The organism is Flavobacteriales bacterium, from assembly GCA_016700415.1.
GTDB lineage: Bacteria > Bacteroidota > Bacteroidia > Flavobacteriales_F > PHOS-HE28 > PHOS-HE28.
Genome location: CP065018.1, coordinates 1382988 through 1440658 on the forward strand (window position 1 = coordinate 1382988; position 57671 = coordinate 1440658).

General features: G+C 58.3%; 45 protein-coding genes and 1 tRNA gene (1 of these 46 only partly in view). 34 read left to right on the forward strand and 12 right to left on the reverse strand.

Annotated elements, in window-relative coordinates; genetic code table 11:
* The 5 genes from IPP95_05865 to IPP95_05885 all read left to right on the forward strand — a co-directional run.
* On the forward strand, positions 1 to 114 hold the 3' end of the coding sequence (locus IPP95_05865) for a glycosyltransferase family 39 protein (GenBank protein QQS73744.1). Its footprint begins 1272 nt before the window's first position; the window shows 114 of its 1386 coding nt (coding positions 1273-1386); its start codon lies beyond the left edge, outside the window; its stop codon occupies positions 112 to 114.
* Between the two features lie 90 nt (positions 115 to 204).
* Positions 205 to 2160, forward strand: a complete 1956-nt coding sequence (locus tag IPP95_05870; protein ID QQS73745.1) for a S9 family peptidase — start codon at positions 205 to 207, stop codon at positions 2158 to 2160.
* A 199-nt stretch (positions 2161 to 2359) separates the two neighbouring features.
* Positions 2360 to 5101: a CotH kinase family protein gene (locus tag IPP95_05875; protein QQS73746.1), complete on the forward strand. Its 2742-nt coding sequence runs from the start codon at positions 2360 to 2362 to the stop codon at positions 5099 to 5101.
* A gap of 73 nt (positions 5102 to 5174) precedes the next feature.
* On the forward strand, positions 5175 to 6107 hold the full coding sequence (locus tag IPP95_05880; protein ID QQS73747.1) for a CPBP family intramembrane metalloprotease: 933 nt from the start codon (positions 5175 to 5177) through the stop codon (positions 6105 to 6107).
* The gene (locus IPP95_05885; GenBank protein ID QQS73748.1) at positions 6104 to 6736 is read left to right on the forward strand and encodes a hypothetical protein; all 633 of its coding nucleotides are present in this window, start codon (positions 6104 to 6106) and stop codon (positions 6734 to 6736) included. The genes IPP95_05880 and IPP95_05885 overlap by 4 nt, the downstream gene beginning before the upstream one ends.
* A gap of 49 nt (positions 6737 to 6785) precedes the next feature.
* On the opposite strand, the gene IPP95_05890 is transcribed toward IPP95_05885, so the two are convergent.
* Positions 6786 to 8201, reverse strand: coding sequence for an FAD-binding protein (locus IPP95_05890; GenBank protein QQS73749.1), 1416 nt, complete (start codon positions 8199 to 8201; stop codon positions 6786 to 6788).
* 221 nt (positions 8202 to 8422) lie between these two features.
* On the opposite strand from IPP95_05890, the gene IPP95_05895 reads away from it, so the two are divergent.
* Positions 8423 to 10327 carry a hypothetical protein gene (locus IPP95_05895; protein ID QQS73750.1) on the forward strand — a complete coding sequence of 635 codons (1905 nt, stop codon included), beginning with the start codon at positions 8423 to 8425 and terminating at the stop codon, positions 10325 to 10327.
* Positions 10328 to 10402: 75 nt separating this feature from the next.
* Here IPP95_05895 and IPP95_05900 read toward each other — a convergent pair whose 3' ends face one another.
* Positions 10403 to 11878: a DUF2079 domain-containing protein gene (locus IPP95_05900; GenBank protein QQS73751.1), complete on the reverse strand. Its 1476-nt coding sequence runs from the start codon at positions 11876 to 11878 to the stop codon at positions 10403 to 10405.
* 124 nt (positions 11879 to 12002) lie between these two features.
* Here IPP95_05900 and IPP95_05905 point away from each other — a divergent pair, with 124 nt between their 5' ends.
* The 5 genes from IPP95_05905 to IPP95_05925 all read left to right on the forward strand — a co-directional run bounded on the left by IPP95_05905 (position 12003) and on the right by IPP95_05925 (position 19938).
* Positions 12003 to 14204 (forward strand): S9 family peptidase, encoded by a 2202-nt coding sequence (locus IPP95_05905; protein ID QQS73752.1) that lies wholly within the window; start codon positions 12003 to 12005, stop codon positions 14202 to 14204.
* Between the two features lie 145 nt (positions 14205 to 14349).
* Positions 14350 to 15912 carry a peptide MFS transporter gene (locus IPP95_05910; protein ID QQS73753.1) on the forward strand — a complete coding sequence of 521 codons (1563 nt, stop codon included), beginning with the start codon at positions 14350 to 14352 and terminating at the stop codon, positions 15910 to 15912.
* Positions 15913 to 16020: 108 nt separating this feature from the next.
* The gene (locus tag IPP95_05915; GenBank protein ID QQS73754.1) at positions 16021 to 17610 is read left to right on the forward strand and encodes a peptide MFS transporter; all 1590 of its coding nucleotides are present in this window, start codon (positions 16021 to 16023) and stop codon (positions 17608 to 17610) included.
* A 234-nt stretch (positions 17611 to 17844) separates the two neighbouring features.
* Positions 17845 to 19323, forward strand: a complete 1479-nt coding sequence (locus IPP95_05920) for a peptide MFS transporter (GenBank protein ID QQS73755.1) — start codon at positions 17845 to 17847, stop codon at positions 19321 to 19323.
* Positions 19324 to 19386: 63 nt separating this feature from the next.
* Complete coding sequence (locus IPP95_05925) at positions 19387 to 19938, forward strand: thioredoxin family protein (GenBank protein QQS73756.1); 552 nt, start codon at positions 19387 to 19389, stop codon at positions 19936 to 19938.
* 26 nt (positions 19939 to 19964) lie between these two features.
* On the opposite strand, the gene IPP95_05930 is transcribed toward IPP95_05925, so the two are convergent.
* The gene (locus IPP95_05930) at positions 19965 to 21254 is read right to left on the reverse strand and encodes a cyanophycinase (GenBank protein ID QQS73757.1); all 1290 of its coding nucleotides are present in this window, start codon (positions 21252 to 21254) and stop codon (positions 19965 to 19967) included.
* 32 nt (positions 21255 to 21286) lie between these two features.
* Here IPP95_05930 and IPP95_05935 point away from each other — a divergent pair, with 32 nt between their 5' ends.
* Positions 21287 to 22045: a hypothetical protein gene (locus IPP95_05935; protein ID QQS73758.1), complete on the forward strand. Its 759-nt coding sequence runs from the start codon at positions 21287 to 21289 to the stop codon at positions 22043 to 22045.
* A 292-nt stretch (positions 22046 to 22337) separates the two neighbouring features.
* On the opposite strand, the gene IPP95_05940 is transcribed toward IPP95_05935, so the two are convergent.
* Positions 22338 to 23738, reverse strand: coding sequence for an MATE family efflux transporter (locus IPP95_05940; GenBank protein ID QQS73759.1), 1401 nt, complete (start codon positions 23736 to 23738; stop codon positions 22338 to 22340).
* A gap of 134 nt (positions 23739 to 23872) precedes the next feature.
* Here IPP95_05940 and IPP95_05945 point away from each other — a divergent pair, with 134 nt between their 5' ends.
* From IPP95_05945 to IPP95_05965, 5 genes are all read left to right on the forward strand, one after another.
* A complete protein-coding gene (locus IPP95_05945) occupies positions 23873 to 24334 on the forward strand; it encodes a DUF1573 domain-containing protein (protein ID QQS73760.1) in 462 nt (153 codons plus the stop codon).
* 186 nt (positions 24335 to 24520) lie between these two features.
* Positions 24521 to 25810 (forward strand): citrate synthase, encoded by a 1290-nt coding sequence (locus IPP95_05950; GenBank protein QQS73761.1) that lies wholly within the window; start codon positions 24521 to 24523, stop codon positions 25808 to 25810.
* Positions 25811 to 25902: 92 nt separating this feature from the next.
* A complete protein-coding gene (locus IPP95_05955; protein QQS73762.1) occupies positions 25903 to 26109 on the forward strand; it encodes a hypothetical protein in 207 nt (68 codons plus the stop codon).
* A 146-nt stretch (positions 26110 to 26255) separates the two neighbouring features.
* Positions 26256 to 26345: transfer RNA gene (locus IPP95_05960), tRNA-Ser, on the forward strand.
* A 361-nt stretch (positions 26346 to 26706) separates the two neighbouring features.
* A complete protein-coding gene (locus tag IPP95_05965; protein ID QQS73763.1) occupies positions 26707 to 28032 on the forward strand; it encodes a DUF5103 domain-containing protein in 1326 nt (441 codons plus the stop codon).
* A gap of 7 nt (positions 28033 to 28039) precedes the next feature.
* On the opposite strand, the gene IPP95_05970 is transcribed toward IPP95_05965, so the two are convergent.
* Complete coding sequence (locus tag IPP95_05970) at positions 28040 to 29077, reverse strand: SMP-30/gluconolactonase/LRE family protein (protein QQS73764.1); 1038 nt, start codon at positions 29075 to 29077, stop codon at positions 28040 to 28042.
* A 153-nt stretch (positions 29078 to 29230) separates the two neighbouring features.
* On the opposite strand from IPP95_05970, the gene apaG reads away from it, so the two are divergent.
* The 3 genes from apaG to IPP95_05985 all read left to right on the forward strand — a co-directional run bounded on the left by apaG (position 29231) and on the right by IPP95_05985 (position 31830).
* Positions 29231 to 29617 (forward strand): Co2+/Mg2+ efflux protein ApaG, encoded by a 387-nt coding sequence (gene apaG, locus IPP95_05975; GenBank protein QQS73765.1) that lies wholly within the window; start codon positions 29231 to 29233, stop codon positions 29615 to 29617.
* 56 nt (positions 29618 to 29673) lie between these two features.
* Complete coding sequence (gene pruA / locus IPP95_05980; protein ID QQS73766.1) at positions 29674 to 31302, forward strand: L-glutamate gamma-semialdehyde dehydrogenase; 1629 nt, start codon at positions 29674 to 29676, stop codon at positions 31300 to 31302.
* A gap of 219 nt (positions 31303 to 31521) precedes the next feature.
* On the forward strand, positions 31522 to 31830 hold the full coding sequence (locus IPP95_05985; protein ID QQS73767.1) for a septum formation initiator family protein: 309 nt from the start codon (positions 31522 to 31524) through the stop codon (positions 31828 to 31830).
* Here the strand turns inward: IPP95_05985 and IPP95_05990 are convergent, their stop codons facing one another.
* From IPP95_05990 to IPP95_06005, 4 genes are all read right to left on the reverse strand, one after another.
* Complete coding sequence (locus IPP95_05990) at positions 31831 to 34638, reverse strand: TonB-dependent receptor (GenBank protein ID QQS73768.1); 2808 nt, start codon at positions 34636 to 34638, stop codon at positions 31831 to 31833.
* A gap of 142 nt (positions 34639 to 34780) precedes the next feature.
* The gene (locus tag IPP95_05995; GenBank protein QQS73769.1) at positions 34781 to 35662 is read right to left on the reverse strand and encodes a hypothetical protein; all 882 of its coding nucleotides are present in this window, start codon (positions 35660 to 35662) and stop codon (positions 34781 to 34783) included.
* Positions 35663 to 35743: 81 nt separating this feature from the next.
* Positions 35744 to 36214, reverse strand: a complete 471-nt coding sequence (locus IPP95_06000) for a peptidylprolyl isomerase (GenBank protein ID QQS73770.1) — start codon at positions 36212 to 36214, stop codon at positions 35744 to 35746.
* 89 nt (positions 36215 to 36303) lie between these two features.
* Entirely contained in the window at positions 36304 to 37836 is a 1533-nt protein-coding gene (locus IPP95_06005; protein QQS73771.1) for a CotH kinase family protein, read from the reverse strand.
* Positions 37837 to 37957: 121 nt separating this feature from the next.
* Here IPP95_06005 and scpA point away from each other — a divergent pair, with 121 nt between their 5' ends.
* The 8 genes from scpA to IPP95_06045 all read left to right on the forward strand — a co-directional run bounded on the left by scpA (position 37958) and on the right by IPP95_06045 (position 46624).
* Positions 37958 to 41158, forward strand: coding sequence for a methylmalonyl-CoA mutase (gene scpA, locus IPP95_06010; GenBank protein ID QQS73772.1), 3201 nt, complete (start codon positions 37958 to 37960; stop codon positions 41156 to 41158).
* A 52-nt stretch (positions 41159 to 41210) separates the two neighbouring features.
* Entirely contained in the window at positions 41211 to 41750 is a 540-nt protein-coding gene (locus IPP95_06015) for a transposase (protein QQS73773.1), read from the forward strand.
* A 25-nt stretch (positions 41751 to 41775) separates the two neighbouring features.
* Positions 41776 to 42324 carry a hypothetical protein gene (locus IPP95_06020; GenBank protein QQS73774.1) on the forward strand — a complete coding sequence of 183 codons (549 nt, stop codon included), beginning with the start codon at positions 41776 to 41778 and terminating at the stop codon, positions 42322 to 42324.
* Positions 42325 to 42730: 406 nt separating this feature from the next.
* The gene (locus IPP95_06025; GenBank protein ID QQS73775.1) at positions 42731 to 43090 is read left to right on the forward strand and encodes a helix-turn-helix domain-containing protein; all 360 of its coding nucleotides are present in this window, start codon (positions 42731 to 42733) and stop codon (positions 43088 to 43090) included.
* Complete coding sequence (locus IPP95_06030) at positions 43084 to 44394, forward strand: type II toxin-antitoxin system HipA family toxin (GenBank protein ID QQS73776.1); 1311 nt, start codon at positions 43084 to 43086, stop codon at positions 44392 to 44394. The genes IPP95_06025 and IPP95_06030 overlap by 7 nt, the downstream gene beginning before the upstream one ends.
* 20 nt (positions 44395 to 44414) lie before the next feature.
* Positions 44415 to 45050 (forward strand): DUF523 domain-containing protein, encoded by a 636-nt coding sequence (locus tag IPP95_06035; protein QQS73777.1) that lies wholly within the window; start codon positions 44415 to 44417, stop codon positions 45048 to 45050.
* Positions 45051 to 45153: 103 nt separating this feature from the next.
* On the forward strand, positions 45154 to 45972 hold the full coding sequence (gene panB / locus IPP95_06040; protein QQS73778.1) for a 3-methyl-2-oxobutanoate hydroxymethyltransferase: 819 nt from the start codon (positions 45154 to 45156) through the stop codon (positions 45970 to 45972).
* On the forward strand, positions 45959 to 46624 hold the full coding sequence (locus tag IPP95_06045) for an RluA family pseudouridine synthase (protein QQS73779.1): 666 nt from the start codon (positions 45959 to 45961) through the stop codon (positions 46622 to 46624). The genes panB and IPP95_06045 overlap by 14 nt, the downstream gene beginning before the upstream one ends.
* Positions 46625 to 46638: 14 nt before the next feature.
* On the opposite strand, the gene priA is transcribed toward IPP95_06045, so the two are convergent.
* Positions 46639 to 49095 carry a primosomal protein N' gene (priA, locus tag IPP95_06050; protein QQS73780.1) on the reverse strand — a complete coding sequence of 819 codons (2457 nt, stop codon included), beginning with the start codon at positions 49093 to 49095 and terminating at the stop codon, positions 46639 to 46641.
* A 203-nt stretch (positions 49096 to 49298) separates the two neighbouring features.
* On the opposite strand from priA, the gene IPP95_06055 reads away from it, so the two are divergent.
* The 3 genes from IPP95_06055 to IPP95_06065 all read left to right on the forward strand — a co-directional run bounded on the left by IPP95_06055 (position 49299) and on the right by IPP95_06065 (position 53779).
* Complete coding sequence (locus IPP95_06055) at positions 49299 to 50189, forward strand: hypothetical protein (protein QQS73781.1); 891 nt, start codon at positions 49299 to 49301, stop codon at positions 50187 to 50189.
* 2 nt (positions 50190 to 50191) lie between these two features.
* The gene (locus tag IPP95_06060) at positions 50192 to 50611 is read left to right on the forward strand and encodes a hypothetical protein (GenBank protein QQS73782.1); all 420 of its coding nucleotides are present in this window, start codon (positions 50192 to 50194) and stop codon (positions 50609 to 50611) included.
* 90 nt (positions 50612 to 50701) lie between these two features.
* Positions 50702 to 53779 (forward strand): ATP-binding cassette domain-containing protein, encoded by a 3078-nt coding sequence (locus IPP95_06065; protein ID QQS73783.1) that lies wholly within the window; start codon positions 50702 to 50704, stop codon positions 53777 to 53779.
* 8 nt (positions 53780 to 53787) lie between these two features.
* Here the strand turns inward: IPP95_06065 and IPP95_06070 are convergent, their stop codons facing one another.
* Both IPP95_06070 and IPP95_06075 read right to left on the reverse strand, forming a co-directional pair.
* Positions 53788 to 54180 (reverse strand): DUF1987 domain-containing protein, encoded by a 393-nt coding sequence (locus tag IPP95_06070; protein QQS73784.1) that lies wholly within the window; start codon positions 54178 to 54180, stop codon positions 53788 to 53790.
* Between the two features lie 12 nt (positions 54181 to 54192).
* Complete coding sequence (locus IPP95_06075; protein QQS73785.1) at positions 54193 to 54750, reverse strand: hypothetical protein; 558 nt, start codon at positions 54748 to 54750, stop codon at positions 54193 to 54195.
* 231 nt (positions 54751 to 54981) lie between these two features.
* Here IPP95_06075 and IPP95_06080 point away from each other — a divergent pair, with 231 nt between their 5' ends.
* The 3 genes from IPP95_06080 to IPP95_06090 all read left to right on the forward strand — a co-directional run bounded on the left by IPP95_06080 (position 54982) and on the right by IPP95_06090 (position 57370).
* Positions 54982 to 55689 carry a ZIP family metal transporter gene (locus IPP95_06080; GenBank protein ID QQS73786.1) on the forward strand — a complete coding sequence of 236 codons (708 nt, stop codon included), beginning with the start codon at positions 54982 to 54984 and terminating at the stop codon, positions 55687 to 55689.
* Positions 55690 to 55767: 78 nt separating this feature from the next.
* The gene (locus IPP95_06085) at positions 55768 to 56631 is read left to right on the forward strand and encodes an endonuclease/exonuclease/phosphatase family protein (GenBank protein QQS73787.1); all 864 of its coding nucleotides are present in this window, start codon (positions 55768 to 55770) and stop codon (positions 56629 to 56631) included.
* A 433-nt stretch (positions 56632 to 57064) separates the two neighbouring features.
* Positions 57065 to 57370 carry a hypothetical protein gene (locus IPP95_06090; protein QQS73788.1) on the forward strand — a complete coding sequence of 102 codons (306 nt, stop codon included), beginning with the start codon at positions 57065 to 57067 and terminating at the stop codon, positions 57368 to 57370.
* Positions 57371 to 57671: the final 301 nt, after the last annotated feature.

The window sequence follows — 57671 nt, forward strand, 5'->3', positions numbered from 1 at the left end:
GCGCTCACCGACCCCGGACACAACATACTGAACAGGCTACGGTCGCGGTTCCTTCAGGTGGATTCCGCGGAAGCCGACAGAAAGGTGATCGTGCGGCGCTTCCGCCATCGCTGAACCGGACCTGCAATGCCGCCGTTCAACTCACAGTATCGACCATTGGTGGAAAACCTGAGCAACGGAGCTGTTCGGTTCTACTTTCGTACTATGAAAACCACCATCCTTGCCCTTCCCGCTGTCGCAGCGATCGCATTGGCCTGTGCCTGCTCCACTCCCGAAAAGCAGTCCGAAAAATCGGTCCTTCAGCCACCGCCCACCATCACGGTGAAGGACTTCTTCAGGAACCCGGAAAAGGCCGGTTTCCGCATCAGCCCTGACGGCAACTACTTCAGCTATCGCGCACCGTGGCACGGACGCATGAACATCTTTGTCCAACCCGTAGCGGGAGGCGACGCCGTGCAAGTGACGCACGACACCATCCGTGACGTGGGCGGCTACTTCTGGAAAGGTGACCGGCTGCTCTATGCCCGCGACATCAATGGCGACGAGAACATGATCGTCTTCAGCGCCAGCATGGACGGCAAGGACGTGAAGGCCATTTCGCCTGAAAAAGGCGTGCGGGCCGGCGTGATGGACGACCTGCACAACATACCGGGGATGGAAAAGAGCGTGATCCTGCAGATGAACAAGCGCAATCCGCAGGTGTTCGACCCCTATCTGGTGAACATCGAGACCGGCGCGACCAAGGCGCTTTACGACAACAAGGAGAATTTTGAGAACTGGGTAACGGACCACACCGGCACCATCCGCATTGCAACGAAAACGGATGGCACGGACCAAGTGATGTTTTACCGCGCCACGGAGAAAGATCCGTTCAAGGAGATCATGCGCACTGGCTTCAAGGACAGCTTCAACCCCCTGTTCTTCACCTTCGACAATAAGAACATCTACGCCAGCAGCAACCTGAACGGGCGCGACAAAAGTGCCATCGTGGAATGGGACATCGACGGTAAAAAAGAAGTGCAGGAGATCTATGCCAACCCGGATTTTGACGTTGACGGTCTGGACTATAGCCGCAAGCGGAACGTGCTCACCATGGTCACCTGGACCGGGGAAAAGAGCGAGCGCAAGATCCTGGACCCGGAGACCCAAGCGATGTATGACAAGCTGGGCACTCAGATGAAGGGCTACGAATACTGGATCTATGGCGAGAACGACAACGAGGACAAGTTCATGGTATGGCAAGGAAACGACCGCATGCCCGGTAAATACTTCTACTATGACGCGGCAACGGGCCAAGCCAAGGAGATGGCCACCATATATCCGTGGTTGAAGGAAGATGACCTGGCGGAAATGAAGCCGATCAGTTACCAAAGCCGCGATGGGCTGACCATACACGGCTACCTCACCCTGCCCAAAGGCCGTGAGGCAAAGGACCTGCCCGTGGTGATCAACCCGCACGGCGGCCCATGGGCACGTGACGATTGGGGGTACAACTCCGAGGCACAGATGTTGGCCAACCGCGGCTATGCGGTATTGCAGATGAATTTCCGCGGCAGCACGGGCTATGGGCGCAAATTCTGGGAAGCCAGCTTCAAGGAATGGGGCAAGACCATGCAGAACGACATTTCGGACGGCGTGGAATGGTTAGTGAAGCAGGGCATCGCCGACCCCGAGCGCGTGGCGATCTATGGCGGCAGTTACGGCGGCTACGCCACGTTGGCGGGCATCACCTTCACCCCGGAGCTGTATGCCTGCGCAGTAGACTATGTGGGCGTGAGCAACCTGTTCACCTTCATGCAGACCGTGCCGCCGTATTGGGAGCCGTTCAAGAAGATGATGTACGAAATGGTGGGCGACCCCAAGGCGGACAGCCTGATGATGCGGGATGCCTCGCCGGTATTCCATGCGGACCGGATCGTTTGCCCGCTCTTTATCGCCCAAGGCGCGCACGACCCGCGTGTGAACAAGGACGAAAGCGACCAGATGGTGGCCGCATTGAAAGCACGCGGCGTGGAAGTGGAATACATGGTGAAGGACAATGAAGGCCACGGCTTCCACAACGAGGAGAACCGCTTGGACTTCTACAACGCCATGGACAAATTTCTGGACGCGCATATCGGCAACGGCTACAAGCCGAAGGAAGCGGAACTGAAAAAGTAGCCCCCGTTCCCCTGAAGCAGAAGCAGGTGCCCGGAATGTCCGGGTGCCTGCTTCACTTCGGGTCAGTCGGTCCGCCTGTCCCGCCCTCTGAGCCTCCACCCAATTCCTCAGGCACCAAAAACGACTTCAGGTGCGTCATCCAAGCACACCCGTCCAAGTAAGGGCGGATCGCGTACATTTCCGCACCCCATTGCCGCCCATGCTCAAATTCCCAGTCTTTCTCGCCACATTGGCCGTGTTGCCCGTATCCGCCCAAGTGGTGATCAACGAGGTGAGCGCCTCTAACTTGAACGGCACGACCGACAGCTTCGGGGGCCGCGAGGACTGGGTGGAACTGTACAACACCACCGCGGCGGCAGTGGACCTGAGCGGCTGGTACGTCAGCAACAAAGTGAACGACCCCACCAAATGGGCCTTCCCCGCCGGGTCATCCATCCCTGCGAACGGCAGGCTGATGATATTCTGCACCAAGCGGAACACGGTGGTCGGCGCGGAATACCATACGAGCTTCAAACTGAACCAGACGGACGACGACCACGTGGTTCTTTCCGATCCTTCCGCCACCATCATCGACGATGTGGCCTTGGACCCGCCGACCAAAAGCGACAACAGCAGAGGACGCACAACGGATGGTGCCGCCACGTGGTCGCTCTTCCTCACCCCGACGCCGAATGCCCCCAATGCCGGGGATTCACCTGAATATGCGCCCCGACCGCAACTATCCCCAGCAGCGGGATTTTATGGAGGTGCCACGAACGTATCAATCTCCACTACGGACCCCAACAGCACGATCCGCTACACCTTGGACGGCAGTGAACCCACAGCCGCCTCCCCGGCCTATGCCGCCCCCGTTCCGATAGCGGCCACCACGGTCGTCCGTGCAGCCAGCTTCAGCTCCACGCCCGGGGTCCCCCCTAGCTTCATGGAAACCAACACCTATTTCATCAATAGCGCGCACACCACCGCCGTGCTCAGCGTGGCAGGAGACCAAGTGGACGAACTGTTGAACGGGAACGGAGGTCTTCAACCCTATGGATCCTTCGAATATTTCGGGCCGGACGGGCAGCTCCGCGATGAAGCCACGGGCGAGTTCAATGAGCACGGTAACGATTCCTGGGCATACGGTCAGCGAGGGTTCGACTACATCACCAGGGACCAGACCGGTTACAACGACGCGATCCACTATCCGATCTTCAATGCTTCCAACAGGGGCAAGTACCAGCGGCTCATCATCAAAGCCTCCGCGAACGACAACTACCCCTTTGAGACCGGCGGTGCCTATATCCGTGATGCCTATGTGCATAGCCTGGCCCAAGCAGGCGGCCTGAAATTGGACGTACGCACCTACGAACCCTGTGTGCTTTATGTGAACGGCCAATACTGGGGCTTATATGAGATCCGGGAGAAGTGTGACGACCATGACTATACCAAGAAATACTACGATCAGGACGAATACGACCTGCAATACTTAAAGACCTGGGGTGGCACCTGGAGCGAGTACGGGGGGGGGCAGGCGCAATCGGACTGGAACGCATTGCGGACGTACATCATGTCCAACGACATGGGCGACCCAACGGCCTTTGACTATGTCAACAGTCAGTTCAACTGGAAAAGCTTGGTAGACTATGTGGTGCTGAACAGCTACACCGTATGCACCGACTGGCTGAACTGGAACACCGCATGGTGGCGCGGTTTCAATCCGGACGGTGAGCATAAGAAGTGGGGCTATACCCTATGGGACAACGATGCCACTTTCGGCCATTACATCAACTACACCAACGTTCCCGACCAGTCGCCCGCAGCGGACCCGTGCAATGCGGAGGCACTCCCGGACCCCGGCGGACAGGGGCATGTGCCCATCTTACTGAAGTTGATGGACGAGAACCCGATGGTGCACGACTATTACGTGAACCGCTATATCGATCTGGGCAACACCACTTTCAGTTGCCAATTCATGCTGCCCTACTTGGACAGCCTGATCGCCTTGATCACCCCGGAAATGCCGGGGCAGGTCGCGCGCTGGGGAGGCACCGTAGCGGAATGGGAGGGCAATGTGCAGAACATGCGGGCCTTCATAACCGCACGCTGTACCGACATCCAGCAAGGTCTGGTGGATTGCTACGAACTGGAAGGTCCGGACAGCGTTGTATTTCTGGTGGAGCCGCCCCTCAGTGGCAACATCAGGATCAACTCGGTCTCGCCAAGCACCTATCCGTACAGCGGACTGTACTATGGCGGGATCGCCACCACCCTAGAGGCAACGTCGGAACCCGACTGGGTATTCGACCATTGGGAGACCATCCACGTGAATCCCGCTCCGTCCTTGACCGATTCGCTGGTGACCATCAATTTCTCGGGCACCGATACGGTGATCGCCCACTTTGCCCCGCCGATCAAATATCCGGTGGTGTTGATGTCGGACCCGCCCAACACGGCCTCCATCCTGTACAATGACGACCTCTACTCCTCTCTGCCCGCCACTGTGCAACGGATCCCCGAATCGATAGATACCCTCACGGTGATCCCGGCGATGTATTATACCTTCCTCTACTGGGAATTCAAATACAACACGCCGAACCAGAACGACACCACGATGAAGACGATCCCGGTGACGATCTTTTATCCGGATACCATCATCGCCCATATGGAGGCACAGGATTATGTGTACTACGGGGCGAACGCGTTCACGCCCAATGGTGACGGCATCAACGACACATGGCGCCCGTGGAACAATGTGGTGGACCTGGACAGCTATGAACTGCAGATATTCGATCGTTGGGGCCGTGAGCTTTTCATCACGGACGATCCCTACAAGGAATGGGACGGTACGGCCGGTGGGAAGCCGGTCCCTCTCGGGGTCTATGCATACCGCGCGAAGATGTTGGACGCCATCACCAAGGATGAGCATAAGGTGAGCGGGCATGTGACAGTGGTGCCTTGAATCCCGCGTCTCGGTCCGGGATCCCGTGACCTTCATGGATGGTGACATCCATAGTACCTTCCGCTCCATTCCCATGTCCAAGCGGCCGGTGCTCAACTTTTTATTGCTTGCCTTCAGCATAAGCTGGGGCATCTTTGCGGTAGCCAAGTGGGGGATCGGTGTTTCAAGTACCATTGGCTGGACCCTGACCTCTTCCTTGTTCATGTTCGGCCCGGCTTTGGCAGCATTGGCCTTCCGGCGGGACCATGGGGTAAGTTGGAAAGATCTGGGCGTGAAGCGCACCGGCATCCGCTGGAAATGGATAGGCTTCGCCGTGCTGATCGCCATGGCCTTGCCACCATTGACCTTAGCCTTCAACTGGCTTCTGGGCGATGTCTTTCAGATCAACGGGTTCGGGCATAGCTCGCTGACCAAGGACATGGTGCTGAACACCGTCCGCGAAAAATTGGTGGCGGCCGGGGTCGGCCCCACTGAAATGGGTAGCACAATGGAACGCCTCGGATCCATGCCCCTTAACGGCGTAGCGATCCTGATGATCGCACTGATCGCCGGTGCGATCGCAGGGTGTACGGTGAATTTCCTCTTCGCCATGGGCGAGGAACTCGGATGGCGGGGCCTGCTCTTCCACCACACGCGACGTTGGGGTCTCTGGACGCATGTCGGCTTCACAGGCGTCTTTTGGGGCCTGTGGCATGCACCGCTCATACTCGAAGGTCACAACTATCCCGACCATCCAGTTGCCGGTGTCTTCTTCATGTGTGTACTGACCACTGCGTTGGCGTTGCCCCTGGCCTGGGTCCGTTTTCGGAGCGGCTGTGTCTGGTCGGCCGGGGTGCTGCATGGAACGGTGAACGGCGTTGCCGGCGCGGGCATGCTTTTCACCCGGGACGGATCGAGCCTGTTGGGAGGCGCGGTAGGTGTTTCAGCCGTTCTTGGTCTGGCCATCATCGGTGGCTTGCTGTTCATCTTCGACCCTTCCTTGCGCAGGGAATTCAACCCAGGATGAAGGTGTTGCTCTGGACCATACCGCTCTTCATGGCATGCGGAGGCACCACCTCGCAGCAAGTGGTCAAAGACCATGGCGGGCATGTCCGCGCCTTGGTGACCCGCGTGAACGGCAAGAAGGACGGGGCCGTGCGCTTTTTTGCGGCCGACGGCATTGTACAGACCACCGGGATTTATGCAGGTGACAGCAGGCACGGCACGTGGACCTCGTTCGATCCCCACGGGGACACGCTGGCGATCGTCAATTACGACCGGGGAAGAAAAGATGGACTTCAGGCCTATTGGGCCCCGAACGGCCAATTGCTTCGTTTGGAACGGTTTACACGGGGGGAACCCAATGGCCCGCTCTATCGCTTCTTCTCCGATGGAACGCCCCGCCAGATCACATGGTACGAGCATAGCATCCCCACGGGCACATACATGGAATGGTACAAGAGCGATAGTACGGAAACCGGGATCACCATGGGCCGGTTCATGGACGGAAAGCGCTCGGGCACCTGGACCTGGCTCTATGGAAATCGCCGGGTGAAAACACAAGGGGCATACAGCAATGGGAAGAAGATCGGTCTTTGGCGAAATTGGGACCCTCAGGGCCATGCCACCGGAAGCGAGGACTTCGGTCCGCCTTGATCGCGGGCCTATCCTTGCCCACGCTGAAAATAGCTGGACTCAATTTGGTTTACGGAAGAACCTTCCCGGGGTTCATGATACCCTTGGGATCAAAAAGTTGTTTGATGCCACGCATCAGGTCGAGTTGGACGGCATTGAACGCGATGTCCATGTAGGGCCGCTGCACCAGCCCGATACCGTGCTCGCCACTGAGTGTACCGCCCAAGGAAACGGTGAACTCAAAGATCTCGCGGACGGCCTTGGGAAGTTCATCCCTCCAAGCTGCATCGGACATATCGCCTTTGATGATATTGACGTGCAGATTGCCATCGCCCGCGTGGCCGTAGCATACGCTTTTAAAGCCGTACTTTCCTCCCACTTGTTTCACCTTCGCCAATAGATCCGGCAGTTCGTAGCGCGGCACCACGGTGTCCTCCTCCTTGTACACGCTGTTGCTCTTCACAGCCTCACCCACACGGCGCCGCAACATCCAGAGTGCATCCTTTTCAGCGTTCGTTTCCGCAAAGAGCACCTCCTGGCACTCAAACTGCTCCATCACGCCTAGGATGGTCTCGCATTCACGCATCAGCACGTCGCCGTGGTTTCCGTCCACCTCGATCAACAAGTGGGCAGCGGTGTCATCGGCAATGGTGAGGTGTACCCCCTCCACGAAACGTAACGTCCAGTCGATCGCGTCACGCTCCATGAACTCCAGCGCACTGGGGGTGATGCCCGCGCGGAACACGGCGCTCACCGCCTCACAGGCTTTATGCGCATCGCGGAACGGCACGAGCATGAGCCGGGTCTCCTTCGGCATCGGCACCAAGCGCAGCACTGCTTTGGTGATGACCCCAAGGGTGCCTTCACTGCCCACGAACAGCCGCGTGAGGTCATAACCGGTGCTGTTTTTCAAGGTGTTCGCACCGGTCCAGATCACTTCGCCATTGGGCAGCACCACCTCCAGGTTCAGCACGAAATCGCGCGTTACCCCGTACTTCACGGCCCTTGGCCCGCCCGCGTTCTCAGCCAGATTTCCACCGATGCTACAGCTCCCACGACTGCTCGGATCGGGTGCGTAATACAAGCCCTTGGCGGCCACCGCTTCCTGGAGCACTTGTGTGATCACACCGGGTTCCACCGTCACTTGCAGGTTGCGCTCATCGATGTCCACTATCCCGTTCATCCGGTCCAGCGCCAGACCGACGCCTCCGTGTACGCACAAGGCTCCGCCGCTGAGGCCGGTGCGCGCGCCGATGGGTGTGATGGGCACGCCATATTGGGCACAAAGGCGCACCACCTCGGCAACCTCTCCGGTGTTGCGCGGCCGCACGACCACCTGAGGTGGGAAGCTCAGGTCCTCGGTCTCGTCATGCCCGTAATGAAGCAATTCCTCTTCGGCAACAAGTACCGCATCCGGCGGAAAGGCCTCGCGCAGTGCGTTGATGAACGGGGACGGCAGCTCCGGTCTGGATCGTTGTGATGGCATTCCCATGCGCGCAAAGTTCGGTGCGAACGGAAAAAGTCGTGCATCCCTTCCCCGGCCCAGGCGGTGATCATTGGAAGAGGACCGCTTTTCCTGTGCATCCGAATAGGCAGCATCCGATGTGCTGATAAATATTTTTTATTCTGAGGTCTTGGAAAGAGGGGCACGTGGAAAGATCCTTTACCTTTCACATGGGTTTTCATCCACCTTTCAACCTTGTTCCCATGCGTCGTCAACTTCACTGGTTCCCATTGTGCGTCCTAATCGCCCACGCGACCTTCGTCGATGCACAGAACATCGGCATCAATGTGAGCGGGGCCAACCCTGACGGATCCGCCCTGTTGGACATTGATGCCACAGGCTTGCCGGCAAATGCGATGCGCGGCCTGCTGATCCCGCGCATCGCGTTGACCTCCCGCACCGTGGCCCTGCCGGTGGTGGCACCGGCCGCATCGCTGGTGATCTACAATACGGCCACCACAGGGGCGGTACCGAACAACGTGGCCCCGGGCTACTATTACTGGAACGGTGCCACCGAGTGGCTGCGGATGTTCAGCGGGAACGACGCGTGGAGCACCACGGGCAACAATGGCACCACGGCCGGCACCAATTTCATCGGGACGATCGATGCCAAGGACTTTGTGGTGAAGACCGGAGGGAGCGCGGCAGGGAATGAGCGGATGCGGGTGCTTTCAGGTGGCCAGATAGTGGTGAACAAAGCGACCGCCGCTGTGGGTGATGTGTTCAGTGTGTATGCGAACAACACTGGGGGTCTTAATAATGGTGTCGGTTCTTTCGCCATTAACGGATACACTTTTGACGGATATGGGGTTTATGGTGAAGCCTCTAATACCGCCGGCATAGGTGTAGTAGGCCTCAACGGAAGTACCACTGGTGGTTCCTTCGCGATGTGGGGAGAAGCGGCTTCCAGCAACGGCCGTGGCGTTATGGGAATGTCAAACTCCGGGGCATATGCAGTACCGAACGGGACAAATGCGATCGGCGTCCAAGGGCAGGTCAACGGCACCTTGGCTAGCACTGGCCAAGCGATCGGGGTTTGGGGCATAACCGCTGGCACCATGACAACGGGTGATGCCAACGGTGTATGGGGCCAAACCGCTTCGAACGACGGGACCGGTGTGGTCGGGATCGCCAACAGCATTGCGGCCGGCGGCCAACCTGAAGGTGTTTACGCCGCCGCCAACAACGCCACCGGTTTCGGCTTGGACGCCAGGAATGGCAACAGCACCGGAACGGGGCTGATCGCCACGGGCAACAATGTTGCCGGGACCTACCTCACGGGTGGGTCCGGCGCGGCTTTCAATGGCTCCACGATAGGGGCCTTCGGCTATGGCCTGACCGTCGCCTCGGGAACAGGCTTGGTCGGTGCCGGCAATAACGGCGGAATCCTCACCCCTGCCAAGGGATGTGGGGTAGCAGGCACCGGAAAGCAATACGGCGTAGTGGGTTTTGCAACGACAACGGTGAACACCAATCCGAACAGTAATAGTGCCGCAAATGGCAACAATGCCTCCTGCGGCGGTTATTTTGAGGTTCAGAACGGAGGTACGGCACAGACATGGGCATATGTCGGTGTCCGGGACAACACTGCCGTGCTGCGAAAGATCATCGGGCCTGGAACGGTCAACACCATTGTGCATGACTTAAATGGTGATCGCGTTGCGCTTTCCTGTCCCGAAGCACCGGAGAACTTGTTCCAGGATTACGGGTCGGGCCGTTTGGTAAATGGAAAAGCACATATCGAGCTGGATCCCGTCCTTGCGAAGAACATTGTAGTGGACGATCGACATCCACTTCGCGTATTCATTCAACCGGAAGGAGATTGCAAAGGTGTATACGTCAGCAACAAAACGGGTACGGGCTTCGAGGTGGTCGAACTGTCCAACGGGCATTCCAATGTTTCCTTCAGCTATACCGTGGTGGCGAACCGGGCGGACGAGGTTTTGCCGGATGGATCGATATCGCGCTATTCCGCGGAACGCTTTCCGCCTGCCCCGGGTCCCATTGAGTCCGTAGCTCTGGGAACCCGTAAAGCTAAAAGCCGCCCTTTGGTCGGCGTTCAGGGGGCTTCCGGCAGAACTTCGCGGGAGATCCCTATGAAACCATAGGTTCGATATCGAGTGTACCGGGCAGCTTGTTGCCGAGGAAAAGCGGGCACGGCGAACCCATTTACGGACGGCGATTCACCGCTGCGAACGCGTGAACACCACCGCCCCGTCGCACCGGTCCATTTCGGTCCAGAACCGTGATCGGCGCAAGGTGTCCAGTGCGACAGTGAATTCGTCCACGGACAGGGGGTATGGCTCTTCCTTGGTGGCCAATGCGATCACGTCGGCATCGCCAAGTATCGGGAATTGATACAGGTTCCGGTGTACAACAAGGTGCGGCACGAATGCTGCGGATGCGGAAACGGAGGCGTTGGCGGGAATGCGCTGAAGCAATTGACGCACGGCCGCAGCATCATAGCCCCGCACATAATGCTCCGCATGGTAGATCCGCTGCTTGGCCCGGTTCTCTTTGTAGACGCTCGCATCCAGGATCCGAACAGTGACCCCCAAGGAAAGCACCGTGGCGATCACCGCGATGACCTTTCCCCTTCGGGAATTCCGGAGCGACAGCGCCCAAGAGAATACGGCCAGGGTGCAAAGCGGGGCGAATTCCACGGAATAATGGCCCAGCACGCCCCATTGTGCAGGCCCGGCATGCAGGAGCTTTTGAAGCAGCAAAGGCACGGCCATCAACAGGATCCACGGCCGCATTAGCATGGCCCATCCACCTGCGAGGAAAAGCAGCACGAGCATTTCGATCTTTATCGCCCGCCCCCCGGGCACGCTACCTCCGTCCAGCAGGGCTTGGAACACCTGTATGGGATGTATGGCCATGTAACCCAGCGCATCGATAGGTCCATCACCTAGCGCAGGGTACTTCCAACCGGCGTAGTGCGCCCCATCGGAAAGTGCCGGCATCACAACGCCGATCACCACCGCGCTCCACATCAGGGCGAGCACGGCCTGCCAAGCCAAAAGCTTCCGCAAGGCGGGGTTCTTCCGCTCATGGAGCAGGAAACCCAGCACCACGAAACACAGCCAGATGCCCATGTTCTCCTTGGCCGAAAGCATGAAAAGCAGCAGTAACCAAGCTTCAGTGCTCCGGCGCTTGTGAAGTGCGAGACCATACCACGGGATCGCCATTGCCGCGACCACGTTGCTATGAAAGTCGAACGTGAACGCGCCGTAGATGCCGAAGAACGCAAGGAAATGGATCAATCCCAAGTTGGCGATCACCGGTGTCGCGCCCAACTCCCGGAGCCACCGCCAAATGCCCCAGCCACCTACAAGAACTGCGATCCATTGCACGATCAACAAGCTCCACTGCCCGAACAACCAGGTAAGCGGCGACCACAGCATGAGGTGCAGGTCGAAGTGGTCAGCGAGCAACGGTTGCGAAGTGCCGAGAAAGAGCATGCAATCCGCCATGCGGCCGTGCGCATATGCGAAGGCCGCATGCGTGTACAAGCCGAGGTCCAAGGCATACGTCCGGAAGAAAAGCTGGTTCGGCACGAAAATGAGCGCGTAGACAATGGCAAAAAGCACCAAGACCATAAGCGGCACCCGGCGAATGGGCGCAATGGTGATTCCGATTCTGCCGTCCTTATGCATGGGTGCAAATTAGGCTGCGGGAAACCGCTTGCACGCGATCTCACAACTGAACGATGAACCCAAGGAAATGGAACGCCCGTTCACTTTCATCCCGCCCCGTACATTGGCCGTTCAATCCCTCCGCATGAACAAGCTCATTGCCGCAGCCTTATTCGTCCTGCTTTCCGCACCGGTCACCCTCGCCCAAAAAGATCTCACCAACCAGGCCATCTGGTACAGCAACACGTTCAGTGGTGACGGGCTGAGCAGCCTCATCAGCATGCAGGATGGCACCCATTACAGCACCTTGGAGGCCGGAGAAGCTGGGGCCGAGGTGAACGCCTACGACTACCGTACCGGAGAAAAGACACAAACCATCCTACGAGGCCAGGACCTCATACTTCCGGGATCCTCCAAGCCATTGGATATGGAGGACTATGCCTTCAGCGGCGACGAGCGGAAGATGATGGTGCGCACGGACATGGAACTGTTGTACCGCTATAGCTATTATGCATACAACTACGTGTACGACCGTGCCACAAAAACGGTGAAACCCTTGACCGATCCGGGGAAGAGCAAACAGCGCTTAGCCACTTTCAGCCCGGACGGCTCGCACGCGGCATTTATGCGGGACAACAACTTGTTCACGGTCGATCTCGCCACCATGCAGGAGACGCCTATCACCATGGACGGCGAATGGAACAAGGTGCTCAACGGCGCGCCGGACTGGGTGTACGAGGAGGAATTCGAATTCACGCAGGGCTACGAATGGAGCCCGGACGGAACGAAGATCCTTTATCTGCGAAGCGATGAGAGCGCCGTGAAGGAATATGACCTCGCCCTGTACAAGGAGCAACTCTACCCGAGTGAATACAGCTTCAAGTATCCCAAGGCCGGCGAGACCAACAGCACGGTGAGCCTGCACGTGTATGACCTCAATTCACATAGCACTTGCACCGTTCCATTCGGCACTACGGACACGGACATCTATCTGCCCCGTTTTGGCTTCACAGGTACCAGTACCGTATGGTTCATGCGCATGAACCGCTTGCAGAACGAGAAACTCATTTTCACCAGCGATGTCTCCGACGTGAAGTCGGCCGGACAGCCGAAGCCGATCTACAAAGAGACCAGCCCCACCTATATCGAGGTAACCGATGATCTGCACTTCCTGAAGGACGGCAGCTTCATCCTCACCAATGAGCAGGACGGCTGGAACCACATCGTGTGGAACAGCGCCGACGGCAAGACCCAGCGTGTCCTCACACCGGGCAATTACGATGTGCTCTCAGTCATAGGTGCCGACGAAAAAGGCAAGCGTGTGCTGTTCACCGCTAGTAAGATCGATCCCACGCAGCAGGAGGTCTGGTCGGTGGGGCTCACCGGTAAAAGCCTGAAGCAGCTTTCCCCTGCAGGCGGCGTGAACGACGCGGACTTCAGTTCCGGTTTCAAGTACTTCATCAACACCCGGAGCACGGCCAATGACCCGGGTACGATCGCGCTGTACACGGGCAATGGCAAGCTCGTGAAGACCTTGAAGGACAATTCCAAGCTGAAGGAAAACCTGAAGGAATACGGGCTGCAGCCGAAGGAATTCATCACCATCGCCATTGGTGATGGCGTGGTGCTGAACGCCTGGATGATCAAGCCGCCGGGCTTCGATGCCACGAAGAAGTACCCGGTGTTCATGACCCAGTACAGCGGCCCGAACGACAACCAGGTGCTGGACCAATGGGGCGGGCGGAACCTGCTCTGGCACGAGCTGCTGGCGCAGAAGGGCTACATCGTGGTCTGCGCGGACCCGCGCGGCACGGGCCATCGCGGTCGGGACTTCCGGCACATGACGTATGGGCAGTTAGGCAAGTTTGAAACGGAGGACCAGATCGGTGTTGCGAATTGGCTCGGCGCATTGCCTTACGTGGACGCCTCGCGCATCGGCATCCAAGGCTGGAGCTACGGCGGCTATATGAGCTCGCTTTGCATCACCAAAGGCGCAGGCACCTTCAAGGCCGCGATCGCCGTGGCCCCGGTGACCAACTGGCGCTACTACGACAGCATATACACGGAGCGCTACATGGGCCTGCCGAAGGACAACGCCAGCGGTTACGACGACAACAGCCCCATCAACCATGTGGACGAGCTGAAAGGGAACTTCCTATTGATCCACGGCCTAGCGGACGACAACGTCCATTTCCAGAACAGTGCCGAAATGACCACCGCACTGGTGAAGGCCAATAAGCAGTTCGACATGATGATGTATCCGGACAAGAACCACGGCATTTATGGAGGCACCACGCGGATGCAGCTTTATACAAAAATGACGGACTTTTTACTGGAGAAACTGTAGGTGATCGGTGGATGGTGATCAGTGATCGGACAACTGCCGTCCGACTGCCACTGCGAACGCTGTTCAGGCGAGGTCGGCTTGACAACTGACAACGAACAACTAACAACTGATCCAACTATCTTGGCCCGCCTCTAAACCACCGCACATGCCACAAACCGCTCCGCCGCACATAGAGTCCAGCGCCAACGAATCGCACCCGAAAGGGCTGTACCTGCTCTTCTTCACGGAAATGTGGGAGCGGTTCAGCTATTACGGGATGCGGGCCATCTTCATCCTGTTCATGACCAAGGCGCTGTTCATGGGCAACGCCGAAGCCTCCAATGTTTACGGAAGCTTTACAGGTCTTGTGTACCTCACGCCTTTGTTGGGGGGCTACATCAGCGACCGGTTCTGGGGTAATCGACGAAGTATTTTGGTAGGGGGCATATTGATGGCCTTGGGGCAGTTCCTGCTCTTCTTCAGCGGCAGCTTGGTGACAGAGGCCGCGCAAAGCGCCACCAGCATCAGTGCCATGTGGGCGGGCCTTACCCTGCTCATCATCGGCAACGGTTTCTTCAAGCCGAACATCAGCACCATGGTGGGCCAGCTCTACCCACCGAACGACCGTCGCATTGACGGGGCCTTCACCATCTTCTATATGGGCATCAACCTCGGCGCGCTCTTTTCCCCATTGATCTGCGGCGGCTTGGGCGACACCGGCAGCATCTTCGATTTCAAGTGGGGCTTTCTTGCGGCCGGCGTCGGCATGGTGATCAGCACCATCACCTTCGAGCTCTTGAAGAATAAATACCTCGTTGACGCCAAAGGCGGGCACATCGGCATGCCGAAGCAGAAGTTGGACATGAAGACCGTGGCTACCATCCTCGGTTCCGTGGCCCTGATGTTCGTGCTCCTGAACTTCAAGACATGGTTTAAGACGGACATCGACCTGATCGGCTTCCTTATCTACGGTGCCATGATCGCCATGCCGATCGTCATCTTCAGCGATAAGAAGCTGGTGCATGAGGAGAAACAGCGCATCAGCGTGATCTTCATCCTGGCCTTCTTCGTGATCTTCTTCTGGGCTTGCTTTGAGCAGGCGGGGGCGTCATTGACTCTTTTTGCAGACACACAGACCGAACGCCACATCGGCGGCTGGGAGATGCCTGCGAGCTATTTCCAAAGCGTGAACCCGGCATTGATCATCCTGCTGGCACCGCTCTTCAGCATACTGTGGGGCTGGTTGGGCAAGCGCGGCTGGGAGCCTTCCTCCCCGTTGAAGATGTCGATGGGTTTAGGTCTGCTAGCACTGGGCTACGTGGTGATCGCATTCGGTGTTCATGGCGTGGACCCGGCCGCGAAGATCAGCATGTGGTGGTTGATCACGCTGTACGGCTTGCACACCATGGGCGAACTGTGCCTCTCACCCATCGGCCTCAGCATGGTGAGCAAGCTCGCGCCACTGCGTCTTTCATCGCTACTGATGGGCACGTGGTTCCTCGCGAACGCGGCGGCCAACAAATTCGCCGGCACGCTCAGCGCCTTGATCCCGCCCGGAGCGGGCGAAGCACCGGTCACCGCTGAAACCGTATTCCCAAAGTTCCTTGGTTTCACCATCGACAACCTCTTCCACTTCTTCATCGTGTTCATCGTGTTGAGCGGCAGCGCAGCGGTCCTGTTGTTGGGGATCCATCGCTGGTTGCAGAAGCGCATGCACGGAGTGAATTAAGTCTTGAGTCCGTGAGTCTTGAGTCGTGAGTACGATCGTCCAGTCACCAATCGCCAACCACCATTCACCACCTCAGGTCAGCATGATCTGCGTTCCTAACACCTTGTCATGAGCGGAACCTCCAAGCACCCCAAAGGTCTCTACGTCCTGTTCTTCACCGAGATGTGGGAACGCTTCGGCTATTACCTCATGCTGGGGATCTTCAGCCTGTACATGCTGGATGGATGGGAGAACGGGGGCATGGGCTTCGACGCACTGAAGAAGAGCGACATCTACGGCACCTACCTCGGTCTGGTGTACCTCACGCCTTTTATCGGTGGTTTGCTGGCGGACCGCATCCTCGGCTTCCGGAAGAGCATCATCAGTGGCGGGCTGCTGATGGCCGCAGGTTACCTCACGTTGGCCGTACATGATGTCAACGCCTTCTACATCGGCCTGCTGCTGATCATCATGGGCAACGGCATGTTCAAGCCGAACATCTCCACGTTGGTGGGCAACCTGTACAACGATGACAAGTACCGGGACAACAAGGACGCGGGCTTCAACATCTTTTACATGGGCATCAACATCGGTGCCTTCGTCTGCAATTTCGTGGCGGCCTTCATGCAGATCAACTACGGCTGGGGATACGCCTTTGCGGCGGCAGGCATCGGCATGTTGATCGGTGTGGTGGTCTTCATCAGCGGGAACAAATGGGTGAAGCATGCGGACATCATCAAGCCCTTGGAACCGGGCGACATGAGCACCAGCAAGATCCTGCTGAGCACATTGGTCCCGATGTTCGTCTTTGGCGTGCTGGGCTACCTGATCCCCGGCAACCTGTTGGGCACGGACACCAACGACGCGTTCATCTTCGGCTGCATACCGGTTGTGGCCTTCTTCATCTACCTCTACGTGAAGGCGAACGCCGAGGACAAGCGGCCCATCGGCGCGCTGTTGGCGGTGTTCGGCTGTTTGGTGATCTTCTGGGCGGTGTTCCACCAGAACGGCGATGCGCTCACCGTATGGGCCAAGGACTACACGAACCGGGAAATGCCGATGAGCGTCTCCAACGTGGCGGACAAGATGAACATGGCCGAGACCGTGACGAACAACGGCGCAGAAACCGCACCGAACAGTTCGCAGTACTTCGCCACCATGGCACCGGAGAACGTACCTGCCCAAGGCCAAAGCCTGAAGCTCTATTCCACGCAGCTGTACCAGAGCATCAATCCTTTTTGGGTGGTCTTGCTGACGCCGATCATCGTGGGCTTCTGGGGCTTTATGCGCAGCCGGAAAAGGGAACCAAGCACACCAACCAAGATCGCGATCGGCTTGGTGATCACGGCGCTGTCCGCTTTGGTGATGGTGGGCGCGGTGATGGCGACGAACAATTTGGAGAGCAAAGCCAGTAGCTGGTGGCTGATAGCGAGTTACGGGGTGATCACCGTGGGCGAGTTATGTCTAAGCCCGATGGGCCTCTCCTTAGTGAGCAAACTGAGCCCGCCACGGATCACAGCCTTGATGATGGGCGGCTTCTTCCTGAGCACCTCGGTGGGCAACAAGCTCAGCGGCATGCTCAGCGGCCTCTGGGAAGGCTTTAACGACAAGAGCTACTTCTTCTTGATGAACTTCGGCCTGGCACTTGCTGCCGCGCTGATGCTCTTCTTCATGCTGCGCTGGCTGAAGGCGGTGATGCGGGAGAAGAACATCCACTGACGTGGAATGTTAAATGCAGAATGAAAAATGTAGAATGCTGTATGGGGCCGCAGCACACGCAACCAACCTCTGCAAACACACTTGGGGCAACACCTAGCTCGTAACACGTCAACTCGCGACCCGCAACTCGTTAACACGCAACGCCCAATTGGAATGCGTAAAATTGCCCCGTCGCGCACGGATCCCTTGTTCCGGACCTGACAACTGACAACGAACAACCGACAACTGCCCCCCATGCAGACCCTCCAGGAGATCCGCGACTTCAAAGGCAAGTACCCGCGCCAGCTTTGGTATTTGTTCGGCAGCGAGATGTGGGAGCGCTTCTGCTTCTACGGCATGCGCGGCATGCTCACGGTGTTCATGGTGAGCCAACTGGGCCTGGATGACAAGACAGCTAACCTGCAGTACGGCGCGATCCAGGCGTTCGTGTATGCCTTCACCTTCATCGGTGGGGTGTTCGCGGACAAGATCCTCGGCTTCCAGAAGTCCTTGTTCTGGGGCGCGCTGATGATGATCGCCGGCGGCCTGGTCATCGCCTTCTCACCGGCCGGACTCTTCTACATAGGCACCTGCTTCTTCATCATCGGCACGGGCTTCTTCAAGCCGAACATCAGCACCATGGTGGGGCAGTTGTACCATGAGGACGACCCCCGGCGTGATGCCGGTTTCAGCCTGTTCTATTCAGGCATCAACCTCGGTGCGCTAATGGGCGGTGTCCTGATGATCTGGGTGGGCAAGTACCACAGCTGGCCGCTCGCATTCGGTCTGGTGAGCATCGTGATGACGATCAGCCTCATAAACTTCTTCGTCACCAAGAAAAGCCTGGGGCCCATCGGCCTTTCGCCTTTGCACCCGGACATGCCGGCAAACAAGCGCAAGATGTATGAGATCGCCGTCTATATCGGTTCGCTCATCGCCATTCCCTTCATCCTGATCCTGGTCACCAACACCCACTACACGGACCTGTTCATGTACATCATCGGCCCGGCCACGCTGGTGTATCTGGGTTGGGAAATGCGGAAGTTCAACACGAAGGAGAACAAACGATTGGGCGCAGCGATGGTGTTCATCCTCTTCTCCATCTTGTTCTGGGCCTTCTTCGAGCAGGCGGGCGGGTCGCTGAGCATTTTCGCCTTGAACAACCTCGACCACACGCTGTTCGGCTTCATCCCCATGGACCCGAACGTGATCAACAACAGCTCCAACTCGCTCTTCGTCATCATTTTCGCGCCGCTGGTGGGGCTGCTCTGGCTGTGGCTGAGCAAGCGGAAGTTAGAGCCGAACTCCGTGGTGAAATTTGGTATCGGCTTCCTGCTGTTGGCCGGTGCCTTCTATGCGTTCTATGCCACCATCTTTTTCGCGGACGCGGACGGCATCACCTCATTGGACGTGTTCATTTTGGGTTATTTCATCATCACTTTCGGTGAGTTGAGCCTTTCGCCGATCGGCCTTTCGCTGATGACCAAACTCTCCCCGCAGCCTATCCAAGGCCTGATGATGGGCATGTGGTTCCTGGCCAGCGCTTACGGGCAGTACGTGGCCGGCCTGCTGGGCGCGGGCATGAGCACTGCGGACCCGGACGTCTCCAACCTGTCCAAGCTTGTGGCCTACACCGGTGGCTACCAGCAACTGGCCATTTACGCGCTCATCGCCGGCGTGGTGTTGATCGCGATCTCCCCGGTCGTACGCCGCTTGATGAAAGGCGTCCATTGAACTTGCACCATCCTGGATTTCCGGCACGGTATTGGCCGATCAGCACCCGAAAACATCCCCCGAATGCGCACTTTCCTCTTCTCCCTTTGCTTGACCCCACTGGCCCTTTTTGCTCAGGACCACAGCGATGCCTTGGTGCATTGGACGGATATTGAAACAGCCCAGAAAGCCGCCCAGAAGGACGGCAAGCCCCTGTTGATCGACGTCTACACATCTTGGTGCGGCCCATGCCGGATGTTGGACGCGAACACCTTCCATGATGCACAGACAGCGGAATACATCAACGCCCATTTCCACCCGGTGAAATTCAACGCGGAAGGCGATGGATCCGTCCTGTTCAACGGCAAGACCTACACGAATCCGAGCTATAACCCGGCCATGAAGGGTTCACGGAACGGCACCCATGAGCTCACCATGCAGATCGCCCCGGTGAACGGTCGCGTGGCATACCCCACCATCGTGTACATGGGCAAGGACGGCCAAGTACTGGCACCGGTGCAAGGCTACCATACGCCCGAACAGATCGAGCCGATCCTGATGTACTTCGGTGACAAGCTGAACGAGAAGCAGGAGTTCCCGGAATTCCAGAAGAACTTCAAGAGCCAGCGGAAGTAGTGGGTATCACTCTCTTTCCGCGTGGATCAATGCACGATCTTCCACACGCGCTGGCCTTCTTGACCTTCTCCCCGTAGCAACAAGATGCTGGAAGCGTCAGCGGGAATAGCCATGCTGCATCTTCCCGATCCGTCGGTCGTGGCCTGTTGAACGTTCCTGCCATCGACGGCATACAGCATTAACGTGGATCCCGGGACCAAGCCCACCACCTTGGCGCGACCGGAGACCGCATCCCATTCCATCACAGGAACGGCTCTTTCCCGGAACTGAATGCCCGTGGCTCCGCAGGGCGGCGCATCTCCCGGCTGCGTGATGAAACTTCCGGCCACGGCACTCCAATCTTCCCACGCGCCACCTTGGCCGCTATAGTGGTCGTTCAGGTCGAACCAGTTGGCCCCGTCCGAAAGTCCGGGCACTTTATAGGCCTTCACGGCCATGCCGTTGCGGTCCCATGTGAGCGGCATACTTGCAACGCAACTCTCGGGGGTGGACGGTGATACGCAGTTCATCCGCAGGAAGTAGGCGAACTCTTGGTACTGCGGGTATTCGCCATAGACGTGCGCAATGCCGTCCGGGGCCACGCACACCGCCACATACTCGTTGCAGGCAATACCATAAGCCGCGCTGTCGCCCTGCTGCGCCATGCGGGCGAGGAACGTGAAGTGCCGCCCGCGACGGTCCGGGTTGTCGTAATGCGTGTCCGTGATCGTGTTCGCCATGAAGGGTACTTGCAGGAATGGCGCGCAATCCACCGTCATGTAGGTGTTGAAGGGGTTGCTCAGCGCTTCCGCGGAAGTGACCGATCCATTCTGGGCGCTGAAATAGCAACCACCTAGGATGGCCATGCCCGCGCTGGTGCCGCCGATGGCGATGTGGCGTTGTGAAATAGCATCGTTGATGGCGGCCATCACGGGACTGTTGCGCCAATAGCTCACGTAATTCCATTGGTCGCCGCCCGCGAACCAGATCGCCTCCGCCTTTGAAATGCGCTCCAGCACATACGGATCCGAAGCGGCGGCGGCACCGTTGAACAGGATCGTCTCCACGGAATTCACCCCTCCGAGGTCGCTGTACATGTAATCGTTGTAACCGTCGGAGCCGGAGGCACGGAGTACGAGCACATCACCGCCGTTGGCCCGGTCGAGGAACCATTGCATCGCGGGATCGAACTCACTGGCACCGCCCATCATACAGGTTCCGCCCAGCGGCTCCACGGCAAGATCCGTGGTATTCCCGGTGAACCAGCTGGTGTAGGTCTGGGCTGAAAGCGCCAACCCGAGGAGCGCCACTAAGAGTGAAAATACCGTGCGTGCCATGGCCCGAATATCGGCGATCTACATTTGGGCACATGCGCGGGATCATCTATCTCCTTCTGGTGCTGGCAGCGCCTGCAACAGCCCAGGTCCAAAACTGGGATCCGACGCCCTTCAGCGTCGCCGGGGATATCCGGTTCAATGACGATCTGGACTTCTACCTGAACGGCTATACGAAGGAAGAGATCAAGACCATGCGGGGTGAAGTGAGCATGTGGCGAATGAACTTCGACAAGATGATCCGGGCCACCGTGGCCGACATCCGTGAGTACAGCGAGGGCAGCAACATGGTTCCCACCATGCATGACTTCACGCTTCCGGAAGTTCGAACGGACATTCCCTACCACTTGGCGGCGCACAAGGGTAAGGTCCGGGCGTTCATGTTCGGCAGCATCAGCAATCCGCCTGCCCGCGCGCAACTACCTTTCTGGGACAAGCTGAATGAGAAGTACGACACGGCCCAAGTGGAGCTGTTCGTGATCTATGGCAAGGAACTTCACCCTGGCGACCACAAGAATTACAGTGCGTACCCTGCACCGGAGACGATGGCACAAAAGATGGCGTACGCCACGGAATTCGCGAAGCTCACCAAGCTGCCGGTACTGGTCGATGGCATAGACAATAAAGTGCTGAACGCATACGGCCGCGTGCCGAACGGTGCCTATGTGATCGATGCCGATGGCAAGTTGATCTTCCGCGGTACCTGGGCGGACAGCCGGAAGATCGAGCAGATCTTGGACACCGTGCTCAAGTGGTACGCGGACGGCAGGCCGAAGCTGAAAAGGAAGAGTTGAGTAAAGGACGCGGAGGCGCTGAGGCGCAGAGAATGCGACAGGGAACTGGTTTCGGGTTGCGAGTTGGCGCGTTACCCGTTGTTGATGGAACGCTGATGCGCTTCGCCGAAGCGGCTTCGCTCAGGCGCAGTGCCGCAGATCGGTATGATGTAGGCGGATAAGAGGTGTCGGTGAGGAAGTTCCGTTGTTCGTTACGCGTTGGGGGGTGAGGCCCCTTTCCAATTCCTACCGGGATCCATCTTGTATTCTCCGCGCCTCAGCGCGTCTGCGCCAAAACCCAGCCCCTCCGGCCTCACACCTGCATCAACTTCCAGCGTCCTTGCCGGAAGACGAGAACACAGCAAATGGCCAGCAAGCTTTCACTGGCGGCAATGGCGATAAAAACGCCCTCGGGCGCATTCATCCAACGCGACAGGTACCACGCAAGCGGGATCTCCACAAGCCAGAAACAGACGAGATTGAGCCACACCGGTGTCATTGCATCGCCGGCACCATTGAAGGCTTGCGATAGCACCATCCCATACGCATAGAAGAAGTAGCCGAGGCAAACGATGCGGAGCGCCTGGGTCCCGACCAGCACCACAGCTGGGACCTGGGAAAAGAGTCCCATGGCCCATGGCGCACATGCAATGAACAGCAGCGCCATGCTCACCATGTAGAACATGTTGTAATGGCCGCATAACCATGCGCTCCGCTCAGCCCGGTCCGGGCGCTTGGCACCGAGGTTCTGGCCCACCAGCGTGGAAGCGGCATTGGCGATGCCCCATGCGGGCAGCAGGGCGAACACGATGAGCCTCACCGCGATGGTGTAGCCGGCCACGGCATCATTTCCAAAGCCGGCCACGATGCGGACCAGGAACACCCAGCTGGCCGAAGCGATGAGGAACTGCGCCGTCGCCCCGGCGGATACCCGCATGATGTTCCAAAGCGCGGACCACGCCACTTTCATATGCCTCCGGGCGATCATCACACGGCTCCGGCCATTGAACAGATGCCAACATTGGTACAACACGCCGCATCCCCGCCCGATCACGGTGGCCAAGGCCGCACCGGTGACACCCATTGCGGGGACGGGTCCCAAACCGAAGATCAGCAGGGGGTCGAGCACCATGTTGATGATATTGCCGACCCACAATGACCGCATGGCCAGCGCCGCGTTACCCGCCCCCCGAAAAATCGCATTCATGCCAAAAATGAGCAGGATCACCACGTTGCATCCCAGCATGATCCGCATGAACGGTGTGCCCAATTCCAGGACGCTTGGCGCAGCCCCCATCAACCGGAGCACATCCTGCGCATAGAACAGGCCGGGCAAGGCAAAGAGCGCTCCGATGGCCAAGGCGATAAGGATGCCTTGCACGGCGGCCACATCCGCCCCTTCCCTGTCCTTTTCCCCGGTCCTTCTGGCCACTACCGCCGTGATCCCGGCACCTAAGCCCCAGGCGATGCTATAGATCAACATCATCACCCCTTCGGTAAGGCCCACCACGGCTACCGCCTCCACACCGAGCCGGCTCACGAAGAACACGTCCACCAAGGCGAACAACGACTCCATGGCCATCTCCATCACCATGGGGATACTGAGCAGGACCACGGCGCGCCGCAGCCCCATCGCCGTAAAGTCCTTGTCCCCGCCGGCCAGGGCCTCCCGCAATAGCATGAGCGCCTTTCGCGGTGTTCGATGGTCGGTCATGGCATCAAAGTTGCAACAGCCTCCCTCAACAGTGAAAGAGGTGCAGAGCTGTTAAGGATAGGTTAAAGGCAGTTCCTCCCGAAGCCCTCCCCATAGTTTTGTGCCACAAGAACGAAATCAACCAAAAACGACGAATGAAAAAGCTCATCGCAACACTCGGCCTCAGTGTCCTCGTACTCGGAGCGTTCGCTCAGGAAAACACCACGACCGTCGGTGGCAGCGGCCCCATGATCTCCTTGGACAAGGAGGTGCATGACTACGGCACCATCGACCAAGGTGCCAACGGCACATGCGAGTTCAAAGTGACCAACACCGGCGATCAGCCCTTGATCATCAGCAACTGCAAAGGCAGCTGCGGCTGCACCGTTCCCAAGTGCGATACCGCCCCTATAGCTCCCGGCGCCTCTTCCGTGATCACGGTGAAGTACGCCACCGAGCGCGTCGGCCCGATCAACAAGTCGGTGACCATCACCAGCAACTCCTTGAATTCCCCGACCAAGATCATCCGCATCAAGGGTGAAGTGAAGGCCTCTGCCACTCCGGCCCCGACCTCGCCGGTGAAAGCGACCAGCCCCATGGCACCGACCTCTAACTAAGGTCCTACGGATCGTTGTCGGCAAGGGCCGCCCCTTTGGGCGGCCCTTGTTGCGTTCCGCCGTTCCCCATCAACGATCAGCACCGCCGGGCATCAGGCGCTAAAATCCCCAAAGGCCGCCCAATGAGCGCACCTGTGCGTTAAATTCGCGACATTCAAGATCCAGTCATATTACCGTAAGCAGCAGATGAGCGAGACCGCGAAGATCATTTTAGAGGGCAAGACCTATGAATTCCCCATTGTGGAGGGAAGCGAGGGAGAGAAAGCGATCGACATCAGCAAATTGCGTGCGGAGACGGGGCACATCACCTTGGACTTCGGTTACAAGAATACCGGTGCTACCACCAGCGCGATCACTTTTCTTGATGGAGAAAAGGGGATCCTTCATTACCGGGGTTATCCCATTGAGCAATTGGCTGAGAAGGGGTCATTCCTGGAAGTTTCCTACCTGATCCTCAACGGCGAACTTCCGAACGCCAAGCAATTGGAGGAATTCGAGGGAAACATCCGCTACCATTCGCTGGTGCATGAGGACATGAAGCACGGCTTCCAGTTCTTCCCCAGCAATGCGCATCCCATGGGCATCCTCTCAGCGATGATCAATTCGCTGAGCACCTTCTACCCCAAGAGCCAATCGCCCAACCGGCCCAGCAGGGACGTTGAACGCACGATCTACCGCTTGATCGCGAAGATGCCGACGCTGGCCGCGATCAGCTACAAGAACAACTTGGGGCATCCGTACATGTACCCGGACAACAAGCTGAGCTACGTGGAGAATTTCCTCCACATGATGTACGGGCTGCCCACGGAGGAATACACCGCGGACCCGGTCGTGGTGGACGCCCTGAACAAGCTATTGATCCTGCATGCGGACCACGAGCAGAACTGCAGCGCCAGCACCGTGCGCATGGTTGGCAGTTCACAGGCCAACCTGTACAGCGCCGTTTCCGCAGGCATCGCAGCGCTGTGGGGGCCATTGCACGGCGGGGCCAACCAGGAGGTGATCGAGATGCTGGAGACCATCCGTAACGACGGGGGCAACATCCGGAAGTGGGTGGACAAGGCCAAGGACAAGAACGACCCGTTCCGTCTCTTCGGCTTCGGCCACAGGGTGTACAAGAACTTCGACCCGCGCGCCACCATCATCAAGAAGAGCAGCGACGAACTTCTGCGCAAAATGGGTGTGAAAGATCCAGTTCTCGACATCGCCCGACAACTGGAGGAGATCGCGCTGAAGGACGATTATTTCATCGAACGCAAGCTGTATCCGAACGTTGACTTCTACAGCGGCATCATCTACCGCGCCATCGGCATCCCCACACGGATGTTCACCGTGATGTTCGCCATGGGCCGCTTGCCCGGCTGGATCGCCCAATGGAAGGAAATGGTGGAGAACAAGGAGCCTATCAGCCGTCCGCGCCAGATCTACACCGGTGCGGCCGCACGCGACTATATCCCCATGGCACAGCGCAAGTGAACCGGAGGAAGACAAGGGAACTAGTGCCGCCACGCGCATGAAGTCGCGCATTCCGAACATCCTCATTACTTTGCCCCGGCATAACTTGAACAATGAACACACGCAAGATCATTGGCTACGCGCTTTGGTTATTGGCATTCCTCATTCCTTTCCAATCCTCCATCTTGAGCACCGAGGATGTCGGTGAGGTGAAAGGGCTGGTCAGTTTCGTCGCCTTGGTGACCATGATCTTCATAGGCTATTTCCTCGTGGACGGGGCCAACGCTGCGGATAAGGCCAAGGCCGGGCACGGGCATTAGGTTAACCGATCGTGGGGATGTTCATCTCCACCGGACTTGCATCCCATTTCCGACAGGTGCGGCTAATTGCTCGCACTGCACGCTGCATCCGGCTATATTTGCCGCCCTTCGATGGCGGCTTGATCAAGTAGCCAAAAGGAAATCCCGGAGAGGTGCCAGAGTGGTCGATCGGGTCTGTCTCGAAAACAGAAGTACCCGCAAGGGTACCGGGGGTTCGAATCCCTCCCTCTCCGCCAACGCTGCCCCGCGCAGCGGGCGATGCCACAAAGGTCGCGAAGCGGCCGCCGCGTTGAAGCCTCCCCCTCCGGGAAAGCCCGCTTCGGGCAATCCCTCCCTCTCCGCCGATCGGCTCCCGCGAAGCGGGGGCATGGATGCCAAAGGACGCGACCAAGCTCGCTTAGTAAAGCGGCTTTCGGCATTCATGCGGGATCCGCAAAGCAGGTCGCCGATCGAAGCCTCCCACCCTGGGAAAGCGCGTCTCGCGCAATCCCTCCCTCTCCGCAGCACTGCACAATAGCTCGCCCGGCGCGATCCCCAATGGATCTTCACGGCGACCGCCCGCCGCACTACCCGCATGTGCGTTTCCTTTGCGTACCGATGAACCTGACACCGAACCACCGCACGAGCAACTGGTGGATGCTATTGCTCACCCTTGTCGCCTGCACCACTACTCAACCTGCCGTCAGCGGAAGCGAGGAGTACTACTCCCCGCAGGAGTCCCGCAACGACGACCATGTCTACGTGCCCACGGTGCACACGGTGCAATTGTTCAAGAAAGGTTTTGAACTCTCCCCACCGATCCTTGAACTGGGCGGTACGGACCCTTTGATCTTGCGCTTCGACGACTTTTCCCCGGATGCCGAGAACCTTTCCTTCACCGTGGTCCATTGCAACGCCGACTGGCAGCCCAGCGACCTTTCCCCCAGCCAGTACATCAATGGCATGCCGACGGACTTTGTGCCCTCACCCCGCCAAAGCTTCAATACACTTAAACCTTATCTGGAATACGAGCTGGAGTTCCCGAACGAAATGATGCAGCCATCGGTTGCCGGGAATTACATCCTGAAGGTCTATCGGGAGAATGATCAGGACGACCTCATCCTGACCCGGCGCTTCCTGGTCTTCGAGAACCGGGTGCAGATCGATGCGGGTATCGTGCCCACACGTGACATAGAGCAGCGCGACATGGATCAACAACTGGACTTGACGTTGCGATACCCCGGGATCTCCGTGCCGGACCCGTTCACCGACCTGAAAGTGGCCGTGCTCCAGAACATGCGTTGGGACGATGTGCGTACCGGGTTCAAGCCGAAGTTCATCCGCGATTCCGAGCTCATTTACGACCAACCGAAGGAAGGCGTTTTCCCCGGTGGTAACGAATGGCGCGGTGTGGACCTGAAGAGCACCCGCTACTCCACGCTTCGCGTGAACCGGTACATCACCTCACCGGAAGGGCTGGAGGAGGCCATCCTGTTACCGGATGAAAAACGCGAATTCAAGGTCTATCTGGACCTGCCGGACATCAATGGAAAGTACTTGGTGCGCAACGATCTGTACCAAGATGATCCCCTCAGCGCCGATCACATCTATGTGGACTTCACCCTGCCCCGCAGCGCCGAACTGACCGGTGGCGATGTCTATATCTACGGTGCTGTCAGTGACTTCCAGTGCAAGAAGGAGTTCCGCTGCACCTGGGATGCCCATAAGAAGGCCTATACCTTGCGTGTACTGGTGAAGCAGGGTTACTTCGACTATGCCTATGCTTTCTTGCCCACCGGGGCCACGGCACCCGACCTCGCCTTACTGGAGGGATCGCACTTCCAAACGGAGAACGACTACCTCGTGCTGGTCTATGTGCGTGACTATCAACTGCGCTGCGACCGCCTGCTGGGCCTGAGGTTCCTCAATAGCCGGAAAGGCTGAGGTCAGCTCAACGGCGAATGATCACGGCCTTCTTCCGCAGGACCGGAACGTCCACCACGTAGGTGCCCGATGCCAATTCGGTAATGTCCAGCAAGCCATTCGGTGAAAGCGTGCCGCTGGCCACGAGCGTGCCCCTCACATTGAAGACAAGGAAGGGTACCGCGTGCTTCAGTTCCAGATCCAACTTGAGCAATCCGTTCGTCGGATTGGGCCATACCATGAAGGTGCCGTAAGGTGCCGCCTCCGGGACCGCCGTGGTGCAATCCGCGACATCCACCAGCGATACCGTATTGTTGCCGCTGTTGGGCACGCATACGCGGTCGTGGACGGTGTCATAGTCCAGATCGGCCGGATGATCCAGGCCGTTGTCCATCATCAGCACCACTGGCGCTTCGGTAAAGGTGTTCTCATAGCGCGTAAGCTGGTCCGGCTCCCAACTGGCTACAATGATGCGACCTTGGCAGTCCAGCGTTACGCCATCGATGCTGCCGAGGTTGGTGGTATAGCTGCTCAGCTCGGCCCCGCTGTCCCTGTCATAGCTTTTGATCTTGGCATTGCTGCCCCATCCCACCACCCACAGGCGCTCCAAAGCGGGATCCCATACGATCCCGTTCGGCGTGTTCACGGTATTGGCCACCAGTGTGGTGTAGGTCAGTTGCTCCACGTTCACCTTGAAGATCTTTTTGGTGCTGAAATCCGTCGCATATAGAAATGCCCCGTCGGTGGTGATGCCATTGAGAAATGACCCTCCCACGCTGAGGCTGAACACCACCACGCCGTCCACGGTGCTGAATCCGCGGATGGAACCGCCCATGCAGGCAAAAAGCGTATCCCCCTTCAGCTCGATGCCATAAGGCGCCGTCGGCAAATTGCTCGCAAAGGCCGTGACCGTACCGTCATACGCCCGCTGCTTGATGCTGTTGTCGCCTGTATTGCTCACGAAATAGCGCTGACCCTCAGCATCGTGCTCCACGCTCTCTGGTCCGCTGTACTGGGCATTTGCGGAGCAGGAAACGAGCAACAACGCGGGGTAGAAGATCTTCATCAGGCTTTTTCGGTGGCGCAATCTACCGGAACGGTGCTGCTGTGTAAAGTGGACATCAGCAGCTTTTCCTCATTTTAATGTGGATGAGCTGGCCCCGATGACGCACAACTCATTGGTCCGGGTGTTAGACTTGCACATACTACTGAACCCAAAATGTCCACCGCCGTCTCCCACGACATCCGCGTAAGCGTGATGGCCCGGTTCGAGGCCGGGCAAAGCGCCCCGACCGAAGGACGCTTCCTGTTCAGCTACCGGATCACCATTGCGAACCGGGGCCAACGCACCGCACAGTTGCTGCGCCGGCACTGGTTCATTTCGGACAGCCTCGCTTCGCCCTGCGAAGTGGAAGGCCCGGGGGTCGTGGGCGCCGTTCCGGTGCTCGAGCCCGGGGAACAGTTCACCTATACGAGCTACTGCGAACTGCACAGCGGCATGGGCCGCATGCGCGGCAGCTATCGGATGCGCCATATGGACGATGGCAGCGAGTTCGACGTGGCCATCCCGGCCTTCGACCTTCGGTTGCCGTACGCGGCGAACTGAGGCAAGGGGTATCTTTGCAGCCGTTTTAAACAGCCACCGATCACTATATTCTTTCCATGAGCAACGCCATCTTCACCCCTCCCGCACCCCACAATGAGCCCGTACTGAGCTATGCACCGGGCAGCCCCGAACGCAAAGCCCTGCAAACGGAGTACGACCGCCGCATCAAGACCACAATCGACGCACCGATGTGGATCGGCGGCAAGGCCGTGGAGACAAAGGACCTGCTGAAGATGAGCCCACCGCACAAACATGCACACAAGCTGGGCATGAGCCACCATGGGGATGCCAAGCACGTGAAAGCCGCGATCGACGCAGCCTTGAAGGCAAAGCGCGACTGGGAGCGCATGCCCTGGGAGGAGCGCGCGGCGATCTACCTGAAGGCCGCCGACCTCATCAGCGGGCCCTACCGCGCCAGCATCAATGCGGCCAGCATGCTCGCGCAAAGCAAGAACTGTTTTCAGGCGGATATCGATGCGGCCTGTGAGTTCGCGGACTTCCTGCGGTTCAATGTGTCCTACATGGTCCAGATCTACCGCGACCAGCCACAGAGCTCCGCCGGCATCTGGAACCGTTTGGAATATCGCCCGCTGGAAGGGTTCGTGTTCGCCCTTTCCCCGTTCAACTTCACCAGCATCGCGGGCAACCTGCCGAGCGCACCCGCGTTGATGGGCAACACCGTAGTGTGGAAATGCGCCAACGCGCAGATCTATTCGGCCCAAGTCATCATGGAGGTCTTCCGATTGGCGGGCATGCCTGACGGGGTGATCAACCTGATCCACGTGGACGGCAAAGTGGTCGGCGATACCATCCTGCGCCATAAGGACTTCGCCGGAGTCCATTTCACCGGCAGCACGGGTGTGTTCCGCACCATCTGGGGCGAGATCGGCAACAACATCGCCAACTACCGGAGCTACCCACGGATCGTGGGCGAGACCGGCGGCAAGGACTTCGTGGTGGCGCACCCCAGCGCAGATCCGCTGGCCGTGGCCACGGCCCTGTCACGTGGTGCTTTCGAGTTCCAAGGGCAAAAATGCAGCGCCGCCAGCCGGGCCTACATCCCGGATAACCTCTGGCCGCAAGTGAAGAAGGCACTGCTGGAGGATCTCGCAGAGATGAAGATGGGCGACCCACGTGATTTCAAGAATTTCATCAACGCGGTGATCGACGAGAAGAGCTTCGACAAGATCACGGGCTACATCGCCGGGGCGAAGAAGGACAGGAAGAACATCAAGGTCCTTGCAGGTGGGAATTCCGACAAGAGCAAAGGCTACTTCATCGAGCCGACCGTCCTGGAGTCAAAAGACCCGAAGAGCGTGACCATGTGCGAGGAGATCTTCGGCCCGGTGCTCACCGTCCATGTCTACAGTTCCAACCGCTGGATGGACACCCTGAAGCTGGTCGACTCAACCGGGGAATACGCCTTGACCGGAGCGGTCTTCGCACAGGACCGAGCAGCGATCGTACAGGCGACGGAAGTCCTCCGGCAGTCCGCCGGCAACTTCTACATCAACGATAAACCCACCGGTGCTGTGGTAGGCCAACAGCCTTTCGGCGGCGCGCGCGGCAGTGGCACCAACGACAAGGCCGGCAGCTACCTGAACCTCGTCCGCTGGACCAGTGCCCGCACGATCAAGGAGACTTTCATTCCTGCGTTGGACCACCGGTACCCGTTCCTGGGCTGAGGTGAAAGATCGGCCGCAGACCGTGCTACGCCGAAGCGGCTACGCCTAGGCGAGGGCGCGGAGGCGCAGAGAAATGCAGTAGATGAAGGTGGCAGGTGATCGGTGGCGGGGCGCTGCAGGCTGCCGCTGCCGACTGCCCGCTCGCGATCAACGATCGATCGTTGATCGGATGCAATGGAGGCGGTACGGTCCGCGTTGCTTCCTACAGAACTTCACGCCGTGAAAGACAAGGTCCTCCGTTTCGTGCCTAAAATGCTGCGCAACCGCTATGGTGCGGGCGTGCTCGTGCTGCTGCTTTGGATCTGCCTGTTCGCGGACTACGACCTCTACACCATGCTGAAACTGCGCCATCAACTAGGGCAGATGCAGGAACAACGCGACCGCTATGCGGAGGATATCGCCACTACGCGCGAGCAGCTTCACGAGCTCAATAGCGATCAGGCGCTTCTGGAGAAGTTCGCCCGGGAGAAATACCTGATGAAGCGCGACAACGAGGACATTTTTGTACTCGTGCCAAAGAAGAAGTGATCAATGTGGCGGCGGGCCACCTCCGGGTGGAGGCCCCCAGTCCCCGCGCCGACCATCGGGGGGGCCTTCCGGAAGTGGCTCTTCCGCAGAGCCCTTGAAGGCCCGCAGGTTAAAACGCAAGCTGAACATCACGTAGCGCTGGAGCATGTTCGTTACTGTGTTCTGGATGTAGGTGTCGCCAACATCGCGCGTTACGCTCACATTGCGGCCCAGAATGTCGTAGGCTGAAACCCGGAATTCCAGCGCGTCATCCTTCAGGAACTTGTGGCCGATCGCGGCGTTCCACACCAACGCGTCCTGATCATACGCAGCGCCAAGGCCGATGTATTGCTGGTAGTTCACCTCATTCTCAAGCACCCAGCCTTTCAGTCCGCTCAAAGTAAGCTTGCCTGTGAGCTGCCCTTGGTAGTAGCTGTTGTCCAAGGAGGGGCGCAAGTCGCTTTTGGCGGTGTTGAAGTTGGCCGTATACCCGACGCGGAAATCCACGCCTTGGCTGATGTTACTGCCGAGCACGGTGCCCAAATTCCAGTTGGTGTTCCAGGTGAGGCTTTTGGCGCCGTTCACTTCGCCGGGCAACCGCTCGACACTTCCTCCGCCGTTCAAGTTCAGGTTGCTCTTGAGAAAGGTGACCGGGAAACCGTAGTTCGCGAAAGCTTGGGCGGACACATAGCCATCAAGGTTCTTTGGTAGGGTGAGCTGTGCACCCGCTGGCAACACCGTTCCGTCCGCCAAGGTGCTGTCGGTCTGCGGTGCGAAAGTCACGTTGCTGATCCGCCCCGGTTGGCTCTGGAGGGCTAGCAGCGCAAAGAAGGGCCGTGTCTTCGCGCTGTCCAAGGTATTAAAACGCATGGTCAGTGAATGCTGGTAGCTCTGGTCAAGGGTGATGTTCCCGGTGGTCAAGTTCAGTGGATCGGTGTTGTCCACCACGGTCTGTAATTGACTGATGGACGGCGTGTTCACGCTGGTGCGATAGAAGAGGCGCAGGCGCGTGGTCTTGCTCCAGTTCCGGCTTAACATGGCGTTGGGCAACAGGTTGGTGTAGCTGCGGTCCACGGTGAGCGCATAAGGATAGGTCTCTTCACTGTGCATGTTACTGCCTTGGCCGTCCAGCCCGACATTGAACATGTAGCCGGTGCCGCGGTAGCGATAACTCACACCTCCTCGCAATGTCTGGATGGTGTTCTCCGCTTTGTTGCTCAATAGGGCGTTCATCAGTTCATCACCGCTGTCCGGATCAATATCATAGGTAAACTTCTCCGCGTTGCTCAGTTGGATGGACGGCGCCAGCGACAGTTGGACCTGACCATGCCTGCTCACCGGCTCCGTGTAGTTCAGCCGCAAGCCGTGGTTCTGTGTGAAATTGTCCCCGGTGGAGCGTTGGTCGATCGTGGAGGCGATGGCCGAAGTGTCCATGAGGAAACTGTTGTCCGCCAGCAGTGTTCCCGTGCTGTTCTGACCGGACAGTGAGGTGTTGAGGCTCGCGCTGAAGGTGCGGCCCCGCTTGGCAAACCGGTGGCGAAATAGCAGCGAGTTGCTGAAATTCAGCCCATCCCGGCGAGCATAGCTTTCGTTATCCGTGGCACTCAATTGCAGGCTATCGGCATTGAGCACGTTGGACAGTTGCGCATTGTCCGAGGTATTCCGCTGGAACCCAAAATTCGGTGTGATGATGAGCGAGTTCGCGCTGTCGAGCTGGGTCTCGATGCGGAAGCTGAAGCGATGGTTGAAATTATCGGTCGTTTGATCATTGGCACTGTTGGTGACCTGTGCACTGGTATCACTGAGGAAGGTGGTCCGCTCACTGTTCGAGGTATTGATGCTGCGCTGCTGATTAAAGAAATAGCTGCCGGTAACCTTCGTCTTTCCGATCTGGTCGCTATAATTGAGGCCGATGGCATTGGTAGTGTTGATGCCCGGCTGGCTCCCAACGAGGAAGTTGTTCGCGCTGTTCCCCCTGCCACTTCCGCCACGGCCACCACTGCTTCCGGAGGAAACGCCGACGAGGTCCTGCGCGGAAAAATTCTGCTGGTTCATGTTGTTGCTCTGGCCCAGCAGGCTGAGCCTTCGCACACCGTTGAACCAGTTCAGCGAGAGGCTTCCGGCATAGCGGTCGTCCGTTCCGTAGCCGAGGCTGGCATTGCCGAACACGCCGTGGTTCATGCCCTTCTTGGTCACGATATTCAACGTCTTCTCGCTGTTGCCATCGTCGAAGCCGGTGAATTGCGCCTGATCACTGAGTTTATCGAAGACCTGCACTTTGTCGATCACCTCCGCGGGCAGGTTCTTCAAGGCGATCGAGGCGTCATCCCCGAAGAACGCCGTTCCGTCCACCAGCACACGTTTCACGGCTTCGCCTTGCGCCTTGATGGTGCCGTTATCGTTGGTAATGCCGGGCATCTTCGAAATAAGGTCCTCGGCCGTGGCGTCGGGGTTCACCTTGTAAGCCCCGGCATTGAAGATGGTGGTATCGCCCTGCTGCTCGGCGCGGGCCTGTGTGGCCACCTTCTCCACGGCCTTCAACTCGGTAGTGGAGGTGTTTAGCCGCAAGGCGACCCCGGATCGGTCCGCAGCGACGTTCACCGGTTGTTCCAACAGCGCGTAGCCCACGAAGCTGGCCCGAAGGCGATAGTCCCCCGGACTGATCGCATTAAAGTTGAAGTTGCCATCATCATCCGTTATCGCATTGCGCCGCTGGGTGGTATCACGGGCATTGATCAGCAGCACAGAGGCCCCCGGGAGCGTGGTGCCATCGTCCTTGTCGAAAACGGTACCCGAAAGTTGAAAGGTCTGGGCCTGCAAGTTTTGCAACAAAAACAGGGCGATAAGTATGCCCGTCAACCGGAGTTTGATCATAGAGGTGATGGGCCTGTTTTGCATGTAGTTCGGCGCCTGGCAAGCCGCATGCCACATTCTATGGGAACACGATGATGATGCTCTGGAATAGGAAACCTTATGGACGGAAAGCGAGCTTGACCTTCAAGCGGAACGACGCCGGCATTTCTGCTGAAGCACTATCACCGTGGCCGCCACCACCAAGCCCTCCTCGGCTTCCTCCGCCGTTTCTCCCACCGCCGCCATGTCCACCGCCCATGCCTCCGCTCTCTCCCATATCACCGGTGGAGCCCATCCCTGAGCCGCTTCGCTCACGCTGCTCATGCGTATCCCCACCGTCAGTGGAAGCATTCACAGTGACCCGGATGCTCCATGCCTTCAACGTATCGGCGGCGATGATCTCGCGCCCGAGGATAGAGCGGAACGGCACCCGGACATCATAGGTGGCCACATCCATCGAATCCATATCGAAATGTGCTTGGATACCGGCTTCACCACTGGCCGCATGCGCCCCGTCCGGCAGACCCTTGAACCCTAGCGTGTTCAGCCGCATGTTCATCCCGGCCGTGTTCATGTGGTGCCCGGCCTGTGTGCTCCCTCTTCCTCGCCCTCCTTGGGCCTGACCCGCGCCACCGGTGTGCTCATTGTGCGTCGGCAATGGGAACTCGATCGTGGAGCCTCCCTTTTTCTTGCCAAGGGTGTCGATGGTTAGCACCATGCCCATCTGTACCATACGCCGCGCCATCGCGGGATCGGCACCACGGACGGTGACCAGCAGAGCATTGCCATCGTTGTGGAACGCGTACGCCAGCTTGGTGCCGCGGTCGTAATAGCGCATCATGCCGTGCGAGGGCCGTAATGCCGCGGTATCCAAGCGCCAATCGCTGTGGATGACATTCTTTTGGGCAAAGGCTGCACAGGGCAGCACGACCAATGCGATCAACAAGGATCGGACGGCATAGTTGTGGCGGTTCGGCATCTGTGTAGAAAAGACCGCCATGCCCGGCCACGGTTTAATCCGTTTGGGAACGTTAACAGTAGCGGCACTTCCACTGCTGCAACTCAAGAATGGCCTTTAGGATCAATGCTGATGTCCGCCTTCCCCATGTACATGCCCGTGGGAAAGCTCTTCGGCCGTGGCCTCACGCACATCGGTCACCTCCACATCAAAGTTGAGCGTTACGCCGGCCAGCGGATGGTTGCCGTCCACAAGCACCTGTCCGTCCTTCACCTCCCGGATCGTCACCACGCTGTGCTCGCCAGCTTGGAACTGCATACCCTCCTCCACTTTCTGCCCGCCGAAGTTGTCCAAGGGCACTTTTTGCAAGAGGTCCTTGTTGACCTCACCGTAGCCCCGCTCCGGAGCGATGACAGCCTTGAACTTGTCACCTTTGCCCTTGCCCTCCATTTGGGATTCCAGGCCGGGGACGATCATACCGACGCCTTGGAGATAAGTGAACGGTTCGCGCCCATCGCTGCTGTCTAAGACGGTACCGTCGTTGTCCGTGAGCTTGTAATGGAAAGAGACCACGGAGTTCTTGGAAATGTTCATGCTTTGCTTGCTTTTACCGGTTCTTTTTAGGCGGTGCAAAACTAATTCCCTCATCCGGGATCGCAAGGCTCTTCACTCATCCACATCGCTCAGTTCTTCACCACCCGGACGGCCCGTTGCCCGGAAGCCCCCGTCACAGTGAGCATATAGACGCCGCCCGCCAACCCGGAAAGATCGATGCTCTTGCCCGAACAACTCACCGGCATGGACCGGCCCAAAGCATCCAGCAAACGCAGATCTTCACCGGAATAGCCCGTGGGAAGGATGACGTTCAGTACATCCGTGACGGGATTCGGATACACGCTGAGTTGGACGGGACTTCTCAACTCCTGAACACCCACCGAGCTGCAATCCAAGGCATTGCTCAGGTAGTTCGAGCGTGCCGTGATGAAGGACTTCAGCCCATATATGGTGCCACCACCGGGGCCACCGCCCACGTTGATGTCGTTGTTGATGTTGGCCAAAAATTGGGCGGTGGTGTATTGCTTGTGTACATCGGCGGTCACATGCGATTCGATCAAGGTCTTTATAAGATCGATCTGCGGGTCCAGTTGAGCATTGGTAAAATCATCCAGCACCGTGCAGTAGGCCTCAACGTAGTCAGCGTAGAGTGCAGGCACGCCCATGAGTTTCGTCATCAACGGGCGTGAGGATGCCACATAGTCGGGTGCCAGGTTCTCCAGGTTTCCACTGCCCGGACCACCAGTGTAAGATCCGAAGGCCTCGTTCCCATCCCACTTGATCCAGTTCCATGTGAACGTGGTGGCGTCGTGATAGATGTAGTAGTTGCGCGCCGAATTGATGTAGCTGTCCAAGTTGGCGAAGAGGTTGTCCAAGGCCAGTGACCGCAGCATCGGCTGCCACTCCCACTGGGCGGGGAATTGCGTAACCAGATCCGCATTGGGAGAGGTGTTGAGCATTTGCACTAAAGCGATCAAGTCGCTCCAGTCGTTCTCTGTCTCATTGGTCTTCAGTTCATAGCGATCATAGTAGCTGGTGGGATCATCGCCGTAGTAGGCCAGATCAGCAGCGGTACCGCCCCCGGATCCGAAATTGTCACCGGCCTTGAAGAGGTTCCCGTCGTTATCGTCCACCCAACGGTCCAGGAAGTTCTTGTCCACCGCTTCCACCATATCGTAGAATCCCCAGAAGGTGCCGTTCATATACACGTTCGCATATACCACACGCGGTGCCAACACGCCTTGCGACCGGGCATAGTCGAAGAAGAGCTTATCCCGCATGAACGTGGGGTCCTTGAAGCAGTTGTTGAAATGCACCTTCGTCATACCGTGGTACTTCTGCCCACTGACGTTGTCATTGAAATCGATCTTGAAGCTCTTCTTATTGCCCGGATGGCCGTAGCTGCTATTCCCTTTCAGGTCCACCTCCACTTGGGGATAAGCATGTTCCCCGGTGTTGTCCGTGATCGTCACGTCGGCGGTGAGGGTCGCACCCAGATCGGCGACGTAATCCGCAGTGAGGGTGGACCAAAAGTCCGTGTCAGCGAACGTAAGATCAATGGTGACCACCTGGTCGGTATTGAAAAGACTGTCGCTGGGAGCGGATTGTGCGAATGCCGATCCCGCCAAGAGGATAGCTGCGAAAAGGGATGTGGATCTCATGGAAGGAAGACAGCGATCGGTTTGGGATTATCGGCCGGAACAACGGCCTTGCAACACGGGTTGGACGACACTTCCCCCGAACTCCTTCGGTGATCCAGATCCAACCCCGAACTTCGCCACGATGTCCAAAGGAACCCTCTTTGCCGATTTCCCTGCGTTGGATGCCGCCGCGTGGGAAACCCTTATCCTGAAAGAGCTCAAGGGTAAAGCACCCCAGAGCATCGCCGTCACCGTTGAAAGCGGCACCGTGCTGCGCCCTTTCGCCACGGCGGAAAACGCCGCGAACACCAACGAAATGCGCCGTGGCATTAAGCGAACGGGCAACGGATGGCGCATGACCACCGACCTGCGGAAAGCACGCCCCAGCACAAACCAACTGCTGTTGGAGGACCTCATGGGCGGCGCGGATTCAGCCGTGCTTTCCGGAGCCGGTGAAGATGTCTCCAAGGACCTCGCGGATGTGCTCTTTGCCGGTGTAGACCTGCAATTCACGGATGGCACACCGGCCTTGGTGCTTTGGCTGTTGCGCGAAGCGGAACGGCAGCGCGTAAAGTCGACCGAGCTGTATTGCTGTGCTGGCCTTCCGCTGGAAGAAGACGCGCGCGCATTGCGTTCAGCGGTGGAAGCCTATCCGCACTTCCGGCTGTTCAATATCCCGGCCGCCGACCATTCCCTTCCAGCCACGAAGGCCGCCGTTCAGCAAGGCAAACAATTGATCGAGCGCCTTCTCCTACAGGGCTTCACCATTGACGATGCGGCTGCGCGGATCCAGTTCAAGCTGCCCTTGGGTGATGACCTGTTCACAGAGATAGCGCGTTTGCGGGCATTCAGGGCGACATGGGCGGAGGTGGTCTCCGGGTTCAACCCCGAGCATGCCTGCTCGCAGAACACTTGGTTGCAGGCGAAGGTGCGCTATCCCGCGGACGGCGAAGGCCACACGGATATCATCCGCGTCACGTTGCAAGCGGTAAGTGCTGTCGTAGCAGGTTGCGACGGATTGACCATTTCGCCGCCACAGATCCCCGAAGGCGAAGGGTTGGCGCGTCGTGTAGTGCGGAACATCCATCACCTATTGAAGGACGAAGGCTTTTTAGCGCGCGTGGCAGATCCGGTGGGCGGAGCGTATATCGTGGAGGAACTCACAGCAGTTTTCGCGGGCGAATTAGCCATGAGCCACAAGCCTCAAGCCACAAGCTCGACCGAAGCACAGCTTGTGGCTGATGGCTTGAAGCTTGAAGCTGAAATTCCGAACCGGGAAGAAATTCCACTAAAATCCTACTACACGGCTTCGGACACAAAAGGCATGGAACACATCCGCTTTGGCGCGGGTGCTCCACCCTACCTGCGTGGCCCCTACGCCAGCATGTACACCATCCGTCCGTGGACCATCCGGCAGTACGCAGGGTTCAGCACGGCGGAAGCGAGCAACGCCTTTTACCGTCGCAACCTTGCCGCTGGACAGATGGGATTGAGCGTCGCCTTCGATCTGGCCACGCACCGCGGATACGACAGCGACCACCCGCGCGTAACGGGCGATGTGGGCAAGGCCGGTGTGGCCATCAGCAGCGTGGAGGACATGAAGATCCTCTTCGACCAGATCCCGCTGGACAAGATGAGCGTGAGCATGACCATGAACGGCGCGGTGCTGCCCATCATGGCCTTCTTCATCGTCGCTGCGGAAGAACAAGGTGTTGCCCGGGAACTGCTGCAAGGCACCATCCAGAATGACATCCTGAAAGAGTTCATGGTGCGCAATACCTACATCTATCCGCCTGCGCCGAGCATGCGCATCGTGGGCGATATCTTCAGCTATTGCGCGAAGAAGATGCCCAAGTTCAATTGCATCAGCATCAGCGGCTACCACATGCATGAGGCCGGCGCCCCTGCAGATCTGGAGCTCGCCTACACGCTTGCTGATGGCATCGAGTATGTCCGGACCGGCATCGCGGCCGGCATGGAAGTCGATGAGTTCGCGGGAAGGCTCAGCTTCTTCTGGGGCATCGGCATGGACCTTTTTATGGAAGTGGCCAAAATGCGCGCAGGCCGAATACTCTGGGCGAAAATGCTGAAAGAGGTCGGCGCGAAAGACGCGAAGAGCCTCGCACTCCGCACGCACTGCCAGACCAGCGGATGGAGCCTCACCGCGCAGGATCCGTTCAACAACATCGCGCGCACCACCGTGGAAGCCTTGGCAGCAGTGCTCGGCGGAACGCAAAGCCTGCACACCAACTCGCTCGACGAGGCCATCGCGCTACCCACCGATTTCAGTGCCAAGATCGCCCGCGACACGCAGCTCTACTTGCAGAAAAACAGCGGCATCACACAGTTCATTGATCCGCTCGGTGGCAGCTACTACCTCGAAAGTCTCACAAATGAACTGGTACACAAAGCATGGGCACGGATCAAGGAAGTGGAAGAACTCGGCGGCATGAGCAAGGCCATCGAAACGGGCCTTCCGAAGATGCGCATCGAAGAAGCCGCCGCGAAACGCCAAGCCCGCATCGACACCGGCAAGGACCACATCATCGGCGTGAATGCCTTTGTGACGGAAGATGAAACCGAAATGGAACTGCTTGAAGTGGACAACACGGCGGTGCGGGAATCGCAGGTGGCTCGATTGAAGCAGGTCCGCGCGAGCCGGGATGAGAGCGCGGTCCGAAATGCCTTGAAGGAGCTGACGGATGCTGCCGCCCAGCCGGACAACCGACAACTGACAACCAACAACTTGCTGGAATTGGCAGTGACCGCAGCACGAGCCCGAGCCACCCTTGGTGAGATAAGCGATGCACTAGAACTCGTCTTCGGCCGATACAAAGCCACCACCCGCGCCATCAGCGGCATCTATGCAGCGGAAGCCATGAACGACCCCGAGATGAAAGAGGCCATGCGCCTCACCGATGAATTCGCCAAGCAGGAAGGCCGCCGCCCGCGCATCCTCGTGGCCAAGATGGGCCAGGACGGACACGACCGCGGCGCCAAGGTGATCGCCACCAGCTTCGCCGACATCGGCTTCGACGTGGACATCGGCCCACTTTTTCAAACCCCACAGGAAGTGGCGAAGCAGGCCATCGAGAACGATGTGCATGTGCTCGGCATCAGCAGCCTCGCGGGTGGACACAAAACACTCGTACCCGAGGTGATCAAAGAACTGCGCGACACCTACCACCGCAGCGACATCCTCGTGGTGGCCGGCGGCGTGATACCACCGAACGACTACGAATTCCTCAAGCAGGCCGGCTGCTTCGATGTATTCGGGCCGGGGACGAAGATCCCGAAGGCGGCGGGGGGGATCATAGCTCGCCTAATGAAGCGCAGGTCTTGATCGAAGCACCTGTACCGTCGACCCATTGGGTCGACAACACCCCCCACTCCGAATGGCCGCGATCTTCCACAAACACCCGCGCCTTCGGGATCGCGATTACACGCAGGGCGCATACTTCGTGACACTATGCACCAAACCGCGCCGCGAATTATTCGGGCGGATCACGGGCTTGGGAAAGAATGCCATGATGGAATTGAACGACGTAGGCCAAATCGTGGACGAATGCTGGCGCGGGATACCGGAACATTTCCCTCACGCACATCTGGATCAAACGCAGATCATGCCGGATCATCTGCATGCGATCCTGATCCTGGCACCGCAGATCGCACCTGTACCGTCGACCCAATGGGTCGACCCTACAGATGCCATTGGCCGAGCCCGCGCGCATCCGAACGGCCCCAAACGCGGATCATTGGGCGCGATCATCGGTGCATTCAAATCCGTGACGACTAAACGCATCAATTCGGCAACCGGGAACACGGGCAGAACCATTTGGCAGTACGGCTACTTCGAACGCGCCATCCGCCGCAATGGCGGGGAATACGGACGCATTTCGCAATACATTGCGGAAAATCCGGCGAACTGGCGATGATTACACGGCACGGCAAGCGATTACGATGGGCTTCGGATTCAATCTGCTATTCTTTCCGATGCTGCTTCTCAGTGGCATTGTTTGCATTGTATGGTTCCTGCTAACTCCGGCTGATCGTCGACCAGCGACACTCGCAAGTATCGCTCTGCTGTATGCCACCGGGTTCATTGGGTTGGTAGTGATCTTTTTGTTGGGCATGTGGAACGAGGCCCGGCATGCCCCCATCCAACCCACACGGGCCGACATCATCGGCACGTATCGTATTGACCGGGACATGTTCCCCGGGCTCCAAGCAGATTGGCAATATGAGCACTATCGAATCCTTATCACCGATCAAGACTCTGTGGTCTTGGAGGTACTTGACCATGAGAAGGTCATCAGGCGATTTTCACGAGCGTTCGAACAAGTCCCTGTATCTGGCCTACTGCACTACCGTTGGCAGTTCACGAATGATGCTGATAGCCTGACCCATCACATCATTGCGACCGAACCCGTCATGTACCGCCAACACTCAAGCTATTACTATGTATTCCATTCCCGTCGTTACGGCAACATGTTCTTCCGCAAGGAGTGAACTTTCACTGTGGACGTGTTTCGCGTGACGGATTGCAGCGGAAAGCCCGCAAGCGAGGAGGAACGACGAGTGCGGACTTGGGCCCCTCGACTTCGCTCAGGCTAATCTCCAAGCCGGGCCCGCCTGTTTTTGATGCGGGGCACGCCCAACTACTGATCAGAAGATCGGGCGATCAGAAAATCAGATAATGCGGTAAGTGACTTCGTCCTCTCAGGGCTTCGATCTTCTGACCTTCTCATTGCCTGACCGTTCAATCACTTTTGTTGCCTTATGACATCATACAATGGCATATTTAACATCTATGATGCTTATTCACATCTATACAAGAGGACCAGATCGACAAGAAATGCGTATACTTGTGGTGTGAAAGCAGCGTTACTTAACTAAATCGGACGATACGATGGCTATGAACAACATCAACTGGAAGGTCCTGAAGGACGAAAAAGTGGTGATGCAGCTCGGCAAAGAGCTGCGCCGCATGCGTCTGAGCAGCAACATCAGCCAGGCCGAGGTAGCCAAGCGCGCAGGCCTGGACCGCACCACCGTGGTGAAACTGGAAGCCGGTCGCGCCGCTACACTGCTCACCGTGGTGCAGGTGCTGCGCGCCATGGACCGGCTGGATGCGCTGGACGGCTTCCACGAGGAACCGCAACTAACGCCCTATCAAGTGGTGGAGCAACAGGAGAAATACTTGGCGAAGCAGCGCAAACGCGCCTCGCGCAAGAAGCCCACCATCGTTCCACCAAAACCGAAAAGCACATGGTAACGCATGCGAACGTGATGTTGTGGGGCCAAACTGTTGGCTTGGTGATCTGGGACGACCGCCTGCACCGTGCACAGTTCCAATACGACCGCGATTTCGCCAACGGCAACCTGAACGTGGCCCCGGTGATGATGCCGCTCTCGAAAGCGAAAGGCGGCGATGCCGTGTTCACCTTCGGGAACCTGCGTGATGACACGTTCAAAGGTCTGCCGGGGCTGCTCGCAGATAGTCTTCCGGACCGCTTTGGAAATCAGCTACTGAACGCTTGGCTCCAGAGCCAGAACCGCGATCTTGGTACGGAAAACCCGGTGGAACGCTTGTGCTACCTCGGCCATCGCGGCATGGGCGCATTGGAATTCGAGCCTGCGCATGGCGAACTTCAAGCAAGCAGCGAAGCCTTGCAGGTGGATGAGCTCGTACGTGTGGCGCGCAACGTGGTGCAGCAGAAGGAAGCCTTTGCCACCAGCCGGAAGAAGGGCGACCAGGAAGCGTTGCTGGACATCATCCAAGTGGGCACTTCGGCGGGTGGTGCGCGGGCCAAGGCGATCGTGGCTTTCAACTCGAAAACGGGCGAAGTACGGAGCGGGCAAATTGATGGCCTGAAGGATTTTTCCTACTGCCTGATCAAGTTCGATGGCGTGACCAACGTCGTGCTGGGCGACCCGAAAGGCTATGGCCGCATTGAGTATGCATACTACCTGATGGCGCGCGCCTCCGGGATCGAGATGATGCCGTGCCGCCTGCTGGAAGAAAATGGCCGAGCGCATTTTCTTACACAGCGCTTCGATCGCGTCGTGGATGATGAAGGCAAGACACACCGCCTGCACATGGCCACGCTATGCGGCATCGCGCACATGGATTTCAACGACCCGCTGGCACACAGCTATGAGCAAGCCTTCGCAGTGATGCGCTTATTGAGCCTTCCGTATCCCGCCGCTGTTGAGCTATTCCGCCGGATGTGCTTCAACGTGATCGCCCGCAACTGCGACGATCACACGAAAAACACCTCGTTCCTGATGGACCCGCAGGGCGATTGGTACTTGGCCCCGGCCTACGACATGACCTTCGCCTACGACCCGAAGAACCTTTGGCTGCACCAACACCAGATGAGCCTCAACGGCAAGCGCAGCGACATCACACGCGCGGACCTGTTAACGGTGGCCAAGGAGATGAGCATCAAGAAGGCCGACGCGATCATTGACGAAGTGGTGGCCGGTGTGAAGACGTGGAGGAAGTGCGCGAAGAAGGCGGAAATGGACCCTGATCAGGTGGAAGCGATCAAGGGCCTGCATCTGTTGAAGCTCTGAAAGCCGCATACCTTGTTGGCATGGAACGCCCGAAGCACCTTCCCATGCCCAACTTCTTCATGGAACGTTCCCGACCTACGGCTAAAAAGCCATTGGTGGTGCTGATCAGCGCTTGTCTGGGTGGCGTGCATTGCGGCGTGGACGGCAGCACCAACGGTGATCACACGGACCTCCGGAGCTGGCTTTTCCGGCAAGAGGTGCGCATCGTGAAATTCTGCCCGGAGGACTTTTCCTTCGGTACACCTCGCATGACACCGGACAGCCACGACGGCAATGGGTTCGATGTGCTGGACGGCAATGCACGGTCCTTGGCCGAAGACGGCACGGATTGGACCGATGGCATGGTGAAGGCCGCTTATGCGATGAGGGACCTGGCCTTGCATGAAGGTGTTGAATTGGCCGTATTGATGGATATGAGCGGCGCCTGTGGCAGCACCGTGACCTATTCCGGCTCCCGCTTTGCCACGGACAAGGTCTACCAGAAAGGTCCGGGCGTTGCCGCTGCCGCATTGATCCGGGCCGGTATTCCGGTGATCTCCCAACGGGATGACCGGTCGCTGCGATACTTGCGGGATCTATTGGACGGCACGACCACGGAAGGGATCGAGCGTGATCATTGGGAAAAGGAGTGGTACCAGAAGTATTTCAGTAGTTGAGCGAAGAAGCTCTCCCCGGCCATTCCCTCCGCAGCCGTGCAGAACGATCCATGAACCACGCCCAGCGCAAGGCACATAGCTTTGCCCACCTATCCATATTGAGATGAGCAGCGCGATCAAGGACATCAAACGGGTGACCACCCACACCTTGCAGGACATGAAACAGAAAGGCGTGCCGATCGCGATGATCACCGCCTACGACTTCTCCATGGCCCGCCTGCTGGACGGTGCAGGCGTGGACGTCATCCTCGTCGGTGACAGCGCCAGCAACGTGATGGCCGGCCACGAGACCACCTTACCGATCACGCTGGACCAGATGATCTATCACGCGGGCAGCGTGGTACGCGGTTCTTCGCGGGCGTTGGTGGTGGTGGACCTGCCCTTCGGCACCTACCAGGGCAACTCCAAGGGAGCGCTCAATTCGGCCATCCGGATCATGAAGGAAAGCGGTGCCCATGCGGTGAAGTTGGAAGGCGGCGCAGAAGTGTTGGACAGTGTGGAGCGTATCCTCACTGCCGGCATCCCGGTGATGGGGCATCTGGGCCTCACACCACAGAGCATCTACAAGTTCGGCACCTACGTGGTGCGCGCCAAGGAGGAAGAAGAAGCAGACCGATTGCGCCGTGATGCCAAGCTCTTGGAAGAGGCCGGTTGTTTCGCGCTGGTGCTGGAGAAGATCCCGGCCAAGCTCGCCGAGGAAGTGGCCAAGAGCATTTCGATCCCGGTGATCGGCATTGGCGCCGGCGGGGGTGTGGATGGACAGGTGTTGGTGATGCATGACATGCTGGGGATCACGCAGGAGTTCAACCCGCGCTTCCTGCGGCGCTATGCCGACCTGAACACGGTGATCACCGAGGCGGTGGAGCACTACGTGAAGGATGTGCGTTCATCGGATTTCCCCAGCCCCGATGAGCAATACTGAGCCCGTGTCGTTCAAGCCCCTTTTCCAAGACGAATTTCTGGTGCTGGTGGACAAGCCACCAGGGATCCCCGTGCAGCCGGACCGGACCGGGGATGTTAGCCTAATGCAACTGATGCAGGCCCAGTTCCCCGGTGTGATCCTAGGTTCCCCGCATCGTTTGGACCGCCCGGTAAGCGGTGTGACCCTGTTCACATTAAGCGCCCCGGCCTTACGTGCCATGGACACGCTCTTCCGCGAAAAACACGTGGAGAAGATCTACTTGGCGATCGTGGAGGGAAAGACCGCGTCAAAAGGCGAGCTGGACCATAAGCTCAGCCACGCAGGTGGCACCCGGAAGGCGAAGGTGTCCGAAGCGGATGGCGACAGCAATGCTCGGTTACGCTTCACCACGCGTGCCGTGGGCGAACGTTTTTCACTGCTGGAGGTAGTGCCCGAGGGCGGTGCGTTCCACCAGATCCGAGCACAGTTGGGTGCTGCCGGGCATCCCATCAAAGGCGATGTGAAATACGGCGCGCGACGTGGTGAGCCCGATCGCAGCATCGCATTGCACGCGTGGCGGATGCGCTTCATTCATCCCATCACCGGCAAGACCATGGACATCGCAGCACCGATGCCCACCCGCTCGATCTGGCCCGCGCTGCTGGCATTATAGAAAGACCGGACAGCTTATAGCGGATCCACGTCCACCTGCAGCTGCACGGAACGGTGCGGGGCCTCGGCGAAGACCTGGTCGATCACGTCGCGCAAAAAAGCCTTCTCCGCGCGGTAATTCTTCCGCTCCAGCTTCAGGAGCAATACCCGAAGGTGCTTGTCGCGCACCCTGGCCACGGTGGGCGGCTCCGGCCCCAGCACGCGGTCGCCAAGCGAACTCCTAAGCGCATCCGCCAAGGCCTGTGCCGTGGCTTGCGTCCGGCCTTCATCGCGGTGTTTCAACACGATCCGCACCATGCGGCTGAACGGTGGATAGCCGTGGGCTTGGCGTAGTGGCAGTTCCCGCTCGTACATCCCGTCCACATCATGCTTGGCCACGAGGTCGATCAACGGATGATGGATGTCGCGCCCTTGGATGAACACAGTTCCAGGGTCACGTTTTCTGCCGCTTCTTCCCGCCACCTGGGCCATCAGTTGGAAAGCGCGTTCATGGGCGCGCAGGTCGGGGAAGCGCATCAGGTTGTCCGCGTTCAGGATCCCCACTATCGTCACCTGGTCGAAATCAAGCCCTTTGGTCACCATCTGCGTACCCACGAGGATATCGATCGCGCCCTCTCCGAAGCGGGACAAGAGCCGCTCGAAGCCGTGCTTGCCCCGTGTGGTGTCCTGGTCCATCCGTGCCACGCGCGCATCCGGCAGCAACAAGGCCAGCTCTTCCTCCACCTTCTCCGTGCCAAGCCCGACCATCCGCAACCGATTGCTTCCACAAGCGGCACAACTGGTGGGCGGGGTGTAGCGCCTTCCGCAGTAGTGGCAGCGCAGGCCATGATCGCGTTTGTGGTAGGTGAGGCTCACATCGCAGTGGTCGCATTCCGGCACCCAGCCACAGGTCTCACACTGCCAGGCAGGGACATATCCGCGCCTGTTCTGGAAAATGATGACTTGCTCTTTCCGGGCTAAAGCCTGCTCGATGGCCGTGATCAAGGTGTCCGAGAAGTTGCCACGCATCTGTTTGCGCTTCTGCTTGTCCGCGAGGTCCACTTTCACAATGGTCGGCAAGGCCGCGTCTCCGAAACGCACGCGCAAGGCTGCGAAGCCATATTTGCCGTTCCGTGCGTTGTAGAGACTTTCCAAACTGGGCGTGGCCGAACCCAGAAGCACTTTGGCGCTATGCAAGCCCGCCAGAACCAAGGCCATGTCGCGGGCATTGTAGCGTGGGGCGGGGTCGTGCTGCTTGTAGCTGGGGTCGTGCTCCTCGTCCACGACCACCAAACCCAGCCGGTGATAAGGCAGAAAGAGCGCCGACCGTGCGCCCACCACCACCGGATGTGTTTCTGGATCACGCAACATACGCATCCAAAGCTCCGTGCGTTCACGTTGTGAAAGGCGGGAATGGAACACGGCCACCCGTTCGCCGAACCGCACCCGCAACCGTGCAATGATCTGCGTGGTCAGGGCGATCTCCGGCAACAGGTAGAGCACATGTTCACCGCGTTGTAGCACCTCATCGATCAACTCCATGTACAGCTCGGTCTTGCCCGAGGCGGTGACGCCATGGAGGAGGACCGTCCCTTTCTCTTCAAAAGAGGACCGTACTTCCGCCAAGGCCTTCGATTGGGCTTCGGAAAGCACCGAGGCGGGCTTGCGGACGGCTTCATCGGAAGGAACTCCCGCAGGGCGTTCCTCGATCATGAACACCCCTTTTTCACACAGCCGGCTCAGTTCCGCAGCACTGGCATCGCTCCGCTTTAGCAGCTCGTCCCGCCTCACCTCGCGCGGATCATCGCTCAGGCAGCGGCTCAGTTCAATGTAGCGCATCAGCAGGTGCAATTGCTTTGGCGCACGCTCCAGCGTATCGAACCAATGGTGAAGGGCTTCCTCGCTGCGGGCGTCCGGGGACAGGCGCACATATCGCTCCATGCGGGGCTTATAAGTGTCCTTCAGTTCCTCCGCAAGCATCAGGGCGCCCGCGTCCATCAGCTTCTTGATCACGCGCATGGGGTCCTTCAGCCCGATCAGCTCGCCGGCCTCTTGCAAGCTCAGCTCATGGCGCCGTTCCATGGCATCGAGCAGGATGTCGCGCTTGTTATCACCGGTCCATGCCGGGGATGTTCCGGGTGCCGCGACCAGCCGCGTGCTGCTGCTGAGCACCAGCGGGCCGGGCATGGCAGCAAGCATCACCTCGCCCAGCGTACACATGTAATGCTCACTGATGGCCTGCCAGAGCGCGAGTTGTTCCTCCGTGGCCACCGGGGCCTCGTCCAAGACTTCCAAGATGGGCCGCGCGATACGGCCTTCCGGGAGCTTCCCATGCGTCCGAAGCACCAGACCGCTGTACATCTTGCGCCCCCTGCCGAAGGCCGCCACCACACGGATCCCGGCGGTTACGCGACCCGCCAACGCCTCAGGCACTTCATAGGTGAAGACGCCAGGTACGGCCAAGGGCAGGATAATGTCGGCGTAGGTGGGCAAGCTCGTAAAGTAACGTGCAAGTTTACCCCACCTCCGACGTGGCGGCCGGAGAACGCGTATCCGAACCGAAAGTCGCGGGGCTTCTCGATTTTCGGACATTCACGGGTAGCTCTGTTGAAAACTGCTGGCCCGGCCGGGTCTTGCGCGGCCCAGCCGGTCTAATTTCGTCCCCTGTGAACTTCCCAACACTTGAATTTTCCACGATGACGGTGCGCTACACATCCAAATGGGCCGCGGCCATGACCACGGCACTGCTGCTGGCCGCCTGCGGTGGCGGCGGCAATACTGACCAAGTGAAGGCGACCGCCGATACACTGAGCACCGCCACTGACGGCGCCGGCCTGGTCGTGGTGGGCAACAAGCTCTTCAGCATCCCTTCCCCGGTGCAGACGGCCCTGCTGATCCGAGAACTGGGCCTGCCGTATAACAACAGCCTGCCATTGTCCACGGACAGTCTCGCCCGCTTCACTACCAAGGAAAAGCAGGCGTTGGCCATGGGCATTTGCGGCGCGGACCTGGCTTATGTCACCATTCACAAGGATGGCCAACGCTCCTTGAAGACCCTGAAGGCGATCGAACAGCTCAGCGGCCAGCTCAACCTGTCCAACGCCTTCGACAAGGACCTGATGGAGGGTTTCAAGAAGAACATCAACAACCAGGACAGCTTGCTCCGGTTCACGGGCAAGGCTTTCCGGGCCGCGGACATGTACCTGAAGAACGACCAGCGGAACGATGTTTCCGCGGGCGTGCTCGCCGGCGGGTGGATCGAAGGCCTTTATCTCACTCTGGGCTCAACCGGTGAAAAGGTCGACCCCAAGATCGCCGGCCGCATCGCTGAGCAGCGACACACACTGGACAACCTTATCGCCCTGTTGAAGCAGAACAACGGCTCGTCCGCCTTGGTGGATTCCCTGCAGGATTTGGCCACGGCCTACGAAGCGGTGAAGACGGAATACACCTTCGTACAACCCACGTTGGACGCGGTGAACAAGACCACCTATATCAATAGTGTGAGCAAGGCGGAAGTGCCCTCTGAGGCGTTACAAACGATCATCCGTAAGGTGAGGGCAATCCGTTCCTCCATCATAGCATGACCATGAAAAGGACCATTCTATCGCTTTCACTGATCGTTGGCTTGATCAGCACGGGCGGGGCGTTCGCGCAATGCGACACCATCGCTTCACTATGTGAGAAGAACATCACGGCGGAATACATTCCGGACGGCCAGTTCTACCGGGCCTTGTTGCGGGAGGATGAGGTCGCCGAGTTCAACCTCACCCTCTTCGGCGGCACCACCTATCGCGTTGCGGCATGCAGTGGCACCAGTGATGGCAACCTTATTTTCAGCGTGTACGATAAGGACCGCAACCTGTTGTTCACCAACAAGGAGTTCAACAACGACCCGTATTGGGATCTGGCCGTGGCCAACACCTTGGACGTCACCATCAATGCGGAGCTGGACCCGAGCAAAGCCAACAGCGGCTGCGCCGTCCTCTTGATCGGCTTCAAGAAATAGCATACTTCCCTCCGGAACATTGGAACGGCCCTCGCGTAGAAGAGGGCCGTTCCTGTTTTCGGGCCCGCCCGAAGAGGACGGTTTGGGAAGATGACTGAAAAGATCCTCAAGGCCTTACTGCAGCTCTTCGCGATCATCGCGAAGAGCGAGCGGAACACCGTAGGCGCATCCGCCCATGATGTGGTGAGGCGCTTCCTGTTCCGGCAATTCACGGCACATGCGGCCAAGGAGCACATGATGCTCTTCGAGGCCTACGTTGCCGCCTTCCATAGCAGTGGCGGCAAGAGCGATCGAGGCCGCAAGCGAACGAGCATGAACTCGGTGAAAGTGCTGAAGATCTGCGCCGAGGTGAACGAGGAGCTCAACCAGCGTCAGAAGTTCACCGTGCTCGTCCATTTGCTGGAGCTCATACATGCCCGGGGTGAGCTGCTTGATCAGGAGCGTGATTTCGTGTTCACAGTTGCGGAATCCTTCAATATCGCCAACGCCGAATTCCAGCGGTGCAACGCCTTCGTCCAGGCCGATGGCGCTGCCCAGGAGGACCAGGCCGACCTGCTGTACATCAATGCAGCGACCGGGAATGACGCCACGAATGCCAAACATCTGCATGCCCATGGTCTGGAAGGTGAAATGCGGGTGCTCCACGTGCCCAGTGTTTCCCTCCACCTCTTGCGCTACCTCGGAAAAGGTGAGGTGCGGTTGAGCGGAAAGCAGGTGAATGCGGACCAGGTATACGTCTTGGGGAACGGTGCTTCCCTACGGCAGGCCCATGGCCAACCGATCTATTACAGCGAAATCCTTGCGAGCTTCTTCCAGGACAGCGATCGGGACCGCATCGTTTTCAAGGCCGACGCAATTGAATACCGGTTCCCCAATGGCCGCATCGGCCTGCACGAGCTGCACCTCGCCGAGACCAGCGGCAAGCTTATCGGGATCATGGGCGGCAGTGGAAGCGGCAAGAGCACCCTGCTCAATGTGCTGAACGGGAACCTCAAGCCCTGCAAGGGAACGGTCACCATCAATGGTGTCAACGTCCATACCGACGCTGACCGGATCCGCGGCGTGGTGGGCCACATCAGCCAGGACGACCTGCTGATCGAGGAGCTCACCGTGTTCCAGAACCTGTTCTTCAACGCCAAGCTCTGTTTCGGGGACCAAACGAACGAGGAGATCGGGAGGCGCGTACTGCGTCTGCTACAGAGCCTCGGCCTTTTCGAGAGCAAGGACCTGAAGGTGGGCAGTGCCTTGGACAAGACCATCAGCGGGGGCCAGCGAAAGCGGCTCAATATCGCCTTGGAACTTATCCGCGAACCCAGCGTGCTATTCGTGGACGAACCCACCAGCGGCCTCAGTTCCCGCGATTCGGAGAACATCATGGACCTGTTGAAGGAGCTTGCGCTGAAGGGGCGCATCATCTTCACCGTGATCCACCAGCCTTCATCGGAGATCTTCAAGCTCTTCGACCGCTTGCTGCTGATGGACCAGGAGGGCAACCCCGTGTACTATGGCGATCCGGTGGACGCGGTGGTCTACTTCAAGAAAGTGACCGGGCAGGCGGACAGCGAAATGGGCCAGTGCGAGGCCTGCGGCAACGTGAATCCCGAGCAGATCTTCAACATCCTCGAAGCTAAGATCGTGGACGAGTACGGGCATGAGACCGACCAGCGCCGCATCGGCCCGGACGCTTGGAACGAGGTGTTCCGCGCGCAGATGGAGGTGCGCGTGGCCATGGTGCCCGATGAGGCCCGCGTGCCGAAAAGCACCTTCAAGGCGCCCGGAAAATTGAAGCAGATAGCCGTCTACTTCAAGCGGGACGTGCTCTCCAAATTAGCCAATCGGCAATACGTCCTGATAAACCTGCTGGAAGCCCCGGTGCTGGCGTTCGTCATGGCCTTCTTCCTCCGCTACCGCAGCATCGGTCTGGGTGAGGAGGGCAGCTATGTGTTACGCCACAACGACAACATCCCGCAGTACCTCTTCATCGCGGTGATCGTCTCGTTGTTCCTCGGCCTGTCCGTCGCTGCGGAGGAGATCATCCGCGACCGCAAGATCCTGCAACGGGAAAAGTTCCTTTCGCTCAGTCGGGCGAGCTACCTGCTTAGTAAGATCGGACTACTATTCTCCATCTCAGCTATCCAAACACTTCTGTTCGTCCTGGTGGGCGACACGGTGCTCGGCATGACCGGGATGTGGGCGGAACACTGGCTGGTGCTCTTCTCCACAGCCTGCTTCGCGAACGTTCTGGGCCTCAACGTCAGCGCCAGCTTCAACAGCGCCAAGGTGATCTACATGATGATCCCGGTGCTGATCATCCCGCAGCTGATGTTCAGCGGCATCATCGTCCGCTTCGACAAACTGCATCCTTGGTTCGCTTCGGAGAAGAGCGTACCGTGGATCGGGAACATCATGGCCAGCCGTTGGGCGTATGAGGCACTCGCCGTCTCCCAGTTCACCGACAATGCGTACGAGCGCATCTTCTACGACTTCGACCGCCGCATGAAAACGGCCAACTGGAAGAAAGACCTGTGGGTCCGCGAACTGCTGGAACGCAGTGCCCAAGTGCGCCGCACCGTGGACGGGAAAGGGGACAAGGACGAGAACATGGCCAAGGACCTGGCCCTGATCAAGCATGAGATGGCCAAGGAGATCCAAGGGATGCACGGTCTGGAATTCCCGCATCTCGGCATGCTGGACCCGGCCCATGTGAACACCAAGGTCCTGGATGAATTGAATGCGACATTAGACGTGCTTTCACAGCACTATCGGCACACTTACCGCAATGCTGAACGGGAGAAGGAGGCCCTGATCGGCTCCATGACGGCCACCCCGGAGCTGCGCAAAGCCTATTTCGACCTGCTGGACCGGAACCGCAATGAAAGCCTAGCGGATTTCGTGACCAACAGGAACGATGTGAACTTGATCACCGAGTCCCAAGGAGAACTGGTGCAGAAAAGCGATCCGATCTATGTACGGCCGACGGGGGCCGGATTTTTCGCGGCGCAGTTCTATGCCCCGCTGAAGCGCATCTTCAACTATCCGGCCCCCACCCTTTGGGCCAACGTGATGCTGATCTGGGCCATGACGCTTCTGCTGGCAGCGGCGCTCAAGGTCGATCTGTTCCCGTGGCTGGTGGCCCGGCTGGATCGTGGGGGCGGAACGGGTGAATAAGGCACGGATCACTTCCCGTCCACCTCTTCGATCTGGATCATCTTGAACGGCAGGTTGATGATCGCCTGATAATCCTCTCCCGCCTCCAACATGTCCTCGTCATCGGCCTCATAGTGCCATTCCACGATGACGTCCCCGCCCCTGCTCCGCACCGTTTCGAGCTTCTTGAACAGGTCCAGTATGCACTTGCTGGAGCTGGTGTTGAAATACTCGAGTTGCACGCGCAACCGTGTGTTGGCCTTGGGGCTACGTGCATAATGATCGACCCAGTCGATCAGGGGTTTGTAGAATTCGATCGAATTTTCCGGTATCGAACGGCCACGGAGCTCCAATTGCCCCGTCGCACCGTCAAAATGGACCGTAGGGGTCTTCGGGCTACCGTCAAGGAGAATGTTCGTCATGGTCTGATGAGGTCAGGAGGTCACGTTCACGTTCAGGCTGAAAAACGTATTGTCATTGTCCAAAGGCACGAAACCATATTCCAGCTTCTGCCCGCTTTTCCGGGCGATATCGATGATGCCCAATCCACCGCCGCCCGACTTGGTAAATTTACCGTCACCCAATTTGTTCTTGTACAGTTCACGAAGCTGTTGCGGCTCGCATCCGTTCACATGGTCCAAATGCTGCTTCAGCTCACTCACTTCGGCCTTGGCCATGTAATTGCCGGTCAGCACGGAATACCCGGCGTCCTCATGTGCGATCATCACGACGCCTTGCGGATCATCCGTTCGCTTGCTATCACCGGCCTCGCCGATCGTCCGGCTGTTGTGATGGTAGAGGTTCTGAAGACATTCCATGACCACGTTGAACACACGCTTGCGTACCCTATTATCCGGCTCTGAAGCGTTCATCTTGCGTTCCACAAGGCTTAATAGCGCGCTGATGAGATCCGGAGAGAGGTCGCCTTTGAACGACAACATGATCCGTTGCTTTTCAAGCTCGTCGTACAGATCGAATATGCGGTCCACCATAGGCTGTTCGGGATGGTTCCGATCCCTCTGGCAAAGAAATCGGACAACGGGCAAGGTCCCCGTCCGGCCCAATGTAGTTTTCCACGTAATTGTGAACCCCGAGGCCGTTCACACGACGAACCTTTGCCTTAAAGTATGGGCCAGGGTGATGCAGGGACTAAATTTCGCCCCGATCCGAAAGAAGAATGTAGTTGTTCCTCGACCGGATCATCTGACAGATCGAAATAAGCCATGAGCCCGGTGCTGCTTGCCCTGCTATTTCTCGCGTTGCCATTGGCCGCCGGTGCTTGGGTGCGCTTCAAGGCAACCGATGCTGGCTTCGTAAAGCTCCTTTTGGCCTTCAGTGGGGCCTTTTTGCTGGGCGTGACGGTACTTCACATGCTACCGGAACTATATGAGCGCGACAGCGCCAATGTGGGGCTGTGGCTGTTGGCCGGATTCATGCTTCAGGTGGTCCTGGAGTTCTTCAGCAGGGGTATCGAACACGGCCATGTCCATGTTCATGCGAAATCGAGCCGCACGTTGCCCATCGTTACGCTGCTCAGCCTGTTCATCCACTCATTCACGGAAGGCATGCCTTTCGCGGACCCGCGGGTCGGGGGCGATATCCCTTTCGTTGTCGGCGTGCTGCTCCACAAACTACCCATGGCCATCGCCTTGGCCACCGTTATCCAGCGTTCGGGGGTCCGCACCGGACGGTCGTGGGCCATATTGTCGATTTTCGCGGTGGCCGCGCCGTTGGGGATCCTGTTCGGTCATCTTTTCGGCATGCGCATGGGCGAGGATTTCCTCTCTGCGGCATTGGCCATCGCCATCGGCATGCTGCTGCACATCAGCACCACCATCATTTTTGAATCCACACCGGACCACCGGTTCAATGCAAAACGCTTTATCACGGTGTTGCTCGGGGCCTTGCTGGCCATCCTGACGAGCCACTGAGCCATGCGGGGAATTGGCACGCATGCTCCTCATCGCCGGCATACTTGGCTGGCGGTGGCTTTGCCCGCTTGTAGCCTGATGATCGCACTTGGACCGGACAACTTTCCGCTGATCACCGCCCGCGCCTTCCTGCTTCAGGGAGCTGCATTGTTATTGATCGCCGGGATACTGCTGGCCGTGTGCGGGCGAACATGGACGGTGGACGGTGCCGTACTCTCCGCGATGATCTGCATAGGGCCGACCTTCCTGTTGAAGAACAAGACAAATTCCACGGCCACGGGGTCCGTTTTGTTCACATTGGCCCAGATGAACGTGCACCGAACGAACAGCTCCTTTGCCGGCACCATGGCCGCCGCCCGGGCAAGAGGGGCGGATATTCTTTCGGTCCAAGAGGTGGATGCGCGATGGGAAAAGGCCCTTGTGGAAGGCCTCGCCGACCTGTATCCCTACCATGTGGTCCGGACCGCCGATGACAACTACGGCATCGCACTGTTCAGTCGGTCCCCGTTTGAGGATCATGCAGTGTTCGACCTGAACGGGTTGCCCGCCATACGTGCCACGGTACGGCTGAATGAACTGGATATTCTAGTGCTCGCCGTACACCTGCGCTCCCCGGAGAGCCGGGCGGACCTGAAGCAACGGAACATGCAATGGGCCGCACTTGCGGACCTGGCGATCAACGCCCCCGGACCGGTCTTGGTGGTAGGAGACCTCAATACTGTTCCTTGGGATAATGCCGCGAAGCACTTCAACATGGTCACGTCCCTGGCTTGGGGGCCTCACCCTCTATCGCCGACGTGGCCTTCCATCGCCGGACTCTCCTTGATACCCTTGGACCACATGCTGACCTCCCCCGGCCTTTGCATTCTGGACCCTCGCACCTTTATCATCCCCGGATCGGACCATCAGGGACTCTCTGCCACCATTGCAGTGAACCGCTGAAGGAGGTTCTTTTGCCCACGGTCCATCCGGCAAAAAGCCATCGTTCCTTTTGGATCGAGATCCATTAAGTCCTTATCAATTGCCACCTATATTCCGTACCCTGCTGCCATAATTCACCATTCGTTGTTCACCCTCTGACAAAAATCACTTGCGCCGAGCCCGCACTTTACCCCAATTTTGCTCCACAAGCCAGAGAAGGGGATGAACCGATGAGGAGGGAAACGCCCCCGTTGATGGCAACCAACAAAGCATTTGTACGTTTTATGGTCATGTACACGGTCGAACATCGCCAACCTTGGTCCGCCATGCAAAAGCAAACATGGCCACATACCGCCGACCAGGAACAGTGCCCGGCCACGGCGGTGGACACCTCATTCACACACGCTGCGGAGTGCTTGGATCCGTGCAGCAGCCCAACCCGATCCCTTTTATCATGCTAACAGACAGCCGCACGTTCATTCGCCTAGGTCTGCTATCCCTCTTGGGCCTCGCTTTCTATTACGCCCATCTTTTTCTGGGCATGTTCGGCAATGCGGTCCTGTTCAAAATGATGGCAGTGACCTTCCTCTTGGCCACCGTGCCCCTGCCGATCATCGCGGTGAACAACCGGAAGCTCTTTCCGGCCTTGGAAAAGCGCACCAAACACCTGCTGGCCATGGGCACCTTGCTCATGCTCATGCACCATTTCATGATGACCTTCATCTTCGTGATGTTCCTGCCCGAAGGTTCGGTTTTTTGAAACGTTCCGGAGGTTTCCGGCTGCCCTTATAGCACTATCGGCCTCGTGCCGTTCCCCGATGGGCCAGGGTCTCGTGTAACCCTTTTTTCTGCTTCCCGTTCCAATGGTCATGGTCACTAAGACCACGGAACAGACCTGAGACCCCTGGTCGTGTAAGGTGCGAGCATCTTCACATTCGGAGCCCGTAAGCAACGAGACCAGGATATTCGAAACGCGCCCTGTAAGGCGCGTTTCGTCATTTAGGGCGAGCTGCCGACCCCGTAAACAGAGATACTTCACTGCTTCGGATGGTCCGGAGCCG

Coding starts and splice junctions, on each gene's coding strand:
- scpA (QQS73772.1), top strand. CDS start 37,958: ATGTCCAAAGGAACCCTCTTTGCCGATTTCCCTGCGTTGGATGCCGCC.
- IPP95_06070 (QQS73784.1), bottom strand. CDS start 54,180: ATGACGAACATTCTCCTTGACGGTAGCCCGAAGACCCCTACGGTCCAT.
- IPP95_05895 (QQS73750.1), top strand. CDS start 8,423: ATGCGTCGTCAACTTCACTGGTTCCCATTGTGCGTCCTAATCGCCCAC.
- IPP95_05995 (QQS73769.1), bottom strand. CDS start 35,662: ATGGCGGTCTTTTCTACACAGATGCCGAACCGCCACAACTATGCCGTC.
- panB (QQS73778.1), top strand. CDS start 45,154: ATGAGCAGCGCGATCAAGGACATCAAACGGGTGACCACCCACACCTTG.
- IPP95_05920 (QQS73755.1), top strand. CDS start 17,845: ATGCAGACCCTCCAGGAGATCCGCGACTTCAAAGGCAAGTACCCGCGC.
- IPP95_06080 (QQS73786.1), top strand. CDS start 54,982: ATGAGCCCGGTGCTGCTTGCCCTGCTATTTCTCGCGTTGCCATTGGCC.
- IPP95_06005 (QQS73771.1), bottom strand. CDS start 37,836: ATGAGATCCACATCCCTTTTCGCAGCTATCCTCTTGGCGGGATCGGCA.
- IPP95_06020 (QQS73774.1), top strand. CDS start 41,776: ATGGGCTTCGGATTCAATCTGCTATTCTTTCCGATGCTGCTTCTCAGT.
- IPP95_06075 (QQS73785.1), bottom strand. CDS start 54,750: ATGGTGGACCGCATATTCGATCTGTACGACGAGCTTGAAAAGCAACGG.
- IPP95_05915 (QQS73754.1), top strand. CDS start 16,021: ATGAGCGGAACCTCCAAGCACCCCAAAGGTCTCTACGTCCTGTTCTTC.
- apaG (QQS73765.1), top strand. CDS start 29,231: ATGTCCACCGCCGTCTCCCACGACATCCGCGTAAGCGTGATGGCCCGG.
- pruA (QQS73766.1), top strand. CDS start 29,674: ATGAGCAACGCCATCTTCACCCCTCCCGCACCCCACAATGAGCCCGTA.
- IPP95_05970 (QQS73764.1), bottom strand. CDS start 29,077: ATGAAGATCTTCTACCCCGCGTTGTTGCTCGTTTCCTGCTCCGCAAAT.
- IPP95_06060 (QQS73782.1), top strand. CDS start 50,192: ATGAAAAGGACCATTCTATCGCTTTCACTGATCGTTGGCTTGATCAGC.
- IPP95_06025 (QQS73775.1), top strand. CDS start 42,731: ATGAACAACATCAACTGGAAGGTCCTGAAGGACGAAAAAGTGGTGATG.
- IPP95_06065 (QQS73783.1), top strand. CDS start 50,702: ATGACTGAAAAGATCCTCAAGGCCTTACTGCAGCTCTTCGCGATCATC.
- IPP95_05910 (QQS73753.1), top strand. CDS start 14,350: ATGCCACAAACCGCTCCGCCGCACATAGAGTCCAGCGCCAACGAATCG.
- IPP95_06015 (QQS73773.1), top strand. CDS start 41,211: ATGGCCGCGATCTTCCACAAACACCCGCGCCTTCGGGATCGCGATTAC.
- IPP95_06035 (QQS73777.1), top strand. CDS start 44,415: ATGGAACGCCCGAAGCACCTTCCCATGCCCAACTTCTTCATGGAACGT.
- IPP95_05950 (QQS73761.1), top strand. CDS start 24,521: ATGAGCGAGACCGCGAAGATCATTTTAGAGGGCAAGACCTATGAATTC.
- IPP95_05870 (QQS73745.1), top strand. CDS start 205: ATGAAAACCACCATCCTTGCCCTTCCCGCTGTCGCAGCGATCGCATTG.
- IPP95_05905 (QQS73752.1), top strand. CDS start 12,003: ATGAACAAGCTCATTGCCGCAGCCTTATTCGTCCTGCTTTCCGCACCG.
- IPP95_06055 (QQS73781.1), top strand. CDS start 49,299: ATGACGGTGCGCTACACATCCAAATGGGCCGCGGCCATGACCACGGCA.
- IPP95_05940 (QQS73759.1), bottom strand. CDS start 23,738: ATGACCGACCATCGAACACCGCGAAAGGCGCTCATGCTATTGCGGGAG.
- IPP95_05965 (QQS73763.1), top strand. CDS start 26,707: ATGAACCTGACACCGAACCACCGCACGAGCAACTGGTGGATGCTATTG.
- IPP95_06085 (QQS73787.1), top strand. CDS start 55,768: ATGATCGCACTTGGACCGGACAACTTTCCGCTGATCACCGCCCGCGCC.
- IPP95_06000 (QQS73770.1), bottom strand. CDS start 36,214: ATGAACATTTCCAAGAACTCCGTGGTCTCTTTCCATTACAAGCTCACG.
- IPP95_05875 (QQS73746.1), top strand. CDS start 2,360: ATGCTCAAATTCCCAGTCTTTCTCGCCACATTGGCCGTGTTGCCCGTA.
- IPP95_05930 (QQS73757.1), bottom strand. CDS start 21,254: ATGGCACGCACGGTATTTTCACTCTTAGTGGCGCTCCTCGGGTTGGCG.
- IPP95_05890 (QQS73749.1), bottom strand. CDS start 8,201: ATGCCATCACAACGATCCAGACCGGAGCTGCCGTCCCCGTTCATCAAC.
- IPP95_06090 (QQS73788.1), top strand. CDS start 57,065: ATGCTAACAGACAGCCGCACGTTCATTCGCCTAGGTCTGCTATCCCTC.
- IPP95_05885 (QQS73748.1), top strand. CDS start 6,104: ATGAAGGTGTTGCTCTGGACCATACCGCTCTTCATGGCATGCGGAGGC.
- IPP95_05900 (QQS73751.1), bottom strand. CDS start 11,878: ATGCATAAGGACGGCAGAATCGGAATCACCATTGCGCCCATTCGCCGG.
- IPP95_06030 (QQS73776.1), top strand. CDS start 43,084: ATGGTAACGCATGCGAACGTGATGTTGTGGGGCCAAACTGTTGGCTTG.
- IPP95_05925 (QQS73756.1), top strand. CDS start 19,387: ATGCGCACTTTCCTCTTCTCCCTTTGCTTGACCCCACTGGCCCTTTTT.
- IPP95_05880 (QQS73747.1), top strand. CDS start 5,175: ATGTCCAAGCGGCCGGTGCTCAACTTTTTATTGCTTGCCTTCAGCATA.
- IPP95_05945 (QQS73760.1), top strand. CDS start 23,873: ATGAAAAAGCTCATCGCAACACTCGGCCTCAGTGTCCTCGTACTCGGA.
- IPP95_05935 (QQS73758.1), top strand. CDS start 21,287: ATGCGCGGGATCATCTATCTCCTTCTGGTGCTGGCAGCGCCTGCAACA.
- IPP95_06045 (QQS73779.1), top strand. CDS start 45,959: ATGAGCAATACTGAGCCCGTGTCGTTCAAGCCCCTTTTCCAAGACGAA.
- IPP95_05955 (QQS73762.1), top strand. CDS start 25,903: ATGAACACACGCAAGATCATTGGCTACGCGCTTTGGTTATTGGCATTC.